The 51766-nt window shown below is 39.3% G+C and carries 39 protein-coding genes and 2 pseudogenes; 21 read left to right on the forward strand and 20 right to left on the reverse strand.

Going from position 1 to position 51766, the window contains the following annotated elements; all coding sequences use genetic code 11:
- The first annotated feature begins 143 nt into the window (after nucleotides 1–143).
- Entirely contained in the window at nucleotides 144–1571 is a 1428-nt protein-coding gene (locus tag F580_RS0122040; protein ID WP_019029933.1) for a sensor histidine kinase, read from the forward strand.
- Nucleotides 1572–2017: 446 nt separating this feature from the next.
- On the opposite strand, the gene F580_RS0122045 is transcribed toward F580_RS0122040, so the two are convergent.
- Nucleotides 2018–2884, reverse strand: a complete 867-nt coding sequence (locus F580_RS0122045; protein ID WP_019029934.1) for a LysR family transcriptional regulator — start codon at nucleotides 2882–2884, stop codon at nucleotides 2018–2020.
- A 426-nt stretch (nucleotides 2885–3310) separates the two neighbouring features.
- On the opposite strand from F580_RS0122045, the gene F580_RS0122050 reads away from it, so the two are divergent.
- The 3 genes and pseudogenes from F580_RS0122050 to F580_RS27025 form a co-directional block, all read left to right on the forward strand.
- Nucleotides 3311–4441, forward strand: a complete 1131-nt coding sequence (locus F580_RS0122050) for an S-(hydroxymethyl)glutathione dehydrogenase/class III alcohol dehydrogenase (RefSeq protein ID WP_019029935.1) — start codon at nucleotides 3311–3313, stop codon at nucleotides 4439–4441.
- 135 nt (nucleotides 4442–4576) lie between these two features.
- Complete coding sequence (gene fghA / locus F580_RS0122055) at nucleotides 4577–5428, forward strand: S-formylglutathione hydrolase (RefSeq protein WP_019029936.1); 852 nt, start codon at nucleotides 4577–4579, stop codon at nucleotides 5426–5428.
- A 350-nt stretch (nucleotides 5429–5778) separates the two neighbouring features.
- Nucleotides 5779–5916: pseudogene (locus tag F580_RS27025) on the forward strand (ACT domain-containing protein); the annotation flags it as partial.
- 228 nt (nucleotides 5917–6144) lie between these two features.
- Here the strand turns inward: F580_RS27025 and F580_RS0122060 are convergent.
- The gene (locus tag F580_RS0122060) at nucleotides 6145–7398 is read right to left on the reverse strand and encodes a sensor domain-containing protein (RefSeq protein ID WP_019029937.1); all 1254 of its coding nucleotides are present in this window, start codon (nucleotides 7396–7398) and stop codon (nucleotides 6145–6147) included.
- Between the two features lie 1153 nt (nucleotides 7399–8551).
- On the opposite strand from F580_RS0122060, the gene F580_RS0122065 reads away from it, so the two are divergent.
- The 4 genes from F580_RS0122065 (at nucleotide 8552) to F580_RS0122080 (ending at nucleotide 13482) form a co-directional block, all read left to right on the forward strand.
- Complete coding sequence (locus tag F580_RS0122065) at nucleotides 8552–8932, forward strand: BlaI/MecI/CopY family transcriptional regulator (RefSeq protein ID WP_019029938.1); 381 nt, start codon at nucleotides 8552–8554, stop codon at nucleotides 8930–8932.
- Between the two features lie 72 nt (nucleotides 8933–9004).
- On the forward strand, nucleotides 9005–10564 hold the full coding sequence (locus F580_RS0122070) for a M56 family metallopeptidase (protein ID WP_019029939.1): 1560 nt from the start codon (nucleotides 9005–9007) through the stop codon (nucleotides 10562–10564).
- 253 nt (nucleotides 10565–10817) lie between these two features.
- Nucleotides 10818–12230: an MBOAT family O-acyltransferase gene (locus tag F580_RS0122075; RefSeq protein WP_019029940.1), complete on the forward strand. Its 1413-nt coding sequence runs from the start codon at nucleotides 10818–10820 to the stop codon at nucleotides 12228–12230.
- The gene (locus tag F580_RS0122080) at nucleotides 12205–13482 is read left to right on the forward strand and encodes a hypothetical protein (protein ID WP_019029941.1); all 1278 of its coding nucleotides are present in this window, start codon (nucleotides 12205–12207) and stop codon (nucleotides 13480–13482) included. The genes F580_RS0122075 and F580_RS0122080 overlap by 26 nt, the downstream gene beginning before the upstream one ends.
- A 13-nt stretch (nucleotides 13483–13495) precedes the next feature.
- Here F580_RS0122080 and F580_RS0122085 read toward each other — a convergent pair whose 3' ends face one another.
- Together F580_RS0122085 and F580_RS0122095 are read right to left on the reverse strand one after the other, a co-directional pair.
- Nucleotides 13496–14542: an MBL fold metallo-hydrolase gene (locus F580_RS0122085; protein WP_019029942.1), complete on the reverse strand. Its 1047-nt coding sequence runs from the start codon at nucleotides 14540–14542 to the stop codon at nucleotides 13496–13498.
- A 171-nt stretch (nucleotides 14543–14713) separates the two neighbouring features.
- A complete protein-coding gene (locus tag F580_RS0122095; protein ID WP_019029944.1) occupies nucleotides 14714–14989 on the reverse strand; it encodes a hypothetical protein in 276 nt (91 codons plus the stop codon).
- A 199-nt stretch (nucleotides 14990–15188) separates the two neighbouring features.
- Between F580_RS0122095 and F580_RS0122100 the strand changes: the two genes are divergently transcribed.
- Nucleotides 15189–15905: a lysophospholipid acyltransferase family protein gene (locus F580_RS0122100; RefSeq protein WP_019029945.1), complete on the forward strand. Its 717-nt coding sequence runs from the start codon at nucleotides 15189–15191 to the stop codon at nucleotides 15903–15905.
- Between the two features lie 53 nt (nucleotides 15906–15958).
- On the opposite strand, the gene F580_RS0122105 is transcribed toward F580_RS0122100, so the two are convergent.
- The 4 genes from F580_RS0122105 to F580_RS0122120 form a co-directional block, all read right to left on the reverse strand.
- Complete coding sequence (locus tag F580_RS0122105) at nucleotides 15959–16891, reverse strand: spermidine synthase (RefSeq protein ID WP_019029946.1); 933 nt, start codon at nucleotides 16889–16891, stop codon at nucleotides 15959–15961.
- Nucleotides 16884–17546, reverse strand: a complete 663-nt coding sequence (locus F580_RS0122110; RefSeq protein ID WP_019029947.1) for a fused MFS/spermidine synthase — start codon at nucleotides 17544–17546, stop codon at nucleotides 16884–16886. The genes F580_RS0122105 and F580_RS0122110 overlap by 8 nt, the downstream gene beginning before the upstream one ends.
- A gap of 268 nt (nucleotides 17547–17814) precedes the next feature.
- Nucleotides 17815–18597 carry a DUF4097 family beta strand repeat-containing protein gene (locus tag F580_RS0122115; protein ID WP_019029948.1) on the reverse strand — a complete coding sequence of 261 codons (783 nt, stop codon included), beginning with the start codon at nucleotides 18595–18597 and terminating at the stop codon, nucleotides 17815–17817.
- Nucleotides 18598–18755: 158 nt separating this feature from the next.
- The gene (locus tag F580_RS0122120; RefSeq protein WP_019029949.1) at nucleotides 18756–19751 is read right to left on the reverse strand and encodes a YeiH family protein; all 996 of its coding nucleotides are present in this window, start codon (nucleotides 19749–19751) and stop codon (nucleotides 18756–18758) included.
- A 251-nt stretch (nucleotides 19752–20002) separates the two neighbouring features.
- Between F580_RS0122120 and F580_RS0122125 the strand changes: the two genes are divergently transcribed.
- A complete protein-coding gene (locus F580_RS0122125) occupies nucleotides 20003–20878 on the forward strand; it encodes a LysR family transcriptional regulator (RefSeq protein WP_019029950.1) in 876 nt (291 codons plus the stop codon).
- Between the two features lie 131 nt (nucleotides 20879–21009).
- Here F580_RS0122125 and F580_RS0122130 read toward each other — a convergent pair whose 3' ends face one another.
- The 3 genes from F580_RS0122130 to F580_RS0122140 form a co-directional block, all read right to left on the reverse strand.
- Nucleotides 21010–23520 (reverse strand): ABC transporter permease, encoded by a 2511-nt coding sequence (locus F580_RS0122130; protein WP_019029951.1) that lies wholly within the window; start codon nucleotides 23518–23520, stop codon nucleotides 21010–21012.
- Nucleotides 23521–23542: 22 nt separating this feature from the next.
- Nucleotides 23543–24235 carry an ABC transporter ATP-binding protein gene (locus F580_RS0122135; RefSeq protein ID WP_019029952.1) on the reverse strand — a complete coding sequence of 231 codons (693 nt, stop codon included), beginning with the start codon at nucleotides 24233–24235 and terminating at the stop codon, nucleotides 23543–23545.
- Between the two features lie 88 nt (nucleotides 24236–24323).
- On the reverse strand, nucleotides 24324–25634 hold the full coding sequence (locus tag F580_RS0122140; protein WP_019029953.1) for an efflux RND transporter periplasmic adaptor subunit: 1311 nt from the start codon (nucleotides 25632–25634) through the stop codon (nucleotides 24324–24326).
- A gap of 281 nt (nucleotides 25635–25915) precedes the next feature.
- Between F580_RS0122140 and F580_RS0122145 the strand changes: the two genes are divergently transcribed.
- Both F580_RS0122145 and F580_RS0122150 read left to right on the forward strand, forming a co-directional pair.
- The gene (locus tag F580_RS0122145; protein ID WP_019029954.1) at nucleotides 25916–27364 is read left to right on the forward strand and encodes a sigma-54-dependent transcriptional regulator; all 1449 of its coding nucleotides are present in this window, start codon (nucleotides 25916–25918) and stop codon (nucleotides 27362–27364) included.
- Nucleotides 27354–28778, forward strand: a complete 1425-nt coding sequence (locus F580_RS0122150; protein ID WP_019029955.1) for a sensor histidine kinase — start codon at nucleotides 27354–27356, stop codon at nucleotides 28776–28778. Before F580_RS0122145 ends, F580_RS0122150 begins: the two co-directional genes overlap by 11 nt.
- Nucleotides 28779–28862: 84 nt before the next feature.
- Here F580_RS0122150 and F580_RS0122155 read toward each other — a convergent pair whose 3' ends face one another.
- A complete protein-coding gene (locus F580_RS0122155) occupies nucleotides 28863–29945 on the reverse strand; it encodes an ABC transporter substrate-binding protein (RefSeq protein WP_040357886.1) in 1083 nt (360 codons plus the stop codon).
- Nucleotides 29946–30062: 117 nt separating this feature from the next.
- Nucleotides 30063–31049 carry a WD40 repeat domain-containing protein gene (locus tag F580_RS0122160; protein WP_019029957.1) on the reverse strand — a complete coding sequence of 329 codons (987 nt, stop codon included), beginning with the start codon at nucleotides 31047–31049 and terminating at the stop codon, nucleotides 30063–30065.
- Nucleotides 31050–31261: 212 nt separating this feature from the next.
- Between F580_RS0122160 and F580_RS0122165 the strand changes: the two genes are divergently transcribed.
- The 3 genes from F580_RS0122165 to F580_RS0122180 all read left to right on the forward strand — a co-directional run bounded on the left by F580_RS0122165 (nucleotide 31262) and on the right by F580_RS0122180 (nucleotide 33384).
- Nucleotides 31262–31765: a hypothetical protein gene (locus F580_RS0122165; protein ID WP_019029958.1), complete on the forward strand. Its 504-nt coding sequence runs from the start codon at nucleotides 31262–31264 to the stop codon at nucleotides 31763–31765.
- An 804-nt stretch (nucleotides 31766–32569) separates the two neighbouring features.
- Nucleotides 32570–32905, forward strand: a complete 336-nt coding sequence (locus F580_RS25750) for a hypothetical protein (protein WP_019029960.1) — start codon at nucleotides 32570–32572, stop codon at nucleotides 32903–32905.
- Nucleotides 32906–32973: 68 nt separating this feature from the next.
- Nucleotides 32974–33384, forward strand: coding sequence for a PAS domain-containing protein (locus F580_RS0122180; RefSeq protein ID WP_019029961.1), 411 nt, complete (start codon nucleotides 32974–32976; stop codon nucleotides 33382–33384).
- A gap of 81 nt (nucleotides 33385–33465) precedes the next feature.
- Here F580_RS0122180 and F580_RS0122185 read toward each other — a convergent pair whose 3' ends face one another.
- Nucleotides 33466–33933: a Cd(II)/Pb(II)-responsive transcriptional regulator gene (locus tag F580_RS0122185; RefSeq protein ID WP_019029962.1), complete on the reverse strand. Its 468-nt coding sequence runs from the start codon at nucleotides 33931–33933 to the stop codon at nucleotides 33466–33468.
- 268 nt (nucleotides 33934–34201) lie between these two features.
- Between F580_RS0122185 and F580_RS0122190 the strand changes: the two genes are divergently transcribed.
- The 5 genes from F580_RS0122190 to F580_RS0122210 all read left to right on the forward strand — a co-directional run bounded on the left by F580_RS0122190 (nucleotide 34202) and on the right by F580_RS0122210 (nucleotide 42574).
- Nucleotides 34202–35647 carry a TolC family protein gene (locus tag F580_RS0122190; protein ID WP_157443218.1) on the forward strand — a complete coding sequence of 482 codons (1446 nt, stop codon included), beginning with the start codon at nucleotides 34202–34204 and terminating at the stop codon, nucleotides 35645–35647.
- 4 nt (nucleotides 35648–35651) lie between these two features.
- Nucleotides 35652–36674 carry an efflux RND transporter periplasmic adaptor subunit gene (locus F580_RS0122195; RefSeq protein ID WP_019029964.1) on the forward strand — a complete coding sequence of 341 codons (1023 nt, stop codon included), beginning with the start codon at nucleotides 35652–35654 and terminating at the stop codon, nucleotides 36672–36674.
- 9 nt (nucleotides 36675–36683) lie between these two features.
- Complete coding sequence (locus F580_RS25160; protein WP_019029965.1) at nucleotides 36684–39845, forward strand: efflux RND transporter permease subunit; 3162 nt, start codon at nucleotides 36684–36686, stop codon at nucleotides 39843–39845.
- Between the two features lie 290 nt (nucleotides 39846–40135).
- The gene (locus F580_RS0122205) at nucleotides 40136–41005 is read left to right on the forward strand and encodes a TrmB family transcriptional regulator (protein ID WP_019029966.1); all 870 of its coding nucleotides are present in this window, start codon (nucleotides 40136–40138) and stop codon (nucleotides 41003–41005) included.
- Between the two features lie 45 nt (nucleotides 41006–41050).
- Nucleotides 41051–42574 (forward strand): serine hydrolase domain-containing protein, encoded by a 1524-nt coding sequence (locus tag F580_RS0122210; protein ID WP_019029967.1) that lies wholly within the window; start codon nucleotides 41051–41053, stop codon nucleotides 42572–42574.
- Here the strand turns inward: F580_RS0122210 and F580_RS0122215 are convergent, their stop codons facing one another.
- The 6 genes from F580_RS0122215 to ahpC form a co-directional block, all read right to left on the reverse strand.
- Entirely contained in the window at nucleotides 42575–43456 is an 882-nt protein-coding gene (locus F580_RS0122215; RefSeq protein ID WP_019029968.1) for a TIGR01777 family oxidoreductase, read from the reverse strand.
- Between the two features lie 203 nt (nucleotides 43457–43659).
- Nucleotides 43660–44025 (reverse strand): YdbL family probable chaperone protein, encoded by a 366-nt coding sequence (locus F580_RS0122220; RefSeq protein ID WP_019029969.1) that lies wholly within the window; start codon nucleotides 44023–44025, stop codon nucleotides 43660–43662.
- A gap of 8 nt (nucleotides 44026–44033) precedes the next feature.
- On the reverse strand, nucleotides 44034–44216 hold the full coding sequence (locus F580_RS0122225; protein WP_019029970.1) for a YnbE family lipoprotein: 183 nt from the start codon (nucleotides 44214–44216) through the stop codon (nucleotides 44034–44036).
- Nucleotides 44217–44225: 9 nt separating this feature from the next.
- Nucleotides 44226–46898 carry an intermembrane phospholipid transport protein YdbH family protein gene (locus F580_RS0122230; RefSeq protein ID WP_019029971.1) on the reverse strand — a complete coding sequence of 891 codons (2673 nt, stop codon included), beginning with the start codon at nucleotides 46896–46898 and terminating at the stop codon, nucleotides 44226–44228.
- A gap of 323 nt (nucleotides 46899–47221) precedes the next feature.
- The gene (ahpF, locus tag F580_RS0122235) at nucleotides 47222–48805 is read right to left on the reverse strand and encodes an alkyl hydroperoxide reductase subunit F (RefSeq protein WP_019029972.1); all 1584 of its coding nucleotides are present in this window, start codon (nucleotides 48803–48805) and stop codon (nucleotides 47222–47224) included.
- A gap of 255 nt (nucleotides 48806–49060) precedes the next feature.
- Complete coding sequence (gene ahpC / locus F580_RS0122240; RefSeq protein WP_019029973.1) at nucleotides 49061–49630, reverse strand: alkyl hydroperoxide reductase subunit C; 570 nt, start codon at nucleotides 49628–49630, stop codon at nucleotides 49061–49063.
- A 1009-nt stretch (nucleotides 49631–50639) separates the two neighbouring features.
- On the opposite strand from ahpC, the pseudogene F580_RS27030 reads away from it, so the two are divergent.
- A pseudogene (locus tag F580_RS27030) lies at nucleotides 50640–51766 on the forward strand (IS110 family transposase); the annotation flags it as partial.

The raw sequence follows: 51766 nt of genomic DNA on the forward strand, positions 1-51766 counted from the left end.
CAAATTGACTCAAAAGGTTAATTTATAAACTGTTGATAAAAACGCGGCGTTATTTAGATTCGACGACTAAAAAAACATCAAATTGACTCAAAAGGTTAATTGATTACTTGTTAATTAAAATACCGTTTTATATAGATTAGAGAATGACCACATTGAGCCAAAACCTTAGTACTAATCAGACTACCAACGTAAGCCTAGAACGCCGCTTAAGCTGGCTTATTATCGCCAGCTTATTACCAACCTTAGTGCTGTTTATTGCCATGGGTTTAGCGTTTGATTTTAACTGGCTCGGTTGGTCAACAGTGGGTTTTCTGCTTGTCATCATTTACACCTGTTTAGTGATAACACTCTACCGGTTGGTTATCACGCCTTTCTATAGTTTAACCAGCTTAACAGAAGCATTAAAAATGGAAGATTATAGCCTTAGAGCTAAGTCCCCATTTAGCCAAGGCATAGTAGCGAAATTATTCAATGAGCTATCTAGCTTGAGTCAAAGCTTACAAGTAAGTAAAAGCCGCTATGACCAACAAATGTTTTTACTTTATGGCTTAATTGAGCAGCTAGAATCACCGGTATTAATTTTAGATAAAAACGATAAATTACAACATGCCAACCCAGCGGTAAGCCAATTATTTTCAGTGCCTTGGCAGACATTAAAACAAAGTCCTGCGCAAAAATTAGGATTGATAAAAATTGATGGTTTTTGGGGCTTCGATGAAAGTAACCCTCTGAATATGGGAAAAAAATGGCAAATAAGGCAAAGTGAATACAAAGAAAACAACAATAATTACCAATTATTAATGCTCAATAATATTAGCCAAGAGTTGCAAAAAAATGAGCAGCAAGCATGGCAAAATATTATCCGCATTCTTAACCATGAAGTACGTAACTCGTTAACGCCTATTTCAGCACTGAGCCAAAATTTGTTAGAAATGCCAGATCTCACGCCAGCTCAGTGTCAGCAAGCGATTAAAATTATTGATAACCGCAGTAATAATCTCTTGGCCTTTATTGATAGTTATTCAGATTTAGCCAAATTGCCTTTACCCAATTATCAGCAATTCGATTTAGCAGAGTTGCTAAATGGCATTGCAAATTTAGTGCAACAGGTAACCATTAACCTATCTAAGCCATTAATGATAAAGGCGGATAAAGGCCAGCTTGAACAAGTGTTACTGAACCTAATAAAAAATGGCAAAGAAGCACAGCTTTCAACAGGTACAGCAAAAGGTAAGGCTACAAATGAACCAGGAATAGACACCTTAGAAAAGCCTATTGAAGTGAAGGTTTTTAAATCCGCACAACAAGTGGTTATTAAGGTACTAGATCAAGGTTGTGGGATCGCTAATACTGCCAATTTATTTGTGCCTTTTTATACTACAAAAGAAACCGGCTCAGGTATTGGTTTAGCGTTAAGTAGACAAATAATAGCAAACCATCAGGGGGAATTAACACTGACTAACCGCACTGACTTAGCTAACATAACTGACAGGGATGGCATAGCTGTTGCTACCGGTGCAGTTGCTACAATAACCTTACCTTTGCTCACCAATACCACTGTTCGGTCTTAAAAAGTTGTTTAAGCTAGTCCTACCGAGGGAGATATTTATACCAAGTTGATTAAGTTCTTTCCCACTCAGCGAGAGTTAAAGGGTTTAGAGGCCAGGCATTGATTGAAGAGAATGGTTATTCAGGAGAATAAGCTCCTGCATTCTCTAAGAAGCTACATCCATGTAGCGTCCTTGTCAAAATCAATAACGCCGCATATGAACCCTTTCCCTTTTATTAGATATTCGCCCTATGGGAGCTTACTCAATGACCACTAACATCGTTAAATTTATGTGGTTTAGAATGACTAGACCTAAACAAATTTGCCTTATTATTGAACATTGAGTACAGCTCTGAGTTGGGAAGAAATTTAATCAAATTGGTATTAGGTATGCTCAAAGGACTAAAGTGCTCTGCTATCTTGATGCGGCTATTAACAGCTAGGCTACAGCGTTAAGAAGCCCCGAGATTATCGCAACTGCTCAGCCAAGTAGTCTACCAACAGTCTTATTTTGGGTGATAAATGGCGATTTTGCGGATACACCGCCCATATTCCTTCATCCGGTGCACGATAATTATCTAACAAGGTAATCAATTTCCCACTTTGTATATATTGCTCAACATAATAATCAGGTAACTGCACTATGCCTAGGCCCTTCAGTGCCGCATCAGTTAGGCTGTAACCACTGTTATATCGTAATCGACCGGTTACCCGGATACTCTTTTCCCTGCCTGAATCTCTAAAGTGCCAATGGTCTGAAGTTCCCAGTAGACAACTGTGTTTATTCAGCTCTGAAATAGAATGCGGTATACCATGTTGCTCTACATAGTGCGGCGAAGCACAAACATAGTTTGCTCTGCTACCCAGTTTTTTGGCCATCATGGTAGAGTCACCCAACTTACCAAGGCGAATAGCTAAGTCATAACCTTCTTCAACGATGTCAATTTGACGGTTGCTTAAATAAGCAGAGACTTCCACATCGCTATATTGTTTGATGAAATTATTCACTAAAGGCAGTATTTGTTTCTCGCCATAAGTTACTGGCGCGGTTAACTTGATTTTACCTTGAGGTTTAGATTGTAAATTGGTAATAGCACGCTCAGCAGCATCTAGGCCGTCGAGTACGCTGCGACAGTGTTGATAAAAAATACGCCCCTCTTCCGTTAACGATACTTTACGCGTTGTTCGATAAAATAATTTGATATTAAGGCGTTGTTCTAACGCACTTATCTGACGACTAACTTGGGCTGTAGATATTGCCATTTTTTTTGAAGCTAGCGTAAAGCTCTCATTTTCAGCAACATAAACAAATTCGCTGATGCCATCCCACTGCATGATTATTACCTATATGTACAAGTGATTTACCAAATTATCATATTATCATTTAGTTAGAAATAACTATAATAAGCTCCACCGCAAACCGTGCTGTGACTTAGCCAATAACAGCTTATCATTTTTTATTATTACACCTGTGTAAAAGTGAATTACTTATTGAAGGTATTATCACGGTTAAATAAAAAGAGTAGACTAGCTTCATAAGTAACAAGTCAGTCTACAATCTAAACACAATTATACCAGTTTCATTAAGTTTGTGATCTTGTTGTGCATAGGAAAAATAAACCAGGGCAAGGCGCTCGATTAAGCAATAGCTAGCTATTGGGATTGAGAGCAACGCTGACATGGCGTATTTTACCCCCACAAGTGAGCAATAATTTATTGAAGTTGGTATTAAATATTAATCCATTGCAAGTGAGAATAACTATGTCAGATAAATTTATTAAATCAAAAGCCGCTATTGCTTGGGGCCCAAACCAACCTTTATCTATCGAAGAAATCGATGTTATGTTACCGCGCAAAGGTGAAGTATTAGTTAAAGTTATTGCTTCTGGCGTATGTCATACCGATGCATTTACCTTGTCGGGTGATGATCCAGAAGGCATTTTCCCGGTTATTTTAGGTCACGAGGGTGGCGGTATAGTTGAGCAAATAGGTGAAGGTGTTACTAGCGTTCAAGTGGGCGACCATGTTATTCCCTTATACACACCGGAATGTGGCGAATGTAAGTTCTGTTTATCCGGCAAAACTAACTTATGTCAAAAAATTCGTGAAACACAAGGTAAAGGTTTAATGCCTGACGGCACCACGCGCTTTTATAAAGATGGTCAACCGATTTTCCATTATATGGGCTGTTCAACGTTCTCTGAATACACTGTCTTACCAGAAATCTCTTTAGCGAAAGTAAATAAAACAGCGCCGCTAGAAGAAGTTTGTTTATTAGGTTGTGGTGTTACTACCGGTATGGGCGCAGTGATGAACACTGCTAAGGTTGAAGAGGGTGCAACAGTCGCTATCTTTGGTTTAGGCGGTATTGGTTTATCAGCGGTTATTGGCGCAACCATGGCAAAAGCATCACGTATTATTGCTATCGATATTAATGAAAGTAAGTTTGAGTTAGCTAAAAAGCTTGGCGCAACAGACTTTATCAATCCAAAAGATTACGACCAGCCAATTCAAGACGTTATTGTTGAATTAACGGATGGCGGTGTTGATTACTCATTTGAGTGTGTTGGTAACGTAAACCTAATGCGCTCTGCATTAGAGTGTTGTCATAAAGGTTGGGGTGAATCAATTGTTATTGGTGTTGCTGGCGCAGGACAAGAAATATCAACCCGTCCGTTCCAATTAGTGACTGGTCGTGTATGGCGTGGCTCAGCATTCGGTGGGGTTAAAGGCCGTACTGAGTTGCCAGATTACGTAGAGCGTTACTTAGCGGGTGAATTCAAGCTAGATCACTTTATTACCCACACTATGGGCCTTGAAGATATTAATAAAGCGTTTGAGCTGATGCATAAAGGCGAAAGTATTCGTAGTGTTATTCACTTCGATAAGTAACATTTGATAATTTGACCCTTGCTAATTTTACCGTTGATAAATAATTACAAACTATTAGCACAACATCAGTACACCCTTTAAATAAGTAGTGAGTTAGTCCTAAAACACCTAGGGCTAACGTTTAGGATCTTTACCATGACAATTGACCATTCCATTGAAAATCTAAGTGTGAACAAACATTTTGGCGGCTGGCACAAACAATATAGCCATCAGTCTAAAACATTAAATTGCACCATGCGATTTGCTATTTACTTGCCACCACAAGTATCAAGCGGGGCAAAAGTTCCGGTACTATATTGGCTATCTGGCCTAACCTGTACCGATGAAAATGTCATGCAAAAGTCTGGCATACAACGTATTGCTGCGGAATTAGGTATTGCTATTGTTGCCCCTGATACTAGCCCTCGTGGTGAAGGCGTTGCTGATGATGAGGGTTATGATTTAGGTCAGGGCGCTGGGTTTTATGTGAATGCCACACAAGCACCGTGGAATCGTCATTACCATATGTACGATTATGTGGTTAATGAGTTGCCTCAAATAATCGAAGCGGCGTTTCCGGTGTCAGATAAACGCGCCATTAGCGGACACTCAATGGGCGGACATGGTGCTTTAACCATAGCGATGTTAAATCCTGAACGTTATAGCTCAATGTCGGCGTTTAGCCCAATTTGCAACCCCATAAACTCGCCTTGGGGGAAAAAAGCGTTTACCACTTATTTGGGTAAAAACAAAACTACTTGGCACAACCACGATGCAAGTATGTTGATGCAACAAGCAAGACACTTTATTCCGGCCAAAGTTGACCAAGGTGGCGCTGATGATTTTCTAACGGAGCAATTAAAACCCGAATCGTTAGAGGCCGCAGCAAAAGCCAATAACTATCCGCTAGAGTTAGCTATTCATGAAGGCTATGACCACAGTTACTACTTTATCTCGTCATTTATTGAAGAGCATTTACGCTTTCATGCCAAGCATCTAAATAAGTAACGTCTTCTTTATCGAGATGCGGAAGGTTTGTGAACCTATCTATTTCCTTCCGCTTAGCGTACAAAGAACTAAACCGCTCCCCGCGGTAATGGTGCTCTTGGCAAGCTCCAGATTCAATTCAAACATTATAATTTTTTTCTAATCTAAGCCTGCAGGCATGTCGCCTCACCTTAGATTGGAGAATACCTCATGAACATCAGTCCGTGCTTCTCAGCTTATCGCAAAGCTCCACGATCTCCGGTGAAGTATTTAGTACCCGTATTTTCTTTATCGCTAAAATATTTGATGAGATATCCATTGTTTTACCTCAGAGTATTGCTCTGGTGAGCGACTAAGTAGAGCTAAATTGGCTTGCACTTGAAGTTGTAGGTCCATTAGCTTTAACGTTGACGGGTATTTTGTCGAATATATCGACGGTATTACCTAATGAGAAAATAAGTATTTTCGCTATCTCGACTTTCGATACCAACTATATTCTTGTAAAATAATCATTCATCAATCAAGTAATTACAGCGCTGCGGGATAATCAATATCTGGTAATATAGAGCTAAAGCATAATTTAATCTGCTTATAAACCAGATTAAATTATTCAAAACTAGAAACGCTATCGATAGGTAGCGAACATAAATATTTAAAACACAATGTATACTCTGCTCCCATTAAGGACAAATTCATGACCGGTTTTACTTGATTGCAACAGACAGTATTGAGTGATTTTATATATAGTAAATGGAGGTTCCAAGTTCTTTTTTAGCTTCATACATTGCTTCATCTGCCAATTGTATTAATGTGTGGGCATCTCCATTGTTATTTAAATACACAGAAACCCCAATACTAGCTTTTACAGGTATTAAATATTTTTGAACTTTAAAAGGTGAATTGAATTCTTCTTGTAATTTATCAGCCATTATTTTTATAGATGAACGATCTTTAACACCACTTATTACTACAAGAAACTCATCCCCCCCCATACGAGTAACAATATCTGATTTTCTAATACAATGTTTTAATCTATTTGCTGTACCGACTAAAATTTCATCTCCAACACTATGACCATGTGAATCATTAATAAGCTTAAAATGATCAAGGTCAATAAAGAAAAATCCGATCAATGTGTTTTTTAACTTTGACTTTTTAAATAGTTTTTCTAATTTATTTTCAAGTATTCTTCTGTTAGGAAGTTTAGTCAATGGGTCTAAATTAGCTAATTCCAATGCTGCTATTTCTTTTTGTTTGCGTCTTGAAATATCTCTTACAATTGCCAGCAAATAACCTGTCTGATTATATTCAATGAAACTAATGCTCGCTTCAATGGGTAATTTAGTGCCATCTTTTCTTGTATGTGTGGATTCAAGAACAATGTTTCCTGAACACTTGATCAGTTTACTATGTTCATTCCACTTACCTTCTATATCGAATTTCGAATTAAAATCTGAAACTGATAGCTTGAGTAATTCATCTTTGGAATAACCTAGTCTTTTATGGGCCAACTGATTACAATTTAAAATGTGGCCATACTCGGGTTCAACAACATAAATTGCGTCATTCGATTTATTAACTAAATGATTGAGTAGAATTTCCGCCGCATCTGACTTTTTGATAGTTGTTAAATCTATTAATTGTGAAATATACCTTTTTATCAATTTGTCATTGTCAGCTTGTGCAACAATATTTAATTGCACAAAAATAGTGTGTCCTAATTTATGTTTATATCTTTTTTCCACTTGAATGGGTTCAAATGGGTTCTGAGCCAATTTTTTTCTTATAGCTTCATTAATATGAATATCGTCAAGGTGTGTAATAGTGACTTTATTAGCATATATTTCGTCACCTTCATAACCAAGCATTCTTTTAAGTGCAGGATTAACATATTCAAGTTTTCCACTAGGAAAAGATAAGGCAATTGGAACAGGGGTAATTTCAAATAAACGATAGATAGACTTTTCTAAGAGGAGGCCATTTTCCTTCATTACTACGCATACCTTTTCTTTAACAAAGCTCCTCCGTGAGCAATACGAATAAATCCTTATAAATGATTGTAAATGATTATAGACTATCTTTTTTAATTTATAGGATAGCAGTTGTTGTATTCTCCACCATATGATCGAGTGCTCTATATTTCTAGATAACCTGTTCAGGCGTAGTGTCCTGTCGGCCAAAAATAAAAGTTTAACAACTGTTCTATATTTTATTATCATCAATGCTTCTCTACATCAGTCAGGGTTACTCCAAATTAAAATTCTGACCCTCATTTTATAAATCTCTGATTTGATCGGTCAAACAAATATGAGCTTTGAGCGATACTGCAGTTTATTTCATATAAAAAACTGTACTGTGACAACGAAAATGAGGGAATACAACTTTTGATGTGTTAAATTTGAAGAGAGAATATGTAAATTACTTAATTATCGAATTATCGAATTATCGATGTTATATACCCATAACCATTCAAAATGCATGTTTCAGAGTGCTTAAGGCATTTTAATTCAAGGCGCTGTGATGAAATATTGGTTGTTCCCTTATAAATCACAGCTACGATGACGTGATGTTGCTCAAACGCTCCTTCGATGGGTTTTACATATTCGAGCAAAGGGCACTTAATCCTTTGCTATAGCAGCTACATAGCCGACTACCGACTCATAGAGCTAATATTAAAAATGACATCATTTCACTGCCGACAGGGCCCTCAGCTAGCCGGAAAAATGCGGATATAGCCTATAGTTTCCAATATCATATAAGCCTTAATTATTAGATGGTTGGATACTCCCTAACGATAATCACCCTTTATCGAATAAAGAATTTCGAGCAGTTTTTATACTCTTCCGTAAAGAAATTTTATTTTTATCGCTGCTATTGACCCTTAACAAGCCCCAAGCTTTAAAAAACAATGCTCATCTGCCTACAAATTTGATGAAATAGTTAGTTCAGCTATTACTCCTTGAAGACAAAATCCATCAATTAAAATCACACTCAATCAGGGGGGCTTAGGAATATGAAAGCTATTTTTATTACCACTCCGCCACTACTCTTTCCGCATTGCCAACCTAAAAACTAATTAATTAGTTGATAAATAATTAATCCGCGGCTATAGTATTTGAAACTAACGAATTAGTAGGAAGGGATATGGCTCGTAAAAAATCAACTCAACTCACGGATAGTGAACAAAGCATTATGGAAATTCTTTGGCAGAAGCAGCAAGCCTCGGTGCGAGAAATAGCCGATATACTCAGCGAAAAAAAAACCACCGCTTACACCACAGTACAAACCATGTGTAAAATTTTAGCGGACAAAGGTTACGCCGACTTTCATAAAGAAGGTAAGGCTTTTATTTATACCCCAAAAATAACGCAGAAAGATGCCCGAAAAGGTGCTCTGACTTCTTTGCTTAATAAGTTTTTTGGTGGTTCGCCAGAAGTACTGGCGCAACATTTAATGGAAGAAACAGATATTGAATTAGATGATTTAGCGGCATTGCAAAAACAAATTGATCGCGCCGACGATTAGCTGCACGGCGACTTTTCACTGTAGATAAAAATAGAAAGTAAAGATAGAAAATAAAAGATAAAGGTATTTCACATGATTGCTCAATACACACTGTTAACCACATTAGCATTACACCATATGGTCATTGGTGGTTTGTTAGTGCTGATACTTTTAGTATTACATAAAGTATTAAAGTCCAGTGCTGAAATGCGTAGCTGGTTATTGATGACTGCCTTTATCACCTCAACGTTAGTGCCGTTAACCTTGCTTTCAACTACGTCTGCATTACCCATAGCGGCCAAGCCAGCATCGACTAAAGTAAATACAGTGATTGATGCAAGTGCAACTCAATCGGCCTTAGAAACTGTTGTGGTGCCGTTGCAGGAGCAAGCCTTATGGCATATGCCCAGTGAAATTGTGTTTCAGTTTAGTGAAGTTTTAACCGCGCTGATTGTGGTTTGGTTTATCGGCAGTTTATGGCGCAGTCTGATGGTATTTGGCTCATTCCTACGCACCCGAAAATTGATAAAAAGCTGCCAACCGGTCGAGCAAAAAAACATCCGTGAGTTGGTAGCAGGAGCTGATGTTGAAATATTTACTGCCAAGCAGATTAGCTCTCCTATGGTGGTAGGCCTAACCTCGCCAAAAATTATTTTGCCAGAGAACATTATCCAGCAACTAAGTAGCGAGCAATTAGCGCCGATAGTGCTGCACGAGCTTGCTCATATTAAACGTAATGATATTTGGTTTAGCCACTTTCAAGAGTTTATTGCCGTGCTGTTTTGGTGGAGCCCAGTGATCCGTTTACTCAATAACAAAATACATATCGATAGAGAATTGGCTTGTGATTTACGAGCCGTTAAGCAACTGAACAACAATAAACAATATGCACAATCACTGATTGATTGCGCCAAATTAATGATTACCCAACAACGGAGCGTATTAGCCATGGGATTATTTAGCCAGAAAAAAGAATTGAACAACCGAGTGACTACCGTACTAAAAAGTAAAAAACTGAAAACGCCAAGTATGCTAGCCATACTTACCGTATGTTTAGGATTGTCAGCACTGACCATTAAAGTGTCACAGGCATTTGTGCCAAAAATCAGTATCAGTGATGCTCAACAAGATGCTAGACATTTCTCATTATTACCCTCATCAGATGGCGAGGAACTCATTGCGGCGGTAATGCAAAATGATATTGCCACCATTGAAGAACTGCAAAACCAAGGTGTAGATATTAATACGCCAGCGATTGGTGATGGCACCGCATTAATTATTGCCGTCAAGCAAGACAACCGTCAAATGGTGCAGGCGTTAATTGATTTAGGCGCCGATGTTAACCAGTCATCTCGTGGTGATGGTAATCCTTTAATTACCGCAGCCATGACTAACAACATCACCTTAGCGCAATTACTCATTGATAACGGTGCGAATATAAATGCCATTGTGCCCAAGGATGAAACACCGTTAATCAATGCCACTCGAAGAGGTTATTTCGAGATGACCCAGCTACTTGTTAGTCAAGGCGCAGATGTTAACTTGTCAGTAAAAACAGGATTATCTGACGGTTTTAAAATTCGTTCTCCATTGAATATGTCACGTAGCAGAGAAATTACTAACTACCTTATTACAAATGGTGCCATTGAATAACACTTGCCATCAATACTGTTCAGCCTAGTTATTAATTAATGCTGACTTAAAATAATTAAAATCTAGTTAAGCCAATTTAACAGCGCTTAAACCTAGCTTACACCCAACAAAAGACTTGTGGACTTTTCCTAACTTTCCTAACTATTGCAAAAATACTTAGACCTTAGGCTCGGCAAACTCGTCTTTAAAAAAGAGTACCAGATGAATTTATTACTTAACAGACACGTTGTAGAACAGCAAACAGGAGGCCATAGTGATATTTAATACCCCTATATTTTTCTGGTTCTTTTGCATTTTCATCTTATTTTATGGCTTTGCTTTCTTAAAGCAAACCCCTAAAGTTTATCTGCTGTTAGTTAGCAGTTTGATCTTTTACGGTGCCTGGAATTACAGCTTTATTCCGTTATTAGTCGGTAGTGGTATTGCCGATTATTTTATTGCCCAAGCTATTGGCAATGCCTCAAGTCAACGCAATAAAAAGCGTTGGTTAATTTTATCATTGGTGATTAATTTAGGTATTTTAGCGACCTTTAAATATGCTGATTTTGCCATAGCATCGGTTGCTGATTTACTGTCAGTATTGGGTTATCAAGCATCATTTACCACACTGTCTTGGGTGCTACCGGTGGGTATTTCTTTTTATACTTTCCAAAGTATGAGTTACACCATCGATGTTTACCGTGGTGATATGAAACCTAGAAAAGGCTTAGTTGAGTTTGTCGCCGCGTTATCTTTTTTCCCACAATTAGTCGCCGGCCCTATTCTTAGAGCTAAACATATTTTGCCGCAGATGCACGCCATCTCTATGCCGAAATGGCTCGAAGCAAAACATGGTTTTTTATTAATTACCGTCGGTTTAATCAAAAAGACTGGCGCTGATATTCTCGCCATTCCGGCAGAAAAAGCCTTTGCGGCGCAAGAGGCATTGAGCACCTTAGAAATGTGGACGGGTGTACTGGCATTTGCAGGGCAAATCTATGGTGATTTTTCCGGTTATACCGATATGGCTATCGGCTTAGCGATTTTACTCGGTTTTAATATTCCACTTAACTTTAGAGTGCCCTACTTTGCCAAATCTCCGGTTGATTTCTGGCGTAGATGGCATATTTCATTATCGAGTTGGTTAAAGGATTATTTATACATCTCCTTAGGTGGCAATAGGAATAATAACCGTACCCGTAATGTATTTTTAACGATGTTATTAGGTGGTTTATGGCATGGTGCTGCCTGGACATTTGTTGCTTGGGGCGCTTTTCATGGCGCGATTATTACCCTGACCCATTATTTCGCAAATTTACCGATATTCAGTCGCTTTAATAACAGTAATGCCTTAGCTGTCAGCTTCGTTAAATGGGCGATGACCTTCTATTTAATTCTGATTGGTTGGGTGTTTTTTAGAGCAACTGACATCAATAGCGCAATAACCATTATTGGTAATTTACATACTATTGGTAGCGCCAGTGTACTAGGCGCTAATGCTTGGACCATCTTCATATTTACCACTGTTTGGATATTGATGGTGCATGTTATGGACTACTTTGTCATAAAATCTGCTGACAAATTGGAACAGAAAAACTGGCAGTTTTGGTTGTTAATTATTGTAGGCCAAGCCCTTTGTTTATTAATAGGAGAACCAAGTAATGAGTTTATCTACTTCCAGTTTTAATGAAGAGAACACCACAAAGATGGATACATCCATTACCATTGATGACCAAGCATCTTCAAAGCAAATGGTTGACCAAGCTGAAGATAGACGGGTATTTATTAAAATAACCTTGGCGATCGTACTAGGCATGATGGTAGCAATGGGCTTAGTGCGCCTATTGCTCGATGCCAACGGTGCTAATAAACAAGGTATTTTAGGGCGAGTATTGCAGGCACAAGCAGCAATTCCTCAAATCATTGCTGAGCCAAATGATTTGGTGATGTTTTACGGCTCTTCGATGACTCGTGCAGGTTTTTCACCACGAAAATTTGACCGTGATTTAAAAGTTATGGGCAAAGATATCACCTCGTTTAATTTTGGCTTTGGTGGCTTAAATCCCTATTACCAAGAGCTGTTATCGAGACGTTTAGCCGAGCAGTTTATCGAACAAGATAGAAAGCTTAAATTAGCCTTGATTGAATTTAACCCCTTTCAAGCCACTACCACACGATGGAATAGGGCTAAATTCACCTTAGATTCTTATATTACTATGTTGTCTAACGATGCCGAGTTATGGCAAATATTGCAGCAAGACCTGAGCCGAGGCATTCACTTATTTAACATTAAATATATTCGCAATCATGTCTCTGCTGAAATGGTCACTAGCTATTATGCTCGGGAAATATTTCCACCACAAAGAGGGCAGCGCTTTAAAGATGATGAGGAAACGGTTGCTGCCCGTAGAAGTTTGGGCAAAGAGTTAAACCAAGCATTCGAAACAGACTATCCAAACTACTCAGGTGAAGATTGGTATTACCCTTGGCGAGGTGCTGGTACTATTCCACAAGAGCGTTCGGAAAAAACCTTAGCGGTATTTGATGACTATTATGCGGCGACACAAACCGATGCTCAGATGAAAAATGATCGTTTGAGTCGTATAAGAAGTGCTGACATTGAAGAATTACATTTCGAACCCTTTTTAGTCGAGAGCTTTATTGGCATAGTGAAAAACTTCCAACGTTTTTCCGAAAAAGTTGAAGTGGTTATGTTACCTAAAAATAGCCGCTATATTCACTACACACCCGAGGCAAAAATACGACTTGCGCAGGCTATAAAGCAAATTGAAAAGGCCACAGGTATCAAGATAAAAAACCATCAAGATATCAAAGAAGTTAATGCTGATATGTATCGAGATAGCACGCATTTATCACGCTATCGTGGTGATATTGCCTATACCGACTTCTTACTTAGTGAGTATGCGAAGGTTTTGTAAAACTTACCTGGGCTCACTCTATCGGGTAGCCCAGCGCTTGCCACTGTGCAAAGCCTGAGTGACTTACACAAGTGATATTCTCCAGCCCCATCATGGCTAAATTAGTTAACGCTGTTTGAGATCTACGGCCTGAGTGGCAGTAGATATAAATATGTTCAAATCTTTTCAGTGCTACTAGATGATCAGGCTCGGTACCTAGTGGGATATTTTGACTGTGTGGTATATGGCCTGCTAAATATTCTTCTTGAGTACGGTTATCAATAATCAAGTATTCAGGATTTTTTTGTTGCCATATTTGATAAAGCGAGGTCATGGAAAAATCTTCATGCACATAAGTATTGGGATTAACGTTAATGCCACACGCTTCATTAGCGGGAACTGCTTCATTAATTTTTTTGGGTAAGGTTAAATTCAGGTTATCCATAATATTAATGAAATCGACCAATGACTTTTGTTTGCCCAGTCGAGCATTCCATTGTTTTTCTTCAACAATAGTAGAGCTAGTATTGCCATTGTAATCATGACCCGGGTAAACAATGGTCTCATCAGGTAAGGTAAATAATTTTTCAGTGACGCTGTGGTATAAATCTTCTGATCTGCCCTGCTGAAAATCAGTGCGGCCACACCCTCTGATCAATAAGGTATCACCGGTAAAAACCATGTTGTTGACAAGATAACTCATACACCCAGAAGTATGGCCAGGTGTGCTTATTGCTTTAATATGATATCGACCAAGAGTGAGTTCATCACCATCATTGAGCTCAATATCAATTGACTTAATGCCCGCTGCTTGGCTATAAACTATTTTTGCACCGGTTTTTTGTCTGATTAAACCTGCCGAACTGATGTGATCAGCATGAACGTGAGTTTCAATAGCATAAAGAAGCTCAATGCCCAGCTCTTCAATATATTGTAAATCACGCTTTAGTTGCTCTTTCACTCCGTCAATAATCGCCCCTTGATGGCTTTCAGTGTCAATCAATAAGTAAGTGTAGGTACAACTATCTCTATCAAAGAATTGTTTGATAGAGATAGTCTTTGGGGAGGTTGAAATAGTCATAACTACGCTCACGTATATTGATAGGAGAGATCAATAAGTATAGTTAGGGGGTTGAGTTTAGCCGATATTAATTCAAGCTCATCAGCCAGTTCATGGCATCTTTTTCATTATCAAAACTTCTCGTTTGTTGCGATGCTCGAGCAGGAGACAACTTATTGATAACATCTAAGGCTATGTTTGAGGTGATAACCATGGCTTTCCGATTAGCTTTTGCTGGTTCAGCCAGAGGTTATAGTTTTCCAGCTCTTGATACGCTTCTGGCGTTCCACCTAAAAAATCCAAATTATTAACCAGTATTGAAAAGCTTTGACCTTTTAAGTCATTAACAATAGCTCTGACACCGTTAGTGTACTGCTGTGTACCGTATTCATTAAAAGCATCAAAGTTTCGGACAATGATAATACTCCCTATCACTTCGAGAGCAACTTCACCGTGTTCAATAACCATGCTTTTCCCCTAACCAACGAGCTAACTTACGTTATATCACAATTAGCGAGAAAATTATTGCTCTGGCTTATAACGACCGTATAAGAAAATGATCACTTCTTTAGGCGTCTGCTTTCATTAACTGCAATTAGATTTACCATAGCATTACATTAGATGAGCAGCTATACCTATGGAATAGCTCATTACTAGGTGTTCCACTTTGAATTACTTACGAGGTATTTTCTTCTTAGGATATTTTTTTGCTGCTGGCTTTTATGGCTCAATAATCATTCTTATATTGGGTAAAAAGCGCAGTGCTGCCCTTGATGTTTTTAGTCGATATTCTCAATATGCGTTAAATATGGCGAAAATTAACATCAAACTCGATGGTGCTGAACACCTGCCGAGCAACGGCTTTGTCGCGGTACATAACGAAACCTCTTGGCCTGACATTATCGCCTTACAAGCTACACTTTATAACAACTATGTAGATCATGCGGCAGTCGCTAGCCAATACGGTATGATTCCCTTTATGAAGGCAGCCTGTAAAGCCGCAGGAATCCTCTTAGTACCCCGTGGAAATCGAGCTGGTGTTGATAAGGTATTAAACGAACTTGTTGAGTACCTTAAAGGCGGTGAACGGGTCGTATTTGGTGGCGAAGGACGCTTGTCTGGCATTGATGGCGTTATGCGTTTTAAACAAGGTAGTGCTTTATTAGCAATACGTTCAGGGAAGCCACTGATACCCATTGCATTTCACGGCGGCCAATTACTGATGCCTTTGCAATCCTGTGCTCTCATTCCTGGCACAATTCGTATCCGCTTTGGCGCTCCTATAGTCAGTGAGGGGCTATCAGACAAAGATGCCCGTATGCTTGTTGACCAAGCTCAAGCGGCGGTGAGTAAACTTTATAAAGCGCTGAGCGAGGAAAAATAAAGCCTTAACCTCAGCTTGCCGTATCGATTAACTCAACGTCGCCTAATGTCTTATTAATTAATATTCAGTAAATTGGCTGGCGCAAATTGATCCGTTAGGATTGGGCTATCATCAGGCCAGTCTTGATGGGTAGTGGTGGACTTCATATTTTGATAAAGCTGCTTTACATCGACACCAATAGCCAGTAATTCACTCGCTAACTTAGCGATGCTTTCATTTTGCTTTATTAGCACTTCGACACTAAGCGGACTTTGCTCTAGTGGCGTATTTCGGGCTAAGATTACTCGGTTATTATCGTCTTGATTACTCACCTGATAAAAATCACCAAAAACGGATTTATACGTTGCTGACTCATAAGCATATAACTTACTAGAAGAGAAAGTATTGGCCGTTAATATGCCTTCTTTGGAAAGTAAGCTTTTAATTTCTTCGAGAAACTCTTTGGTCATTAAATGTTCCGGAATGTAATCACCATTAAAGGCATCCAGTATGATCCAATCGTACTGTTGCTTTTTTAACAACGCCCTTTTAACAAAGACCCTACCGTCTTGGCTATAGGTTTTTATTTGCTCATTTTCTAAAAAACCAAAATATTGTCGAGCCACCTTAATGACACTCGGATCTATTTCCACGTTATCAATATCACTGTCCGGCAATAATTGATGCAAGGTATTTGACATAGTGCCGCCGCCAAGACCAATAATCAAAATACGTTTTGGCTCAGGGTTAACTAGCAAACTTGTTAGCAATAGTTTGGTGTAATTAAAAACTAATTTTTGCGGTTGGCTTTTAAAGAAACAGGTTTGCCGAGTATTGCGACTTTTAACATTAAACTTTAAACACCGTAAATCGCCTTTATCCTCCACGAGAATATTACTATATAAAGACCGTTCACTATGAATCACTTTAGCCATAGCATTATTGGTAATAAAAGCAGCCATTAAAAAAAATAGGCCTAGCATTAACTTACTGATTGCATTAGGCATGGCTGATATCTCGTTGTAGGTTCGTTGTGCGGAAATTTGCATGACTTTTAGCAAGTAATATAGTTATTACTCCTAATAGGCTCAGTACCAAGCTAACCGTAATAACAATGGTATTTATATCAAACCATAAGACTAAGTAGAAAGACGTGATAATGGTGCCCAAAGCACTACCTAGGGTAGCAACAAAATATAATCTGCCAGCTACCTGGCCACTTTCATTGGAATTTGTCACCAATAGCCTTACCGAGTAGGGTGATAACATGCCAAGAATAACGGTAGGCAGAAAAAACAATACTGTAGAGGCTAATAAAGAGCCATATCGTGAATCTTCTACAGCCAAAAATATGGCCTCCATTAGCCAAGTACTTGATGCGGCAATAGGTAATAAGGTAATACCGGCAATAATAAAAATAGCGCCATAACGAGTAAGTGAGGCAGACTGAGTAGAAAACTTACCGCCAAGTAAGTAGCCAAAAGATAAGCTAAGCATAAAGACCGTGATGATACTGCCCCATATATGAACACTGCTACCAAAAAAAGGTGCGAGAATTCGGCCGGCGAGTAGTTCAATACACATGATGGAGAAACCACTAGTGAAGGCAAGTAAGTAGATAAACAGGTTTTGGTAATTAACTGATTTGTTCAGTGCTTGCATAGTTTTTCACTAGGTTTATTTTTGAAGTTGTTCCTGCACTGTAAATTATTTTTACAGTCTTGGGTAGTAAACAACAGCCAAATCACCAAATGGCTATGAGTCCTGTGACTGAAGTTCTAATGAAACGGGTATTAGTCATTTATTTAGGACAGGCATAACCAAAAAAAACGTAATAATTGCTTATTACGCTTTTTTTATATACTTTCTCTGGTTTTCATTTGCGCTAACTTCCAATAAAAAGCAGGTAATGAAAACTAGGTAATAACGTTTATATTTCTTTAACGCGTACGTTGCCACCACTGGTTTTTAGTACTAATTCAGGGCCACCGCCATTGATGGTGCCTTCAATTTTACGCTTGCTAGTTTTGCCATTTACCGCGAACTCACTTGATACCCGACCACCACTGGTTTTAGCCGAAAGGTTTACTGCAACATCTTTCGCCAAATAAGCAGTAATTGAACCGCCAGACGTTTTCACCTTAGTGTCTTTAGTGGGATTGGTCGGTAATTTCAGTTTAATGCTACCACCTGAGGTATGAGCATTAATTTTTCCGATAATATTATCAAGGTCTAAACTGCCGCCCGATGTTTTAATATTTACGTCACCTACTACATCTTCTACTGAAATAGAGCCACCTGAAGTATGAGCATCAACTTTACCGGTAAGGTCTTCAATCTCAATAGAACCACCGCTAGTGTTTACATCAATGTTATAGTTTTCCGGCAAAGTTATTTTGTAAGTTACTCTGATACTGGTTGAGCCAAAACCAAACCCACTGCGCTCTAATTCACCATTAATACTGACATTACCGCCAGATTTTTTAATATTTACCTGCATATTATCTTCATCTGCACCGCTGATATCTACTTCAATCAATACAGTATCTTTGGCATGTGTATCAATATCAATCGTACCTACATCAGTCTCTAGTGTTAATAAACCACCCGCTGTGACCTTCAATTCTTCATTATATGTTTTTGCTTGTAGGCCACTCGCCATCAATAACAAGGCAATTGGCGCGTATTTAAAAGTGCTTTTCATGTTTAACATAGGGTATCTCCATCTATTGTTATTATAATTTTCATAACAAGTGGCTTAATTGATTGACCACTTAGCAAGAATTTATGTTCATTGTTAGTGAGATGCAACTTATCAAAAAAAGGTTTAAATTAAATTTAAACCTTGTAACAAAAATAACTTTCTATCCTTTAGATTAACCAGGTGTTTAAGAAGAAACCACCAAAAATTAATAGTATGAAGAGTATCAGCGCCAAGATAAGCGGCTTAGGCCCGGCTTTTTTAATGGTTGCCCACTGAGTTTGCATTCCCAAAGCGGCCATTGCCATCGCTAAAGAAAATTGACTGACAAAGCTCAATAGCGCTTTAAGGGATTCAGGTAAGAGAATAGCACTATTAATCATTGCGGTGGCCATGAAGCCAAAGACAAACCAAGGAATTGTGATAACACTTTTTTTAGCTTTAACCCCTTGCTCACTAATAGGGCTAAGACGAGATAACGCCGAGCTAAGCATTAAAATAAACGGTGCTAACATCATGACTCGAATAAGTTTAACCACCACGGCTGTTTGCATGGTTTCACCGTTAATACTCTGACCTGCCGCTACCGCTTGTGCTACTTCATGAGCCGTGCTGCCAATATAAATACCAAAGGCTTGATCACTCATATCAACAAATTGATAAATAAAGGGGTAAATAAACATAGCTAAGGTGCCAAACAATACCACAGTGGCAATGGCGATAGTAATATGCTCTTGCTTTGGTTTAAGCACTGATTCAGTAGCAAGTATTGCGGCTGCGCCACAAATAGCACTGCCAGCTGCGGTTAAAATGGCGACATCTCGATGTAATTTCAACACTTTAATACCAACAAAAATTCCAACAAGAAATATGGTAGTAATAACCACCAAATCAATGACAACCGCCTGCCAGCCTACCGCCATAATTTGTTGAAAACTCAGGCCAAAGCCAAATAAGATAATACCGGCTCTAAGCAATTTTTGTTTACAAAAGCTCGAAAACTGTTGATCCCTTTCATTTTGCACCCTCAATGAAAAATGACCATAAAACATACCAAAAACAATCGCTAGCGGCAGTGCACTCAAACCAAAAGCTGAAACTTGTTCGACTTTTGCTAAGGCTATTGCCAATAAGGTAATCATGGGCAGAACTATATAAGTAGGCATAAGACACCTCTTTTTCCAATAAATGAAAGTTAAGTCAACACCTGATGACTTAACTCTTAACGACTATTCACTCTATGGAATATAATATAACCCAAGCTTATAGATAAGAATAATGGAATGATTTAATGTATTACATTCAAAAAACCGAACTTATGTTTAGTAAACTAACTTATACCAATCGGACTAATTTATTGCTTACTTAGCGAGAATTAAAAGGTTTGGTATTACATCTTGCTGAAGGAAACTTAACCATGAGTATATCGATAAAAAAGCTACAACTTTTCGAGGCCACCGCACGCTTAGGTAAACTTACCAAAGCAGCTAATGAGTTAGCTTTAAGCCAGTCTGCCGCCAGTCAAGCATTGAAAGAATTAGAACAAAGCTTAGGTTACCCACTTTTTGAGCGAGTGGGTCGAGATTTATTAATCACTGAAAACGGTTTAAAATGCTTACCTAAAGTACGCCAAATCGCTGATCTACTCGATAGCTTACAACTCGCCAATTTAAACCCCATGAGTGGCGTACTAAGAATTGTCGCTAGCGGCACCATCGCCACTTACTTATTACCTAAGCTGCTCGCTGACTTTATCAGAACTTACCCTGAGGTTACTCCTGAAGTACACATAGGTAATACCCAAATGGTGATAGATTATTTAGATAAGGGCAAAGCTTCAATAGGTTTAATCGAAGGCCCAGCTGTGCATAAGCGTTTAAAAATAACGCCGTGGCAAGAAGATAAATTACAGGTATTTTGTCCGCCTCATCACCCATTAGCAAAAAAATCAGCTATCAACCTAAAGCAGCTGCAACAACAGTCTTGGGTATTGCGTGAGCACGGCTCAGGTACACGCGCTATTTTTGATGCAGCCATTGAGAAAATAGGAGCACAAATTAATTTGGCTATGGAATTAACTCGGCAAAGTGCTATTAAAGAGTCAGTTAAAGCCGGTTTAGGCTTAGGTTGCTTATCACAACTATCTATTGCTGAAGAGTTAAAAAATGGCGGTTTAGTGGCGCTACAATCACCGCTAAACCTCTCAAGACGTTTTTCTTTGGTTACCCACAAAGACAGTCATCATAACTTGCTTACGCAAAAATTCATTGATTACCTGTTAACCCTCTCTTAAACAGAATCCAGTTCTGTTAGCGTAATGCTGCTTACCCTGATAAAAACATAAAAAAACGTCAGTAAATACTATTTACTGACGTTACTATTTTAATATGAGCGATTTATTCAGCGCCTTTTGTTCAGAACTTCTTATTCATATCGAAGCGCTTTAATTGGATTTTTCCTCGCGACTTTCGCAGCATTAGCACCAACGGTACTCCAAGCAATAATCAATGATAACAAACCGACACCTAAGCAGATTGGCACCAACCATAGAGCATCGATACGATAAGGAAATGATTCTAACCACGTTAACATCAAGTAGGCAGCTATAGGCCAGGCAATAAGATTCGCCAACACTACTGGCTTAGAGAATTGCCAAATGAGTAAGCCTACAATGTCTTTGACATTGGCGCCCATGACTTTTCTGATACCTATTTCTTTAGTTCTTCTTTCTACGGTAAAAGCAGATAAACCATATAAACCTAAACAAGCAATCACGATGGCAATGAATGAAAATACCAAAAACAACTGTGCTGTGGTTAATTCATCATGATATTGCGCTGCCATCATTTCGCTTAAAAACTGTAAGTTAATCGGCTGCATAGGCACGTTAGTCTTCCACACACCTTCAATGGCGCTAATTAAATTAGGCACATTGTTGGTAGAGAATGAAATATTAGCGACCCGAAAACGTTGTGGATTTAACGTATATACCGAAGCTCTAACGCCAAACTTAATTGAGCGAAAGTAAATATCTGGAATAACACCAACAATAGTTAAATGCTGTTTACCGCGGATATCTATGGCCAGTGTTTTGCCTATGGCATCTTCAGCCGTGCTAAAACCAAACTTTTTCAACGCTGAACTATTCAGTATTACACTCGCTTGACCTACTTCACCTTCAGCTACTTTGTTAATAGTGTCTGTACCAAAGTTTTCATCAAACAAACGACCTGCTACTGGTGTGACTTGATAGGCTTCAAAAAATCCATAACCCATATTATGGTAATTGACTAACTGAGCTTCGTTAGCAGCACCATTAGCATGTGGTTCTAATAATTTGAAATTATTATTATTCTCATTATCTTGTGTTGGTGCTTCCGATGAAAAAACTACACTGCTTACATCAGGTAAATTTAATAATTCTTGTTTTAAGCTCGCTAAGTTATCGCCAGTATTACGAATACTAAGTACCAACTTGTTGTCACTTTCATAGCCCACTGCCATATTATTAGAGAAGATCGTTTGGCCATAAACAACCAAGGTTGAAATCACCAAAATAATGGAGGTAGCAAACTGAAACACTACTAATACACTTCTAAATTTTGCCGAACCTTTCGACTCAACACTTTTACTGGACTGTAAAATTTTTCCCGGTAAAAAACGTGATAAATACAGTGCCGGATAAATACCAGCACCAATACCGACACAAATAGCTAGGGCAATTAGCATCAACAATAAGCTTGGTTCCTCAAGTAAATTTAAGGCTAAGTCTTTAGCTAATATTTCATTATAAAAGGGTAATGCTAATTCTACCGCCACCAAAGCAAACAATAAGGACAATAAAACTAAAGCAATTGCCTCGCCTAAAAACTGAATGGCTACTTGTGTTCTGCTAGCGCCCAACACTTTTCGCATAGCCACTTCTCGCGCCCTTTTACTGGCTTTAGCAGTAGATAGGTTCATAAAATTAATACAGGCAATTAATAACACTAAACCGGCAACAATAATAAAGGTGGTGATCATCTTACTATCGCCCATAGGGGTTAAATCACCCATATTTCCGGCTTGACTTTTGGCATGTAAATGCAGGTCAGCCACTGGCATAATGCGCTGTCTAACAAAATCGGTAACTTTTTTACCTAAAGCTTGCTCACCTAAAATATTAACTAACATGTCAACTAATGGACTTTCATTATTCATCCAAAAGGTGATGCGATCTTGTAATTGCTGCGCATCTATACCTGGATTTAATTTGAAATAGGTATAAACATTAAGGCTAGTCCAAGTATGTAAGGTGCCGTCATTTTCACCAAACAAAGCCGGTTGTAAATAAACAATCATATCAGTATTTAAGTGGGTGGCATCGGGTAAATCTTTTATTACCCCGGTAACAGTCAGGGTTGTGGTATTGCCAGCAATACAGCAAATGGTAAGTGTTTCGCCGACCGCATCACTTTTACCAAAATATTTGTAAGCTAGCTCCTCCGTGATAACCAAATCCATGGGTTTGTTAAAAGAAGACTCTTTTGAACCATGAATAAAAGGCAAATCAAAGAGTTTAAAAAAGCTACTGTCAACCATAGTAAATTGTTCAGGGAAGGCATTTTCATTTTGTCTGACGGTCAAATCAAACTGAATAAAACGCACACCAGTTTCAATTTCATTTTTAGCATAATCTCGTATCGCTGGCATCATACTGCCCGCCGAACGTACCGTTTCAAAGGGTTCTTGATTCGGAAGAGAATAAGCGGTGTGCATACGTACTAGTTGCTGATGATCTTTAAGCCAGGTATCAAAGCCCGATTCTTGGCGGACAAACAACATGATTAAAATACAGCTCATTAAACCTATGCTTAAGCCAAAAATGTTAATGATTGAAAAAATACCGTTTTTAATGATATTGCGCCAAAAGGTAATAAGGTAATTGCGAAACATAATAAACTCTCCTAATGGGCAGTTAAGCCATTTGCTCAGCCGCACGAACACTCTCGGCAACCACATGACCATCGAATAAATTAATCGTGCGCCTAGCGTAATCAGCATGGGCTGGGCTATGGGTTACCATAATAATGGTGGTGCCTTCATCGTTAAGTGCTTGCAACATTTCCATCACCTCTTGACCGTGAGCGCTATCTAAATTACCTGTTGGTTCATCGGCTAAGATCATTTTTTGGTCACCTACCACGGCTCTAGCTACAGCGACACGTTGTTGCTGTCCGCCTGATAACTGGCTAGGTAAATGCTTGGCTCGATGGGCAATACCAACCTTATCCATCACTTTGTCAACTTTAGCTTTGCGCTCTGCCGCTGGCATATTGTGATAAATTAGCGCCAGTTCAATATTTTCAGCAACGGTTAATTCATCAATTAAATTAAAGTTCTGGAAGATAAAACCAATATTTTTTTTACGAATACCAGACAGTTGCTTTTCAGAGTAACCGGCAACATTTTCACCATCAAAAACATAATCACCACTGCTCGGTGAATCCAACATGCCGATGATGTTAAGCAAGGTAGATTTTCCACAACCCGATGGCCCCATAATGGCAACAAACTCGCCTTGGGCTATTTCAATATTTACCTTGTTCAAGGCTGATGTTTCTACGTCTTGTGTTTGATAAATACGGGTTAAATTGTGTAGTTTTAACATGTTATATTCCTTTGCTCTTGATGAGTCTTTTAGTGTTCGGTTCGTTGTTGAATCTTTCGCTATAAGTAGTTTCTTTAGCTGAACGACATTAATTAAACTTCAGTCGTTGCATATCTAGGTAACTGCTATAAGGGCTAGTAACTACTTCTTCACCAAACTCAAGCCCTTCAATAACTTCGATGAATTGGTTATTACGTCGGCCTAAGCGCACATTACGTTTCACTGCTTGGTTGCCATCAGCACTAACTACAAACAGCCACTTGCCACCGGTATCTTGATAAAAGGCACCATTGGGGATCAACATAGCTTCACTGGCATCGCCTAGGGTCAGCTTAATTTGAATGGTTTGTCCGCGGCGAATGCCTTTAGGTTGTTCTTTGACAAATTTAAAATCGACTTCAAATTGTCCGTTTTGTACTTGTGGGTACACTTTGGCAATAACCAAAGCATAATTTTTATAGTTCGCGGTTTGACCAATATCGACACGGCCTAGATAAAACTCATCGATAAAAGCGGTAAGCTTGTAATCATTAGGGGTATCTATTTGACCAAGACGCTCGCCACGAGCAATACTTTGCCCAACCTCGACATTAAAGCCAGATAAAGTACCTGCCACTGGTGCTTTGACATTCATGTTATCTAGGTTTTGACGTGAAATGGCTAAGTGACTTTCTAAACGGCTACTGGTGTCTTTTAAAAAGGCCAATTGCTCACCTTGCATACGGGCATCTGATTGCTGACTTTCAAGGGTTAACGCCAAACGATCTTTATACCAAATAAGGGTATCTTCGCTATCTTCTACTTGTGTTTTGGTAATGGCCCCAGTCGCGATCAATGATTGTGAACGCTCAACTTGGCGGGTTAACAACTTAATTTGGTGTTTAATATCGATAATATTACGCTTATGTTGCAAGCGATTTTGCTCTAGGTTTAACTCAATAGTACGCATATTATTTAGCTGCTCGGCTACGCGTGTTTCATTACCTAAAGCACTGAGTTGCAGTGATGCATTAGACAGTTCTACGATAAGGTTACCAACCGTTAAACTCGCGCCATCTTCCACCAATATTTTTTCAACTCGGCCACCTTCAATGGCATCTAAATAAACCGTTTTTGCTGGGGTGACTCGACCACGAATGGGAATGAAATCTTCAAAAACCCCTGAAATTACTTTCGACACCACGATGCGGCTATTGTCTACCGATAAAACTTTTCCTGTGCTTTTACTGGCGATCATATAAACCGCAAAAGCAACAATTAACATGATCATTAAAAGGCCTAGCCATTTTTTCATTGGGCTAGCATTAGTGGCTATTTTACGATCCATACCTGAGCCCGAAATGGCTTTCGTTACAGAAGTGAGCGGTGTGGTATTTTTTGTCTTATTTACTTGGGTCATATTAACCTGTCATTAAGAAGTATTAGCTTAAGCCAATAGATAAATTTAGTCTGCTTTAGCCTAAGTAATCCAATAATCGTTCCAACTTGTAATTAATTGTTTTTATTGTACTTTATAAAATTCAGTTAAATTAACTTTGATTAGAACTGTACGTTTATGAACACTAGGTGTACGTTAATGAACACTTTGTGCATTAGTGTTAACTAAAGTTCTATCAAAAAAAACCTAAGCACAACCTAAGCACAAACCTAATCTTAAACTGAATAAGAGGAAATTTTAGCGTGAAAAAAGAAGGTAAGATCCTCATTGTTGATGACGATGAAGATATTTTAACGGCGGGCAAGTTACTGCTAAAACGCCATTTTTCACAGATCAGTACCTGTAATGTGCCTGAGCATATTCCTCGCTTTATTAACGATCAGCATTTTGACGCTATTATCTTAGATATGAATTTTGGCCCCGGGGAAAGCTCCGGAGCCCAAGGTTTTTATTGGCTACAAAAAATATTAGAGATAAAACCAGAAAGCGTTATTATCATGATCACCGCCCACGGTGGCGTTAATGTTGCGGTTGAAGCAATGAAATTAGGCGCGACCGACTACATTGCCAAACCTTGGCAAAATGAAAAAGTTATCGCCACGGTATCAACGGCAGTATTACTGGGCAGAAGCCGCAGTGAGGCGCAATCCTTACGAGAAACCAACAAGGTCTTAGTACAAGCGAGTAATTCGGCAAGTCAGCAAAATATGCTCGGTCAATCACCCGCGATGAAACATATTCAATCTTTAATAACTCGCTCTGCGCCAACCGAAGCGAATATAATGATATTGGGTGAAAATGGCACCGGAAAAGAGCTAGTTGCTCGAGAAATTCATCAGCAAAGCACTCGCGCTCAACAAGTTTTTATGTCTGTTGATTTAGGCGCAATTAGCGAAACATTATTTGAAAGTGAGTTGTTTGGTCATAAGAAAGGTGCCTTTACCGGCGCGCAACACGATAGAGTTGGTCGCCTGCAAGCCGCAGACGGTGGTACCTTATTTTTAGATGAAATTGGTAACTTACCCCTGCATTTACAGGCTAAGTTACTCACGGTATTGGAGCAACGAAAAGTTACCCCTTTGGGCGAGAACAAAGCCATCGCGTTTAATGTCAGAGTGGTGTCTGCCACCAATTTAAAACCAGATATCCTAAAAAATGAAAAACATTTTCGTCCCGATTTATTATTTAGGCTCAATACCGTTGAAATTCAATTACCACCTTTGCGCGAACGCAGTGAGGACATAGCACTGATTGCCCGCCATTATGTCGATTTTTACGCCAAGAAATATCAACCGCAAGGTAAAAGCATTAAACAATTAAGTGTTGCAGCATTAACCGCTATTTCATCTTATAATTGGCCGGGAAATATTAGAGAGCTGCGCCACGCGATTGAACGGGCGATGATATTAAGTCAGTCTGAAATGCTGATACCGAGCGATTTTCAACTTGATTTACCTAGCCATGTTAAAGCAACGCCACCAACATCTACAGCAGAGCCAGAATTGGGCGTCACAGCCGTAACACCAAACGTCGATTTATCACCGCCCGATGAGCTCAATTTAGAGCAGATAGAAAAAAAGGCTATTGCTTTAGCACTTAAAAAACATCGATTTAATATTAGTCATACTGCCAAAGAGCTTGGTTTAACTCGCGCTGCCCTCTACCGCCGGATGGAAAAACATGGACTTTAAACGGTTTTCACTACTCGTAGCTGCCCGCACTATTTTGGCGATGTTAACGCTGATTTGTCTTACGCAAGCCGTTATACACGAAGGTTATCACGCCACTATTTTGCTATTATCGGTAGTACTCGCCTTACAATTTTTTGAAATAATACGTTTTATTTCAAAAACCAATGCTGAGTTAGTGCGCTTTTTTGATGCTGTGCGTCATGCCGATTTTTCACAGCGCTTTGAGCTGAAATCGCTTGGCACAGGCTTTGACGAATTAGGCACAACCTTCAGCGATATTTTAAAGCGTATTCAAACAGTACGTTCAAATCAAGAGGCTGAGTTACGTCATATCAAAACTATTATTGAGCATGTCCCCGTGCCGCTATTAAGCATTGAACATAGCGGTAAAATCACTTTATGGAACAACAGCGTTAGGCGTTTATTCGGCGTAAATGCGGTTACCCATATTGATGATTTGGCACAGTTTAATAAAGACTTCCCGAAAAAGTTACAAGGCATTTTAGCGGGCGATCGTACCCTGGTAAATATCACCATTGATGGCATGGAACACAAACTTATAGTCTCTGCCACTGAGATAACAACCGCGACACAACACGAAACCTTACTGAGCATGCAAGACATTCAAAGTGAACTCGCCAAAGCTCAACTACAAGCTTGGCAAGATTTGGTCAGTGTTTTAACACACGAAATAATGAACAGCATTACCCCGGTAGCATCATTGGCTAAAACAGCCGTTGACCTAGTAGAAGATGTGCAAGTAAAGACTCAGCAATTATCGGCAATGAACAATGAGCTTTCTGAAACGTTAGCTAAAAAGTTAACTGAAGAATTAGCTGAAGAGCTAGACGATGTTTTAAGTGCGGTAAAAACCGTCGCGAGAAGAAGTGACGGCTTAATGCAGTTTGTTACCAGCTATCGCCGTTTAACACGCCTGCCCTCACCTAATAAAAAAGTTGTATCCGTGACCACACTGTTTAGTCATGTAACAACGCTGGCTAAGCAAAACTGGCACCAAAGTGATATTGAGTTAACTTGCAGTATCATACCTCAAGCCTTAGATATAAACGTCGATGCAGATATGATCGAGCAAATATTACTTAATTTGTTGTTAAATGCCGAGCAAGCTCTCATACAAGTAGAGGATGAAAGAAACAAGCAAAGCTTAAAGCCACAAATTTCCCTGTATGCTTTTCTCAATGTTCGTGGTCATGTGGTCATTGAGGTTGCAGATAACGGTAAAGGTATTAAAGAAGAAAATATGTCACAAATTTTCGTGCCCTTTTTTACCACAAAAAAAGACGGCTCAGGTGTCGGTTTAGCGCTAACAAGACAAGTAATGCTAGCACATAATGGCAAAGTGGCAGTGCGTAATAATGACCATGGTGGTGCAACTTTTAGCCTTACTTTTTAGCTAGGATTTAATTGAATTTTAGAGCTATTGATACCAATTGGACTAATTAATTGATCCGTTTGGTATTACACGTTAAGAAAAATACTATTCAACCTGTTCAACCTGTTCAACCATTTGCTGCATCAAGCTATAAGAAAGTTGACTATAGGGCGGTACAAATAAATCAGCATTAAACAGGTTTGGGTAATTATCTAATAACCCTCTACTATCTAAGTTAACCGAGGCAGGCAACATAGAAAGTTCATCGACAATTCTCTGCTGAACTTTTTTATCAATGAAATAATTAGCAACGACTTCTGCAGCTGCTAGTTTTTCATTTTTAAGATCTCGTACAAAATTAATGGTATCAAGCCAAGCTAAATGCCCTTCTTCGAAATCAATTAACTGCCATTTTCCTCCTTTATCATTTTGAACTTTTATCTCTGGCCCCCAACTAGATACTATTTCAAGATTTTCGGTAAACTTGGTTGAGCTTTGCCAAAACCCGCCAGCATTATTATAAAGCTGCTTAAATTTATCGAGCAAAACCCCCTGCTTTGAAAGTAACTCTTTTAAGGCACTACGATCATTATTTTGTGCTAATTGATCTAAATAAAAAGGATGATAGTCTAGCGCTTGTAGAGTTAAACCGACGTTATACCAAAACTGTCCTTGATTTAATGAAAACTTGTTACGCCACTTAACACCCCATAAATCCTTTACTGATTTAGGTACCTCGTGCTTTTTAACCTTTTGAGTATTAACATAAAAACCATAAACACCTCCACCCCAAGGAATATACAGAGGTTTACCATTTTGCATTCCCATTGATATTTGAGTGAGTTTTGGATCCAGATTTTTATAGTTTGTTAATCGAGGAGAGTGAATATTTATTGGTTGTAGCAGTTTGGAAATCTGCTCACCATGCATTTTAATAAAAAAAAGGGTCAGGAAAGTAATATCACATTGTTTGTTTCTAATCACAGAAAACATTTGGTCAGCGTCTTCAGCTTGCGTGGTTAAAACTTCGACCTGATAGTTATAACCCTTATCTGCTAATATTTTATTTACTTGGATTATATTTTCAGTGGTCACATAACCTGGCCAAGTGAAAATCCTAAGTTTTTCTACGGCGAATAACTGAAAAGGTAAAAGTATAAGAATACTAAATAATATTAGTTTACTCACCACAGCGAGTCCCTCATTGAACACTTATTTATTCAGTATAGAAGCCCTTATAATTAAAGCTTAGATATTTCGCAGGCAAAGTCACTTCAGCTTAAGTGACTTCCTCTTCTTTTAACTTTATTTTTTGTTGTTAACAGTGGGCAACTGCCAATGTTCGAATAGGCCATCGCTATTGGTGGTAACAGCTTTATCTTGGCCTGAATAAGCAACACTAAGCACAGAAGAACGACCTCGTGTCATTGTCGATTGCCACTCAGCGATTAAGACGCCATCAGCTACCCGCCAAAGTTTGATAACTTGTTTAGGAGAGCCGGTTAACAACAGCGAATTATCGGCAGAGAATATTGAATCATTAAACTCGAAAAAACGTAAATTGGTATCTAATTCCGCCAGCACTTTTCCTGTCGATAAATCCCAAAAAGTGCGATCTTTTATCGCATCAAGGGTAAAACCAACCTTACCATCACTACTTATACTGACATGATTTACTCTTGAGCCATGAGAAAACTCATGAATATTCTCTCCTGAGTTGGTTTGCCATAACCGTGCCTTTTTATCACTGGAGCCAGTAAAGGCCACTTCGCCATCATCTGATAAACTCACTGAATTAATATTTAATCTATGCTTATCAAAAGTACTCACTTTGTTAGACTTAACATCAATGATACTGGCTTTGCCGCTGCGAAAACCTAACAATATTTTGCTGCCATCAGCAGAGATATCCATATCATTGATGATATTGCCTGCCACTGTCCACTCGCCCAGTGGTTTATGACCCTGCACCGAATATAAGCGCACCGTTACTTGATTCGACACTAAATAAAATTGATTATTTTCACTAATATCAAGCAACTCGATAAACTGCGCGTCATTGCCTGTTAAGCAATGTAATGGCGATTCCTCTTGGCTATTCTTCCATAAACAAACAGTTTTACCATCAGCAACTAAGTTTAACTGACCATCTTTAGACAATGCGGAAGCCTTGATTATGGTATCACTATGACTTAACGCTAACGCCGATTTTGAGGTATGCACTTCTTGTTGACTACAACCAAAAAGTGTTAATGCACTTAGCGCACTGATTAGCGTGATAACTTTTACCATAGTTAACTATTCCTTAATAAACTTGCGATGAGATGAGATGAGATGAGATGGGCACTATAAACGATTATTGCCTACGCAGAAAACAAATACTGGCAAAATGTAAGCAATAGATAACCCGCCTGTTACCACGTATACTCAGAGACTAATGTGTAATAAATAGCGAAGGGCAATCAGCTCTTATTATTGAATACTTGGTCACAAAGGAAGTCACCATGGAAAACATAAACTCTGCAATGACTACAGCAACACAATTTTATCCAAATGAGAGTCAGCGTCGAGCGCAAATGACATCAACCCCAGAAATTAGCGAAACTGCCATTGATTCCTCCTCACAAGATTCTGAGACTATTCAAAAAATAAATAAGCAACTACAACCAGATGAAGTAGTGTTATCCGCTGAGGCTAAATCTGCAGCAGCCGAAGAAAAAGAAGCTGAAAACAAAAAAAACATAGATGCCAGCAGCTTAAATGGTGTTATGTCTCCAGAAGAAGCTGCCGCAGCCAAAAAATCCGGTGAGAGTGATTTAGATAAAGAGATTCGTGAATTAGCGATGAAGGTACTCGAACTAAGTGTAAAAATTCAACTGCTGCAAGACAAAGAAGATAAAGAATCAGTAAAAGAGCGACGCGCATTAGAAGTGGACTTAGCGATCACAAAAGGTCAACTTGATGCCGCTATAAAGAGAAAATTAGAACAGGCAGCAGTAAGCGAATAATTTTTATTAGGGAATTAAAATGCCACAAAAATTTAATAACCTTTTCACCCTCGATTCTACGGTTAAAATCCTCCTGCTGTGTGTAATCACCCTAGGCGGTTACTTAATCTATAAATTGTATTATTTCTCTAAACAAATTAACCACAACACTGCTTATAAAATCCCAGTAAGTTTTATGATTATCACTTCGGCTATATTTAGCCTTACTTTCACCAGTTTACTTTATGGTTTATACCATTTAGATAATCCCGACATATTAGGTAACTCAATTGTCCTGCATCTTATACCAATCGGACTAATTTATTGATCACTTAGCTAGAATTAAAAGGCTTAGAGGCAAGGCATTGATTGAAGATAATGGTTATTCCCTTATCAAAATCAATAACGCTGCATGTAAGCCTTTTAAACTCGCCCTTCGGGAGCTCATTAGCAAACTGATAACATCACAAAATGAATGAAATATAGAATAACTATGTTTAATCCATTTTGTTTGTTCTAAGCTCGCTAGTGCAGCTCTAAGTTGGTCAATTAATTAATCCGTTTGGTATTATTGCCTCAATTTTCGATATCAGCTGGATTGTTATGGTGTGCAATCGAATTAACTTAATCACCGGAGCCGTTAAAGGGGGATTCTCTGTGGTTAAATCCTTTTATCACTTCAATATTTCATGTAATTTATATGCAGCATAAAATTAACCGCGCCTTAGTGAACTAATTTTAGAAATAAAAGTCTTAAAATAATTACCAGGCCGTATTCATTTATACTAAGCCTTATGGAGTTTATGAATAAAATAAAGAGAAATAATGTATAAAAGTATTATAATTTCTGTCTGTAGCATCGCCTTGATGACACTTTTATCTGGCTGTGTAATACCTGTCAGTTCAGGTTGCTCTACTGATCAACATTTTGAAGACCCTAACAGCCCCTACACAGCCAAAGGTCAAAACTGTAGCACAGCCGATGCCGCCGTATACCTAGCGAGTGCTCTATTGAAAGAAGCTCAAAAAACGCCCGATAAAGAAGCGGCAACCCATAACCCTCCGGCTAAAAATGCTAACTGTTCACACTTGGTTGGCAAATCTCAAAAGGAATGTATTCGGTTAGAAAAAGATGCCTACGATCCTTTAGATGAATTATAAGAATGGCTAATTAAATTTTACCTATTCATAAATATTGAATATACTCAAGGTTGAGCAAGGTAATTAAGGTGGCTAAAGTAGTGCTTATAGAAAACCCTCTAGATTTTATTAAAAATTCAAATATTGGCATCCACGCTGTTTCCCCCGAAGGCGTCATTAAATATGCCAATCAGCATGAATTAGATACCTTAGGTTACACTGAAGCAGAGTATGTCGGCCATCATGTCTCTGAGTTTCAATTCGACAAGACATGTTTAGATCATATGATGAGTAAATTGTCGAAATTTGAATCCTTTACCAACTTCCCTGCTATGGTATACGGCAAACAAAAAATAAAATATATTCTTTATAATTCAAGTACTTATGAAAGTCATGGCGAATTTATCCACACACGATGTTTTGGTACCGAAATATCAAAAAACGTTTATCAGGCCTGTGTACTTGAATATAAAAAATTATATACAGGTAGGCTGGGTTAGTTACTTTTTTTAAATTTAGTTGTCTTCAAGCAAACAATTGCTATAAACACTTATTAGCTCCATCATGGTGAAGTATGAGCGTTATTCATTTTCTTGCTGTAAATTCTTTAATATTTGACAATCGCCGACTTTATCATTCGGGCAAGAGGTCGCTAAGGTATGTAACGTTTGCTCTAACATCGTTAGCTCGGCAATGGTTTTTCTTACCTTAGCTAACTGTTGCTCAATCAACGCATCGACTTCCTTGCATGATGATTTTTGATCGAGTTGTACTGCAATCAGTGTCTTAATTTGTTCTAGTGGAATTTGTAGTTCCCGACAGCGACGAATAAACACCAAACGCTCAACATCGTTATTACCATATTCTCGATAGCCATTGTCATTGCGATGTGCCTCGGGCAATAAACCTATCTCTTCGTAATAGCGAATGGTCTTACTAGCAACATTGGTAACCTTGGCCAGCTGACCTATTTTGATGTAAGCCTTCATACTAGCTTTAATGTAAACCTTCAAACTCGCCTTACTGTCAGTCTTTATACTACCTTTCATAATTGAATTCATACACTTACTCATAATAGTTTAAATAACTACTTTTAACTGTTGACCTTACTGTGACTGGAAGGTTTATTATGCCGCCATTATAGCTAACGTTGGGCAGCTTTGTTAGTGAAAACACCTCAAAAATGCTCAACTTTACTCGCTACTTTAGTACCTAGCAACCATAGGAAAATACATGTTCTGGCCTTTTTCCTCGCCCACAAAGCGAGTACAACAAACGAGCTTAAGACTTAAGTCACTATCAGGCTTGGTTATATTAATGCTTAGTATAAGTTCCGCCGCACAAGCAGAAGTGCAGTCTCTCTCTACTTACGTGAAAAGTAGTAACAAGAGCACTACTGAGGTAAAAAGTAGTAACAAGGGTACGACTGATGTGAGTATTAACAATAGGAACTCAGCAGCTTCTGGTACCTTAACATTGGCTGTCGCCATTCAACGTGCGCTTAAAGAAAACCCCGCTTTTAAAGTTTTTACTTTGCGTCAAGCAGCCATAAATGGCCAACAACAAACGCAAGCGCTAGCACCCGGTTATCAGTTAGCGTTTGAAGCAGAAAATTTTGCCGGCAGCGGTGAGTTAAAAGGCTTTGCTGGCGCCGAGTTTACCGTGTCTTTATCGTCCGTTATTGAAATGGGTGGTAAGCGTGATGCACGTCGTGATTTGGGAACTCATAGAAGTGCTATGTTAGCTGCTGAACGGAAAATTACCGCCTTAACGCTATTGGCTGAGGTTACTCGCCGCTATATTAATGTACTGGCCGGCCAAGAAAGTTTGCTGTTGGCCTTTGATGCAACAAGCTTGGCAGAAGAGACTTTATTGGCCGTTGAAAAGCGTGCCAAAGCGGGCTCTACGCCAAAGGCTGAAATAAAACGTGCCATGGCCGCCGTTGGTAATGCTCGCTTAAGCGCGTCATCTAAGCAGCAAAAATTTGTAGCTGCGAAAATGTCCTTAGCCCTATTATGGAATGAAAAGTGGAATGAAAGCTGGAATGAAAAGTGGAATGAAAGTTCGAATAACAGTTCACCGACATTTAACACCGTCGCCGGAAATCTATATCACTTTTCACCAGATGTCGCTTTTGAACAACTCTATGCCAAAATCCAGAAAAACCCTGCCCTGCTCGCCTTTGCCAGTGAAGAGCGTCTTAAAAACGCACAATTACGTTTAGCCAAAAGCCAATCAAGTACCGATATTCAGTGGACTCTTGGCGTAAAGCAACTACAAGATGTCGGTGATACCGCCCTTGTTGCCGGCTTTAGCATGCCGTTGTTTAGCTCAAGCAATAATGATGGCGCCATTCTTAGCGCACAAGCTGAGCGAGATGAGGTACAAGCAAGAAAAACCACCGCTTTGCTGCAGTTACATAACCAATTACAACAGGCCTATTCGAGTCGACAACAAGCTATTTACACCGCGAATCGCTTAAGAGAAACCATTATTCCGCTGCTTGAAGCAGCGCTTACTGAAACACAAATAGCCTATCAACGTGGCCTTTATAGTTATCTAGATTATTTAAACGCCAGACAAGAATTACTACTGGCTAGGCGCGCACTGATTAAGTCAGCCACCGCGGCGCTGCATTTTGGCGCAGACATAGAACAGTTGATAGCCGAGCCTCTACCCGCCTCACAGCATTTTGCACAATACGGTAGGCAACACCTTCAACAACAAACGTCATTCTCAAGTAACCGCTTTACCCAAGGATAATCTAATGAACAATCACTTTTTAGCTAACAATTTAAAGAACGGTGTCTTACTGGTTGCTTTATTACTTACCCTGCCCTTCACCCTAACAAGTTATGCGACTTCCCCTGTAGTTACGCATGGAAATAGCCATGCAGATAAAAAAGTTGCTGAACATGCTGGCGAGCACGAAGACGATCATACTGACGAACACGCTGAAACACAGGGCGATGAACATGGCGAAGAGGGTCATATAGAAATATCTGCCGAGATGATGAAAACTGTCGGTATTACTTGCCAAACAGCAAACCCTGGTGAAATAAAACAGCGTTTAACCTTATATGGCACATTAACAACTGAGCCAAGTTCAGTCAGTCAAGTTCGAGCACGCTTCGCCGGTATGATTACTAAACTGACGGTAAATGTCGGCGATAAAGTAAAAAAAGGTCAACTTATTGCTGAAATAGAATCTAATAATAGTTTAATGCGCTATAGCGTTTATGCCGCTATTTCAGGCATGGTTACTAAGCGTAATGCCAATCCAGGTGAATTAGCCAATCAGCAGGTATTAGTGACCATTGAAGATCATCAAAAGTTATGGCTTGAGTTGCAAGTATTTGCCACTCAACAATCCAAAGTAGCTATAGGTCAATCCGTGTCTATTAGCAGAGAGCAACAATTTACTGACTCCGCTATTAGCCAGCTCTTACCTAGCTCAAAAAATAGCCCTTTCATTATTGCCAGAGTGCCACTCGATAATACTCAAGGTAACTGGTTTGCCGGTAATTTGCTCAAAGGCGCTGTTGTTATTAACAAAAAATCGGTGCCACTAGTGATTGATAACCACGCCATTCAAGTGATGAAGGGTAAAAAGGTAATATTTATCAAAAATGACCATGGCTTTGAAGTGCGAGAAGTTAGCTTAGGGCTTAGCGATGGTCAGTTCTCTCAAGTATTATCCGGGCTAAATCAAGGCGAGAGCTACGGTGTTAAAAACAGCTATTTACTCAAAGCTGAGCTAGAGAAATCTAGTGCTGCGCATCACCACTAGGACTCACTTATGATTGAATCACTTTTACGCTTCTCCATTGCCAAACGTTGGCTAATTATTTCTTTAACATTGCTGCTAATGGCCGCTGGTTATTGGAGTTATCAAAAACTGCCTATTGATGCCGTCCCTGATATCACCAATGTGCAAGTACAAATTAATACCCGTGCTGATGGTTATTCACCGTTAGAAACTGAGCAACGCATTACTTATACCGTAGAAAATGCTTTAAAGGGTTTACCAAATTTATCCTATACCCGCTCATTGTCACGGTATGGTTTATCACAAGTTACGGTAGTTTTTTCTGAAGGCACTGATTTATATTTTGCTCGCAGTTTAATTAACGAACGTCTCAATGCCATCAAGGGTAAATTGCCTGCCGGTTTATCGCCAACAATGGGGCCTGTATCGACCGGCCTTGGCGAGATATTTATGTATACCCTAGATGCGGATCCTGATGCCAGACAAACCAATGGTAAGCCTTATGATGCCACCGCCCTTAGAGAAATACAGGACTGGATTATTAAACCGCAACTCGCTTTAGTAAAAGGTGTGACCGAAGTAAACACTATCGGCGGTTTTGATAAGCAATATCACATCACCCCATCGCCGAGAAAAATGCTTGAATTTGACCTTTCTTTCGCTGATATACAAAGCGCAATAGCGGCCAATAACAGTAATCGTGGTGCCGGTTATATTGAAAGTAATGGCCAACAGCTGACGGTTAGATCGCCCGGACAACTGAAAACCATTACGGATATTGAACAAGTAGTCATAAAAATATTTACCACAAATAATGGTAAAAAGATTAGCAATACGCCAATCAAAGTAAGTGATATTGCTGAAGTTGCCATAGGAAAAGCCCTGCGCACAGGCGCTGCTACCCACAATGGTAAAGAAACTGTGCTCGGCGCTGCCATGATGTTAGTTGGCGAGAACGCAAGAGAAGTATCCTTAGCGGTTGCTAAAAAGTTAGCGCAAGTACAAAGCTCTTTACCTCAAGGGGTCACAATAACCGCTGTTTATGACAGAACCACCCTAGTGGATAAAGCCATTGCCACAGTACAAAAGAACCTAGTCGAAGGCGCTTTATTGGTCATCGTGGTGTTATTACTATTATTAGGTAACGTTAGAGCGGCGTTAATTACCGCCGCGGTTATTCCACTAACCATGCTCGCAACCATTACAGGTATGGTACAAGCGGGCGTTTCAGCAAACTTAATGAGTTTAGGCGCATTAGATTTTGGTTTAATCGTCGATGGCGCGGTCATTATTGTTGAAAATACTACCCGCCGCCTAGCTGAGGCACAGCGTCATAACGGCGCGAGATTAGCACTAAAAGATAGGCTACATGTGGTTTTTCAAGCCACCAATGAAGTGATAAGGCCAAGCATCTTCGGCGTAATTATTATTACTGTGGTTTATATCCCACTCTTTTCATTAACCGGCGTAGAAGGCAAGATGTTCCAACCGATGGCGGCTACTGTCGTTATTGCCTTGTTGTCTGCCTTAGTTTTATCGGTGACTTTAGTCCCTGCGGCTATTGCCTTATTTATGACTGGCGATATTAGCGATAAAGAAAGTCTGGTGATAAAAGTCAGTAAGTCACTCTATAAACCGTTATTAATTTTAGCGATGAAAGTGCGTTGGTTAGTGCTTTCACTGGCAACGATACTGGTAGTGTTGTGTGCTTGGCTGGCAACAACTTTAGGCTCAGAGTTTATTCCACAACTGAACGAAGAAGATATTTTACTGCAAGCACTACGAATTCCTGGCACCGGTATTGAACAAGCGGTTGAGATGCAAAAACACCTTGAGTTGAACATTAGTCAATTCCCGCAAGTAGTGAATGTATTTTCAAAAATAGGCACACCAGAAATAGCCAATGATCCTATGCCACCTAATATTGCCGATACCTTTATTATGTTAAAACCACGCAGTGAGTGGCCTGATCCGAGTTTAACTCATAGTGAATTAGCCGCTGAGATCCTGGCTAAAGTAGCCAAGCTGCCAGGTAATAATTTCGAATTAACCCAGCCCATTGAAATGCGTTTTAACGAGCTGATTTCTGGAGTTAGGGCGGATTTAGGCATTAAAGTCATCGGTGATGATTTAGGGCAGTTATTAACCTCGGCCAATGCCATTCGTGAAGTGCTTGAACAAATTGATGGTGCTAGCGATATTCAAGTTGAACAAGTGACTGGCTTACCTATGTTGTCAGTAGTGCCAAAGCGCGAAGCCTTGGCTCGTTATGGATTAACAATTCAACAGGTACAAGATATCGTCGCAACGGCGATTGGCGGTGAAAATGTCGGGCTTATTTTTGAGGGCGATCGTCGTTTCAATATCGTAGTGAGATTACCAGAGCCCATCAGGCGTGATATTAATAAACTCGCAGAGCTGCCGATTTCTTTAGCAACTGGCGGTTATGTGCCTTTATCTGAGGTGGCAACACTCGACATATCGCCAGCGCCAAACCAAATTAGCCGAGAAAATGGTAAAAGACGCATAGTGGTTACCGCTAATGTTCGCGGTAAAGATCTCGGCAGTTTTGTTAACGAAGTGAAAGCTAAAGTGAGTCAGGAGGTTGAAATTCCCGCTGGCTATTGGCTTGAATATGGCGGTACCTTTGAGCAGCTTGAATCGGCTAGTCAACGTTTATCCATTGTCTTACCACTGACACTAGCACTGATTTTTGCACTGTTAATCATGGCGTTTAGTTCAGTTAAAGATGCGGCAATCATTTTCACTGGTATACCATTGGCACTCACCGGTGGCGTGATTTCATTATGGCTGCGCGATATGCCACTGTCTATTTCTGCCGGTGTCGGTTTTATTGCCCTATCAGGCGTAGCGGTATTAAACGGCTTAGTGATGTTGGCCTTTATCAGGGAGCTTTGTAAAGAACGCACTGAGTTAGTTTCAGCGATAATAGATGGCGCTATGATCAGACTAAGACCGGTATTGATGACGGCTTTAGTGGCGGGATTAGGTTTTGTGCCTATGGCACTTAACGTGGGTACTGGCGCAGAAGTACAGCGTCCTTTAGCGACAGTAGTGATTGGCGGTATCATGTCATCAACGTTACTGACGTTATTGGTATTACCGCTGCTGTACCATATTGTCCATGAGCGTAGTTTTAACAAAAATCTGCTTAAAATGAACTCTGCTTAAGAGATAGTGATATCAGTTTTATGATTCAGTGCGCTTGGTATCAGTTCACTGCTATACACGGCAGAACGATACTTTTAAATATTCCTTAATAAAAGGCCTTATCAAATGAATAATTGATAAGGCCTTTCTTTTTAATTCCCTCAAAAATAAAATGCTCCTGTCAGTGAAATCAACATCTATCGCTGATTTTTAAATCTCTTGTTACAAAGCCCAGTGATAAAAATATTGCTTAACCATAATAAAAAGAATTATAGTAGTATCACTAGCTACTACTATATTAAAGTCATAAAATGAGTAAAAATAATCAAAGCCAATACCAAGCGCTAACTAGCCAATTAAGTCAATTAGGCTTTACCCAGCTAGAAAGTGAAGTGTACTTACACTTGTTGATCAACGGTGACAGTACTGGCTATGCCGTAGCCAAAGGCATTGGTAAAGCCGTGGCGAATGTTTATAAAGCAGTAGAAGGTTTATCAAATAAAGGCGCGGTCGAGATCACTGTCGGCGATAGTAAAATTTGCCATGCCGCACCTTGGCAGCAAGTTTTAACCAGTGCGCAATCACGCTTTGCAGAAAATATTTCGGAATTAGAACAGCAGCTAAAACAGCTACCCGCCCAACAAGACGATGAAAATGTTTACCAATTAAAAAATACCGAGCAAGTACTGACGACAGCAAAATTAATGATAGAGCAAGCTAGCTCAATCATAGTGGCAGAGCTAAAGCCCGAAGCGGCTAAATACTTTGCCTTGCTATTAGAGCAAGCAGTAAGCCGGGGTGTTGAGGTGCGCGTTAAGGTTTATCAAACCATAAGTATTAAAGGTGCAAAAATAACACTGAGACAAAAGGGTGAGCAAGTCTACGCAAAAACTGACCATAGCTCTTTTAAGTTTTGCGCTGATGGACGGGAGTCATTAACGGCCATATTAACCGCAGATTTTGTTAACGTTATTCAAGCGTTTAAATCAAAAAGTGCACTGATCTGTATGGAAATGTATTGCGGGCTAATTTATGAGCTTATTCTTACCGACTTAAAACAAGCTATTCCTGCTGGCGATATTAAACGTTGCCAACAAATCTTGGATGAAACAGAACATTTACATCCTTTTTCTACTGAAAACAATGTATTTACTAATTTTAAATCTCGTTATCAACAATAAAAAACCAACAATAAAAAACTAAAGGCTCAATACAAGGAAATTACAATGATTAAAATGACTTATCTAGCCCTATTAACCTCGGTAGTTGCCACTAGTTCCATGCACAACGCGCAAGCCACAGACTTTTCAGCGCTGACAAAATTTGTCGAGCAAGCAAAAGTAACGACAGAATTACCTTCAGGCACCGCTATTGCCATTATCAAAGACGGTAAAATTATCTATCAACAGAACTTTGGCTATAGCGATATTGCCAAGAAAAAACAAGTGACTAAAGACACCGCTTTTTATGTTGCCTCTACAACTAAACCCTTTTATGCCTTAAGCACGTTAATCGATATTGATAATAATGAATTAAAAGCAACCGATACCCTAGCGAGCTTATTTCCCCAAGGATCATTTAAGCAATTATCTGCTGAAGTACTCAACCAAGTGACTGTACAAGATTTACTGGTACATGGCTCGGGTATAGATAATGAAGATCTTGGCTGGGCAGTTGCCTATACCGGCATTCATGATTTATCCAGTCGCAAACAGATGCTTTTTGAGCAAACCAAACTTCTTGAAGAAACTAAACATGGTGAATTTGATTACACTAATTTTGGCTATAACCTGTTGAGTGTCTGGTCAGACGCCAATAATAAGATTACTTGGCAAGAAAAAATACAAAACAATGTGTTCACGCCGTTAGGTATGAGACACACCAGTTCAGTAATGTCGACAGCGAGACAAAAACAGTGGGATGTGGCCAAACCCTACTCTTTTATCAATTCTATTGAACATAAAAAAACTGAACCGCTTTATCTAGAGAAAGTTGATAACACCATGCACTCAGCCGGTGGCATGGTGACTTCGGCAAGTGACATGGCACAGATGGTAATTGCCCAGCTCAATCAAGGTAAAATTAATGGCAAGCAAGTTATTCCAGCGAGCATAATCGCCACCTCACAGAGCCAACAAATAATAGCAGAGGGTAAATATGATGACTTTATTCGTGATGGTTATGCTTGGGGTTGGTTTACCGGTGATTATCATGGCGAGCGTATGTTACATCACTTAGGTGGCTTTGCTGGTACCCATGCACTTATCTCATTTATGCCTGAAAAAAATATTGGTCTAGTAGTACTTAATAACGAGGACTTTATTAGCCGACGTATTACCAGGGCAATTAGTCATATTGCTTATTCGATATTATTAGGACAATCTGACGGCACGGTTGAAGCTCAATCAGGTTTAGAAAACGTGACCTCGGTCTCAGAAAAACTGCCGACCATGCTAGCCAAACATAAAGCTAAATTAGCCAGTAGAAAGTGGCAATTATCTAATGATAAAAAGGACTATCGCGGCAAGTACACTCACCCAACATTAGGCAACATTGAAATCAGTCTTGATGATGAAGGAAACTTCGCGCTAACTTGGGGCCAACTGAAAACCTCAGCATTAGCATTTACCAAACCTAACTCTATCCGTACAGAGTTTGTTATGTTTAATGGCAATATGCTGCAGTTTAACCAAATCGATAATCAAATTGCCAGCTTAAATTACGACGGTAATACCTTTATAAAGCAATAGTTAGAGTAAATCCGTAAGAGCATGTTTAAGGTTACTGTGATTAAAGTCAAACTCATGGTTAAGCAGCTTTTGCGGGAAAACATTTTGACTGGTGAGTAATAACTCAGCACCTTGGCCCATCAAAATATTGAGCATAAATTCCGGTACAGTAAAGAAAGTGGCTCGATTAAATTGCTCGCCTAAGGTTTTAGTAAAATCAGCATTGGTTAAGGCATGGGGTGAAGTGCAATTTATAGCTCCCTCAATTTTCTCATTGAGTATAGAAAATTGAATGGCGTGCACCATATCCTCGATATGTATCCACGACATAACTTGTTGACCATCACCAAGCTTGCCTCCTAAACCTAAAGAAAATGGCAATCGCATTTTGCTCAGTGCGCCGCCATCATTAGCCAAAACGACACCGGTGCGTAACAGTACTACTCGGCAATGCTCACGCGCCTTTAACGCAATGTCCTCCCACTTTTTACATAATGAATGGGCGAAGTCCGCTTGTTTTACTTTTGCGTCTTCAAAGGTGGAAACATTACCGGTTTCGCCATAATAACCTATGGCTGAGCCACTAATTAAACAACTAGGCTTAAATTTAGCCCGCTCAATCATGGCAACAACTTGCTCAGTTATTTGCCAACGACTTTGACAAATTTTTTCTTTTTGCTTTTCGGTCCAACGTCTATCAACGATAGGCTCACCGGCAAGATTAATGATCACCTCATAGTGATTTTGATCCGGTAATTCCTCAATAAAATCAACGCCTGTTGGAAGGCACCTTGCTGCCTTTTGACTATTGCGTGTTAACACGGTGAATTGATAGGGCTGCTGAAATGAGTTGATAAAGTGCCGGCCAATTAAGCCAGTGCCGCCCGTTATTAAGATTTTCATCTTTGCTCCCACCATGATCGATAACACATTAATTCTTTAATAATAGTAGTAAACATCGAAGCGTTTTATAAACCTAGAAGCAGGTATTTTGCCAAAGAAATTAAAACTATTAGCAGGGATTGATAAACAAGCACAAAAAAGCCGTAAGACTTAACAAGTATTACGGCTTTAGTTATTTTATTACTTAACCTCAACTAAAAAAGTTATTTCTTAACCCATTGACCTGAGGCGTTTTTAATAAAATGTCCTGATTGGGTTTTTCCGATAGCTTTCTCACCAGCTAGCTTAGTCATTTGTTGCATGGTGATTTTGTTTTTCCGCGCTAGATTGAGATAAATATCTTTACGCTTTTTATTTACCATCTCAACTAAGCTACTTGCTTCACTACTTGCCACAACGACACCTAAATATCCATTAGGCATTTCACCAACAAGGCCTTGCTGTTTTGCTTGATCAATGGATATCGCCCATGCCGAAAAGGCCATAGTAGAGGCAACAAGTACCAGGCTTACTTTCTTAATTAATCGCTTAAGTGAGTGCTTGGTTGTCTGCATTATTAATTTTTTCATCATTACTCCTAAAAAATATCACTATCATCACTGAAAATATCATCGAGCTCTTTATCTACTTTCACTCGAATTTCATGATCAATTTTGAGATTTAAATTAATGGTGATTGGCTCTTTAGCACTCACTTCAACTCTGTGGGTACAAGCGGTAATTAAAAAAGCCGCTAGCAGCGCTGCCAGTATTTTATCCATAAATATTCCTTAGTTCTTTTTTTGTAAGCCTTTGAGTACTTTATTCTCAAAGTGCTCAGTAATATTAAGTGACTCTAACAAACCTAACAAATCGTAGTTCAGGTTTAAATTCAAATTAACTTCATTATCTAAATCGGGGTTTCTGCCCTTAATCTCGGTGACGAGTAACATATAACCATCATCAGCCATGGAGACTGCTGACGTTAAATGATGATAATGTAAGTTTTCCAAGGCACTAAATACTAGTTTCAATTCAGTGCTACTGGTCTTTAACTCTGCTACCGCTGGGTTATTATAAACTTGGATAATACCATTACCGACGTTATACAAGCTGCCCGCTTTGATTAAGAAGTCTTCGCCATCATAATAAATGGGAAATTGTCCGGAAACTTTACCCGTGACGACTATACCCTGATTTTTATCTAATTCGAGTAGCTTTTCTAAATCTATTTCAGTTAAGTTAACCTGAACGGCTAGCACTTTGGTAAAGGGCCATTGCGCCTGAGCAATATCAAAACGTCCACCCAACAAGTTTCCAGAGATATTATTAAGGTTAAGTTTTAGCACATCTTCGGAGATGTTGATCCGTGTTTTTGTCGAAAATTGAGTAATCGGTGTCGCGCTTTCTATTTTATCAATGGTCAAATTATTAGTTATTTTATTACCACTCTTTGTCGTTACCGATTTGAACTGACCTGCTTGTAAGCTAAATTTTTGTTGCCAGTTCAGTCCTTGCACCCAAGTACCCTCAATTTCGCCACTGACATCTTGTACCAATAAGACCAATGACATTGGATTAGCCGTTAAATCTTCAGTATTTTTGAATTGCCCTGATAAATGGTAACTGAGTGTGCCGTCAATAAGTTTCAATTCAACGGGTAATTCTATCTTTAACGCTAAAACCTCTGTGAGTAATACCTCATTGGCAAATACCTCTATGTGAGGTTCAGCTATATCGCCGGTTAATCTTACTGATGCTATAGCGACTTTATCGGCAATAACTTCAGTGTTAATCACTATATTATCAATACTGCCACTGAGCTTAGCATCGAGTTCCAGGGTGTTTATCTGTATTAACTCGGAGATACTTAACTGGCTAACCTGGTTATTCACCGCCAGTTCAAACGTTATCTCAGCATGATTTATTGCCGTGCTTGGCAAACTTTTTTTCGCCATTTTCACATAACCGTGCCAGTGACTAATTAACGATTTTAACCTTGTTTGCGCTTTAGTTTTAGATTTAGATTTAGAATTAGATTTTCCTTGTTGAGAGTGGCTTGCCGGTACACTTAACTGAACTACTGTTATGGAAGTCTCTGGGGCTAAGTTTAGCTGCCATAAATCACTTTGTTGTTCTAGTTGGCCAGCAATGTTTAGTTTAACTGGGTATTGACTATAAGGCTGTAACTGAGCAATGTTCACTTTGCCCACCATTAAAAAATGCCCTTGCTGTAAGCTAAGCGCGAATGTTGGCTGATCATCAAAACTAAAAACTAAATTATTGAGTGATAAGCCTATCGGCTCATTTAAATGATTCGCGTGAAAGCTTATACCATCACTGGTAAGACTCTGCTCAGTAAAATCTATGATGATTGAACCCGCAGGGATAACGCTAATGTCGTTAATGACATTATCGTTAAGGAAATTTATCAAACGTTGGTCATGATTTTTAGCTGATAGTGAGTCGATGAGTTGACCTTGCTCAAATGTTAACTGCAGTGCATTACCTCGGTCCTCGGCGTCATCAAAATCAAAATCAACACTTAATATCTCATCCTTTAACTGGGTATGCCAAACGAGTGTTGTCTCTAACTTAACCAGCCCAAATTGAGCGATACTTTGCGGCACCATAAAAGCCAGTTTTCTTACTTTACTTACCATGCTTAACGTTTGCTTTTGCCAAGTAATATCGCTGACAAAATCCCCCGACAAAGCGCAGATATCGGCCACTTCATTGGTTAATAGGCTTGATATACTTACCGGTAGAAAGGCTTGATGCTGACTTAATAATATGCTCATCTGAGCTAAATCAGCGCTTACTTTAGCGCTAATATTGTCACTAAGACCTTGGTCGATTTTATTCAGCTGTAAAGACAATATTTCCTGCTGGTTTTGGTTTGCCAAAGAAAAATAAATTTGCCAAGCGGTTGTTGTAAACTGACCCTGATAGTACTTATTTCTTTGCGGATTTTTATCATTTCCAGCAAGAAAAGGCTGATAATTAAATGATTGAATAGCTATGTCAAAAGCAGGCCAAAGCTGAGTTAACGTTTGAAACTCATTGCGGATAAGTGTCGGCAGATCGCTAAGAGTTACAGTATTTTCGTTGTGATTGTCATCAAGTTTAATATTAGCTTTAACACGCACATTAGCTGAGGCGATATCTATCGACGAAATTGCCTCTATAATCTTTTCAGCTGATAGGTTATTTACCTCAAAGCGCCATTTTATAAGTATGTTGGTTAAGTCAATTTCCGCATAAGGGGAATCAATACATAAGTGTGTTATCTGCAGATCAAAATTGCTATTCACATTAAAATCAATACAGGTTATCGCACTTTCATGCTGTGATAAATAGTCGTTTACAATAGAGATGACCACTGAACTTCGACTGTAAAAAGCCGTAGCAAGCACCATAATCAGCAAGGTAAAAACAACTACAATATATTTAAAAAGGCGCAAGGAAAACTTCTTTTTTAATCAGGAAAAATGTCAATAACATAGCGGCGTAACTTGGCCTTATATGTTAATAAAATGGATAACTTAATAAAATAGATAACATTGAGTATATCAGAAAGCCATCGCGATAAAGTTGAGTTACTAACAGAGTGTTTATTTACTGTAACCAGAAAGTAACTCCTACAGATAATGCTTGAAGGCATTCCATAAAGGTAATAATTAAACGCAATAAAAAACCGCTTAAACAATGATCTTTAGGCGGTTTTTTATAATGTAGAGAGTTTTATCGCTAAAAGCTAATATTAACCCCCTTTAAATAGGCCTTGTTAAACATCTTGGCGAATAAGGTAGTCAAAAGCACCTAAGGCAGCGTTTGCACCACTACCCATCGCAATAATTATTTGCTTATAGGGGTTGTTGGTAACATCACCGGCAGCAAACACCCCCGCCACAGAAGTTTCACCGCGACTACCGGCAATAATTTCACCACGATTAGTTAACTCGATGTCACCTTGTAAAAACTCACTGTTTGGCATTAAACCTATTTGCACGAAGATACCTGCCAGAGTCACTTCATGACTGTCACCATTGGTGCGATCGGTGTAGATCAAACTCGTTACGCGTTTACCATCACCCATGACTTCGGTGGTTTGCGCATTAGTAATAATAGTGATATTGGCTAATGAGTTAGCTTTTCGTACTAACACCTCATCGGCGCGTAGGGTATCAGCGAATTCTAAAACGGTAACATGCTCAACAATACCGGCTAAATCAATGGCAGCTTCGATACCTGAATTACCACCACCAATAACCGCAACGGGTTTACCTTTAAATAATGGTCCATCACAATGTGGGCAGTAAGCAACACCTTTACCGCGGTATTCATTTTCACCGGGCACGTTCATTTCACGCCAACGTGCTCCTGTTGCCAACACAACCGCTTTACTCTTAAGTACTGCGCCATTTTCTAGACTGACTTCAATCAAGCCTGTTTCTTCATTTCGTTTGACTTGGCTCGCTTTATTGCCATTCATGATATCGACATCATATTCACGCACATGTTCTTCTAAACTAGCAACCAATTTTGGCCCTTGAGTGGCTTTTACTGAAATAAAGTTTTCTATCGCCATGGTATCGCTAACTTGTCCGCCAAATCTGTCGGCCACTAAGCCAGTTGAGATGCCCTTTCGTACTGCATATATTGCTGCTGCAGCGCCTGCTGGGCCACCACCAACCACTAAAAAGTCGTAAACCTCCTTATTCTCAAGCGCCTTGGCTTGTCGTGCCCCGGCATTTTTATCTACTTTATTTAAAATATCTGTTAAGGATACCCGCCCTTGACTAAAGGACTCACCATTTAAAAAGACTGTCGGTACAGCCATGACATCACGATCAAAGACTTCGGTTTGAAATAATGAGCCATCTATCATGGTGTGTTTTATTTGTGGGTTAATTGCCGCCATCATATTTAAGGCTTGCACGACATCAGGGCAATTTTGGCAACTAAGTGAAATATAGGTTTCAAATTCAAACTCGCCCTCAAGATTACGGACTTGCTCTATTTGTTCTTGCTCAATTTTTAACGGATGAGAACCACTGTGCAATAACGCCATCACCAGCGAAGTAAATTCATGCCCCATAGGCAGGCCAGCAAAACGCATTTCACTGCCGGTTGCTACCGAGCGCACTAACATCGACGGCACTCTTTCATTACGGGCTTGCTCAGCTTTACTAGAAGAAAGGTTACCATCAATAGCAGTTACCAGTGGGGATAACTCAGCGATCTGCTTTACTAGTTGGCTAAGTTCTTTTGCCTTAGGACTTTCATCGGTAAAGGTGACTAACTCGACGGGTGTTTTTAAATTTTCTAAATAACTTTTTAATTGTGTTTGTAAGTTGGTGTCTAACATAATGACCTCTACTGATAATTGATGAGAACTGGAAAAGCTTTCATTCGGAAAGTGATAAGGGAAAGGAACTGTAGTTTTGCTGTTAATTAGTAAGTGCGAAACATCCTTATTTCGCCGAAGTTTGACTTTAGATTTGAATTAAATGCTTTTTGCTCAAGGCGCGAGGGCTGTAGCATAGCTTGCCTATGTGAAGCCCTCGTAACGCAGAGCAGTAAGCATTAAAACGAATCTAAGGAAAACTTAACTAATCGTAACTTAAATTTTTCCTACTAAGTCTAGAGATGGTGCGAGGGTTTCTGCACCTGGTTGCCATGCTGCTGGACAAACTTCACCGTCATGCTCTGCAACATATTGAGCAGCTTTAACTTTGCGAAGCAATTCTACTGCACTACGGCCTATACCTAGGTCATGAACTTCTGCAATTTTGATTTCGCCTTCAGGGTTAATCACAAACGTACCACGAAGTGCTAAACCTTCTTCTTCAATCATGACACCGAAATTACGCGTAATTGCGCCAGTTGGGTCACCAATCATAGGGTAGGTGATTTTTTTAATGGTATCTGAAGTATCGTGCCATGCTTTATGGGTAAAGTGGGTATCAGTTGATACTGAGTAAACTTCAACGCCCATTTTTTGTAACTCTGCGTAATGGTCTGCCATGTCGCCTAATTCTGTAGGGCAAACAAAAGTGAAATCAGCAGGGTAGAAAAAGAAAATTGACCATTTATCTGCAAGGTCTTTTTCACTTAATTCTACGAACTCACCGTTGTGAAAAGCAGTCGCGTTAAAAGGTAATAATTTAGTATTGATTATTGATTGGTTCATAATGAAATCCCATTGAGTTAAGTAATTGTTGGTTGAACAATTGAAGCGTTTTCTTCTAAGAACCTGTCTTATAAAAAGTAGCGCTTCGTTTAAGATGGGATAATAATAACGATCGGGGGTGGATTAGTATAATCGATAGTAATTATAGATATGATAGTTAAAACCTATCATTAGGTTTGGAGTGAGTTTATTCCTGCTTGGCGTCGCGGTGGCGACCACACCCAAGGGGCGACGTACCGCCGCGCCTCCCCTTGGAACCCCTGCGACGCCCTACTCAGTGAAAACATAAATCATCAACTTTGTGTTTACAGTCAATACCTGCCGATATTCGTCCATGAAAAGCGGCAGTCTTCGCCATCCATGGCTCCGCTTGACTGACACTTTACAAAATTGAGATTTATTCACTGAGATGGGATTTGGAGTGCTTGGGAACAGCGTTGAATTATAAGTACCGAATAACTCTTGGTTCGTTATTAATGACACTCTATCAACAAACACCAAGTCTGCTTATTCAAACGCCGGAGTGAAGCACAAGATTCACGTATTGCCATCATGGATGATGGCAAAAGCAATGTGGCACATGGATGTGCCTTCATTGCTGTTACGTCGAAGATATTGTGCTGAATGTAGGATTACGTTTGATGTAGCAGCTCCGATGGATTCCAAAGGGAGGAAGAAAGAGTGGAGGCAGTCTCACTCTTTCTTCTGGGTGTCGTCGCCACCGCGACAAATCATTTATATTTACTCTAGTCCCTTTATTTAACGATCACTTTTACCACAATATAGTCTTTCAAGCCTGGAATATACCATACTTGATCTGTTCAAGTTAGTGCCTACAGCATACGAACAATTACCACTAAACATATCAATGATTTCCGCTTTGCTTTCGATGTCATAGGTACGCTTAAGTTCAATAACGAATACTCAGAGCTTGTATAAATTACTATCTATATTACTTTCGAAGAGCTGAGCATACTGATTGAACACCCTTAAATTACAGAGGTGGTTTATGATAAATATTATTGCTCATATTGGAATTGATTGGGCTGATAGTAAACATGACTATTGTCTTCAAGGTCGAAAACAATCAAAACGTGAGTTTGGTATTTTATCTCATTCGCCAGAGAGTATTGATGAATGAATTTTGTCATTACATAAACGTTTTTGAGGTAAAATTGCCATCGCCGTTGAATTGACCAGAGAGCCAATTGTATATGCATTACAAAAATATAGCTTCATTACGATATACCCAGTTAATCCGACGCTATTAGCCAAGGACGATCCTACAGATGCAGAATTTGCGTTAGATCTAATGCTTAACTATCCAGGTAAGATCAAGCCGCTAACGATGCAGCGCGAGGAGATAAGAAAACTCGGATACCTAGTCGAGCAGCGTCGTAGGCTAGTTGAAGATCGGAGACGTTTTGGTAATCGGTTGATAAATACACTTAAACAGTATTTCCCTCAGTTATTAGAACTCTTTAGCCATAGAGAATCGGTGTTGTTCTGTCGTTTCATTAATCGCTGGCCCAACCTAAAAAAGTTAAAGAGAGCGAGAGGAAGAAACCATCAGAAATTTCTTTTTAGCTTCAGGTGGAAGATCTGTAACATTGATTGAGCAACGAATTGAAGCAATACAAAAAGCTCAATATATTACGGAAGATCTCGCAATTATCGAGCCTCATCAGCTGCTCGCACTATCACTAACGGATCAAATCACAGCAACAGTTAAAGCAATTAAAAGATACGATAAAGAAATAGATAAACTGTTCAATGAGATGCCCGATGCTGAGCTATTTAAATCGTTACCAAGTGCAGGCTTATTTATGGCACCTAGATTATTAGTAGCAATGGGGGGAAAACAGAGATAGATTTAAACATGCATCTGAAGTGCAAATGTACGCAGGAATTGCACCGGTGACTCAGAGGAGTGGTCAAAAATCATGGGTACACTGGCGTTGGCAATGCTCTAAATTCTTAAGGCAATCGTTCATAGAATGGTCAGCTAAAACTGTCTACTCATCATATTGGGCTGGGTTGTACTACGCACAGCAGCGTCAGAAAGGCAATTCACATCAGTCAGCGGTGAGAGCTTTATCATTTAAATGGATACGTATTTTATTTCGCTGCTGGAAG

It is taken from the genome of Colwellia piezophila ATCC BAA-637, assembly GCF_000378625.1.
Lineage (GTDB): Bacteria > Pseudomonadota > Gammaproteobacteria > Enterobacterales > Alteromonadaceae > Colwellia > Colwellia piezophila.

Excerpts from the sequence above, each read along its gene's own strand:
- F580_RS0122040 (WP_019029933.1), top strand. The coding sequence starts at position 144 with ATGACCACATTGAGCCAAAACCTTAGTACTAATCAGACTACCAACGTA.
- F580_RS0122045 (WP_019029934.1), bottom strand. The coding sequence starts at position 2,884 with ATGCAGTGGGATGGCATCAGCGAATTTGTTTATGTTGCTGAAAATGAG.
- F580_RS0122050 (WP_019029935.1), top strand. The coding sequence starts at position 3,311 with ATGTCAGATAAATTTATTAAATCAAAAGCCGCTATTGCTTGGGGCCCA.
- fghA (WP_019029936.1), top strand. The coding sequence starts at position 4,577 with ATGACAATTGACCATTCCATTGAAAATCTAAGTGTGAACAAACATTTT.
- F580_RS0122060 (WP_019029937.1), bottom strand. The coding sequence starts at position 7,398 with ATGAAGGAAAATGGCCTCCTCTTAGAAAAGTCTATCTATCGTTTATTT.
- F580_RS0122065 (WP_019029938.1), top strand. The coding sequence starts at position 8,552 with ATGGCTCGTAAAAAATCAACTCAACTCACGGATAGTGAACAAAGCATT.
- F580_RS0122070 (WP_019029939.1), top strand. The coding sequence starts at position 9,005 with ATGATTGCTCAATACACACTGTTAACCACATTAGCATTACACCATATG.
- F580_RS0122080 (WP_019029941.1), top strand. The coding sequence starts at position 12,205 with ATGAGTTTATCTACTTCCAGTTTTAATGAAGAGAACACCACAAAGATG.
- F580_RS0122085 (WP_019029942.1), bottom strand. The coding sequence starts at position 14,542 with ATGACTATTTCAACCTCCCCAAAGACTATCTCTATCAAACAATTCTTT.
- F580_RS0122095 (WP_019029944.1), bottom strand. The coding sequence starts at position 14,989 with ATGGTTATTGAACACGGTGAAGTTGCTCTCGAAGTGATAGGGAGTATT.
- F580_RS0122105 (WP_019029946.1), bottom strand. The coding sequence starts at position 16,891 with ATGCCTAATGCAATCAGTAAGTTAATGCTAGGCCTATTTTTTTTAATG.
- F580_RS0122110 (WP_019029947.1), bottom strand. The coding sequence starts at position 17,546 with ATGCAAGCACTGAACAAATCAGTTAATTACCAAAACCTGTTTATCTAC.
- F580_RS0122115 (WP_019029948.1), bottom strand. The coding sequence starts at position 18,597 with ATGTTAAACATGAAAAGCACTTTTAAATACGCGCCAATTGCCTTGTTA.
- F580_RS0122120 (WP_019029949.1), bottom strand. The coding sequence starts at position 19,751 with ATGCCTACTTATATAGTTCTGCCCATGATTACCTTATTGGCAATAGCC.
- F580_RS0122125 (WP_019029950.1), top strand. The coding sequence starts at position 20,003 with ATGAGTATATCGATAAAAAAGCTACAACTTTTCGAGGCCACCGCACGC.
- F580_RS0122130 (WP_019029951.1), bottom strand. The coding sequence starts at position 23,520 with ATGTTTCGCAATTACCTTATTACCTTTTGGCGCAATATCATTAAAAAC.
- F580_RS0122135 (WP_019029952.1), bottom strand. The coding sequence starts at position 24,235 with ATGTTAAAACTACACAATTTAACCCGTATTTATCAAACACAAGACGTA.
- F580_RS0122140 (WP_019029953.1), bottom strand. The coding sequence starts at position 25,634 with ATGACCCAAGTAAATAAGACAAAAAATACCACACCGCTCACTTCTGTA.
- F580_RS0122150 (WP_019029955.1), top strand. The coding sequence starts at position 27,354 with ATGGACTTTAAACGGTTTTCACTACTCGTAGCTGCCCGCACTATTTTG.
- F580_RS0122160 (WP_019029957.1), bottom strand. The coding sequence starts at position 31,049 with ATGGTAAAAGTTATCACGCTAATCAGTGCGCTAAGTGCATTAACACTT.
- F580_RS0122165 (WP_019029958.1), top strand. The coding sequence starts at position 31,262 with ATGGAAAACATAAACTCTGCAATGACTACAGCAACACAATTTTATCCA.
- F580_RS25750 (WP_019029960.1), top strand. The coding sequence starts at position 32,570 with ATGTATAAAAGTATTATAATTTCTGTCTGTAGCATCGCCTTGATGACA.
- F580_RS0122185 (WP_019029962.1), bottom strand. The coding sequence starts at position 33,933 with ATGAAAGGTAGTATAAAGACTGACAGTAAGGCGAGTTTGAAGGTTTAC.
- F580_RS0122190 (WP_157443218.1), top strand. The coding sequence starts at position 34,202 with ATGCTTAGTATAAGTTCCGCCGCACAAGCAGAAGTGCAGTCTCTCTCT.
- F580_RS0122195 (WP_019029964.1), top strand. The coding sequence starts at position 35,652 with ATGAACAATCACTTTTTAGCTAACAATTTAAAGAACGGTGTCTTACTG.
- F580_RS25160 (WP_019029965.1), top strand. The coding sequence starts at position 36,684 with ATGATTGAATCACTTTTACGCTTCTCCATTGCCAAACGTTGGCTAATT.
- F580_RS0122205 (WP_019029966.1), top strand. The coding sequence starts at position 40,136 with ATGAGTAAAAATAATCAAAGCCAATACCAAGCGCTAACTAGCCAATTA.
- F580_RS0122210 (WP_019029967.1), top strand. The coding sequence starts at position 41,051 with ATGATTAAAATGACTTATCTAGCCCTATTAACCTCGGTAGTTGCCACT.
- F580_RS0122215 (WP_019029968.1), bottom strand. The coding sequence starts at position 43,456 with ATGAAAATCTTAATAACGGGCGGCACTGGCTTAATTGGCCGGCACTTT.
- F580_RS0122220 (WP_019029969.1), bottom strand. The coding sequence starts at position 44,025 with ATGAAAAAATTAATAATGCAGACAACCAAGCACTCACTTAAGCGATTA.
- F580_RS0122225 (WP_019029970.1), bottom strand. The coding sequence starts at position 44,216 with ATGGATAAAATACTGGCAGCGCTGCTAGCGGCTTTTTTAATTACCGCT.
- ahpF (WP_019029972.1), bottom strand. The coding sequence starts at position 48,805 with ATGTTAGACACCAACTTACAAACACAATTAAAAAGTTATTTAGAAAAT.
- ahpC (WP_019029973.1), bottom strand. The coding sequence starts at position 49,630 with ATGAACCAATCAATAATCAATACTAAATTATTACCTTTTAACGCGACT.